This window comes from Vibrio sp. 1CM7H, from assembly GCF_023161645.1.
Classification (GTDB): Bacteria; Pseudomonadota; Gammaproteobacteria; order Enterobacterales; family Vibrionaceae; genus Vibrio; species Vibrio diabolicus.
In genome coordinates this window covers 1-57,671 of sequence record NZ_JALNTV010000001.1, presented here as the reverse complement: position 1 = coordinate 57,671, position 57,671 = coordinate 1, and the positions used below count along the sequence as shown (strand labels likewise).

51 protein-coding genes (1 of these 51 running past the window's edge) are annotated in these 57,671 nt (G+C 45.2%); 21 read left to right on the top strand and 30 right to left on the bottom strand.

Features of this window, described 5'->3' with window-relative positions; all coding sequences use genetic code 11:
* From MSG33_RS00255 to MSG33_RS00245, 3 genes are all read left to right on the top strand, one after another.
* Positions 1 to 970, top strand: partial view of a cytochrome ubiquinol oxidase subunit I gene (locus tag MSG33_RS00255; protein ID WP_115386451.1) — the 3' portion only. 419 nt of this gene lie to the left of the window's left edge; the window shows 970 of its 1,389 coding nt (coding positions 420–1,389); its start codon lies off the left edge, out of view; it ends in the stop codon at positions 968 to 970.
* A 10-nt stretch (positions 971 to 980) separates the two neighbouring features.
* The gene (cydB, locus tag MSG33_RS00250; RefSeq protein ID WP_248379331.1) at positions 981 to 1,979 is read left to right on the top strand and encodes a cytochrome d ubiquinol oxidase subunit II; all 999 of its coding nucleotides are present in this window, start codon (positions 981 to 983) and stop codon (positions 1,977 to 1,979) included.
* A 174-nt stretch (positions 1,980 to 2,153) separates the two neighbouring features.
* Positions 2,154 to 2,558, top strand: coding sequence for a cystatin (locus MSG33_RS00245; protein ID WP_167427207.1), 405 nt, complete (start codon positions 2,154 to 2,156; stop codon positions 2,556 to 2,558).
* Positions 2,559 to 2,605: 47 nt separating this feature from the next.
* Here MSG33_RS00245 and lhgO read toward each other — a convergent pair whose 3' ends face one another.
* The 3 genes from lhgO to MSG33_RS00230 form a co-directional block, all read right to left on the bottom strand.
* Positions 2,606 to 3,832, bottom strand: a complete 1,227-nt coding sequence (lhgO, locus tag MSG33_RS00240) for an L-2-hydroxyglutarate oxidase (protein WP_248379329.1) — start codon at positions 3,830 to 3,832, stop codon at positions 2,606 to 2,608.
* Positions 3,833 to 3,840: 8 nt separating this feature from the next.
* Entirely contained in the window at positions 3,841 to 5,964 is a 2,124-nt protein-coding gene (locus tag MSG33_RS00235; protein ID WP_248379327.1) for a TRAP transporter permease, read from the bottom strand.
* An 88-nt stretch (positions 5,965 to 6,052) separates the two neighbouring features.
* Complete coding sequence (locus MSG33_RS00230) at positions 6,053 to 7,063, bottom strand: TAXI family TRAP transporter solute-binding subunit (RefSeq protein ID WP_005374185.1); 1,011 nt, start codon at positions 7,061 to 7,063, stop codon at positions 6,053 to 6,055.
* 836 nt (positions 7,064 to 7,899) lie between these two features.
* On the opposite strand from MSG33_RS00230, the gene brnQ reads away from it, so the two are divergent.
* Positions 7,900 to 9,210: a branched-chain amino acid transport system II carrier protein gene (gene brnQ / locus MSG33_RS00225; protein WP_248379325.1), complete on the top strand. Its 1,311-nt coding sequence runs from the start codon at positions 7,900 to 7,902 to the stop codon at positions 9,208 to 9,210.
* A gap of 103 nt (positions 9,211 to 9,313) precedes the next feature.
* Positions 9,314 to 10,522 (top strand): diguanylate cyclase, encoded by a 1,209-nt coding sequence (locus MSG33_RS00220; RefSeq protein WP_199804177.1) that lies wholly within the window; start codon positions 9,314 to 9,316, stop codon positions 10,520 to 10,522.
* Between the two features lie 45 nt (positions 10,523 to 10,567).
* Here MSG33_RS00220 and MSG33_RS00215 read toward each other — a convergent pair whose 3' ends face one another.
* Positions 10,568 to 11,917, bottom strand: a complete 1,350-nt coding sequence (locus MSG33_RS00215) for a sigma-54 dependent transcriptional regulator (protein ID WP_248379323.1) — start codon at positions 11,915 to 11,917, stop codon at positions 10,568 to 10,570.
* Between the two features lie 169 nt (positions 11,918 to 12,086).
* Here MSG33_RS00215 and MSG33_RS00210 point away from each other — a divergent pair, with 169 nt between their 5' ends.
* From MSG33_RS00210 to ascB, 3 genes are all read left to right on the top strand, one after another.
* Entirely contained in the window at positions 12,087 to 14,159 is a 2,073-nt protein-coding gene (locus MSG33_RS00210) for an ATP-binding protein (protein ID WP_248379321.1), read from the top strand.
* Between the two features lie 213 nt (positions 14,160 to 14,372).
* Entirely contained in the window at positions 14,373 to 15,500 is a 1,128-nt protein-coding gene (locus tag MSG33_RS00205; protein WP_006741246.1) for a conjugal transfer protein TraF, read from the top strand.
* Positions 15,501 to 15,691: 191 nt separating this feature from the next.
* Positions 15,692 to 17,083, top strand: a complete 1,392-nt coding sequence (gene ascB, locus MSG33_RS00200) for a 6-phospho-beta-glucosidase (RefSeq protein WP_085344219.1) — start codon at positions 15,692 to 15,694, stop codon at positions 17,081 to 17,083.
* Between the two features lie 99 nt (positions 17,084 to 17,182).
* Here ascB and MSG33_RS00195 read toward each other — a convergent pair whose 3' ends face one another.
* Positions 17,183 to 19,219 (bottom strand): PhoX family phosphatase, encoded by a 2,037-nt coding sequence (locus tag MSG33_RS00195; protein ID WP_248379319.1) that lies wholly within the window; start codon positions 19,217 to 19,219, stop codon positions 17,183 to 17,185.
* A gap of 266 nt (positions 19,220 to 19,485) precedes the next feature.
* On the opposite strand from MSG33_RS00195, the gene MSG33_RS00190 reads away from it, so the two are divergent.
* Positions 19,486 to 19,824, top strand: coding sequence for a 50S ribosome-binding protein YggL (locus MSG33_RS00190; protein WP_005393599.1), 339 nt, complete (start codon positions 19,486 to 19,488; stop codon positions 19,822 to 19,824).
* Between the two features lie 631 nt (positions 19,825 to 20,455).
* On the opposite strand, the gene MSG33_RS00185 is transcribed toward MSG33_RS00190, so the two are convergent.
* On the bottom strand, positions 20,456 to 21,322 hold the full coding sequence (locus MSG33_RS00185; protein ID WP_006741243.1) for an AraC family transcriptional regulator: 867 nt from the start codon (positions 21,320 to 21,322) through the stop codon (positions 20,456 to 20,458).
* Positions 21,323 to 21,489: 167 nt separating this feature from the next.
* Between MSG33_RS00185 and MSG33_RS00180 the strand changes: the two genes are divergently transcribed.
* The 4 genes from MSG33_RS00180 to MSG33_RS00165 all read left to right on the top strand — a co-directional run bounded on the left by MSG33_RS00180 (position 21,490) and on the right by MSG33_RS00165 (position 24,871).
* A complete protein-coding gene (locus MSG33_RS00180) occupies positions 21,490 to 21,735 on the top strand; it encodes a hypothetical protein (protein ID WP_248379318.1) in 246 nt (81 codons plus the stop codon).
* A 529-nt stretch (positions 21,736 to 22,264) separates the two neighbouring features.
* A complete protein-coding gene (locus tag MSG33_RS00175) occupies positions 22,265 to 23,173 on the top strand; it encodes a LysR family transcriptional regulator (RefSeq protein WP_248379317.1) in 909 nt (302 codons plus the stop codon).
* A gap of 301 nt (positions 23,174 to 23,474) precedes the next feature.
* Positions 23,475 to 24,380, top strand: a complete 906-nt coding sequence (rimK, locus tag MSG33_RS00170; RefSeq protein WP_005393586.1) for a 30S ribosomal protein S6--L-glutamate ligase — start codon at positions 23,475 to 23,477, stop codon at positions 24,378 to 24,380.
* Positions 24,381 to 24,442: 62 nt separating this feature from the next.
* A complete protein-coding gene (locus MSG33_RS00165) occupies positions 24,443 to 24,871 on the top strand; it encodes a RimK/LysX family protein (RefSeq protein ID WP_005393584.1) in 429 nt (142 codons plus the stop codon).
* A gap of 66 nt (positions 24,872 to 24,937) precedes the next feature.
* Here the strand turns inward: MSG33_RS00165 and MSG33_RS00160 are convergent, their stop codons facing one another.
* Complete coding sequence (locus MSG33_RS00160; protein ID WP_005393582.1) at positions 24,938 to 25,663, bottom strand: MBL fold metallo-hydrolase; 726 nt, start codon at positions 25,661 to 25,663, stop codon at positions 24,938 to 24,940.
* A gap of 323 nt (positions 25,664 to 25,986) precedes the next feature.
* Between MSG33_RS00160 and speA the strand changes: the two genes are divergently transcribed.
* The 4 genes from speA to MSG33_RS00140 all read left to right on the top strand — a co-directional run bounded on the left by speA (position 25,987) and on the right by MSG33_RS00140 (position 32,912).
* Complete coding sequence (gene speA / locus MSG33_RS00155) at positions 25,987 to 27,897, top strand: arginine decarboxylase (RefSeq protein ID WP_248379316.1); 1,911 nt, start codon at positions 25,987 to 25,989, stop codon at positions 27,895 to 27,897.
* A gap of 1 nt (position 27,898) precedes the next feature.
* Positions 27,899 to 28,819: an agmatinase gene (gene speB, locus MSG33_RS00150; RefSeq protein ID WP_005393578.1), complete on the top strand. Its 921-nt coding sequence runs from the start codon at positions 27,899 to 27,901 to the stop codon at positions 28,817 to 28,819.
* A gap of 411 nt (positions 28,820 to 29,230) precedes the next feature.
* Complete coding sequence (gene emrD / locus MSG33_RS00145; RefSeq protein ID WP_005393574.1) at positions 29,231 to 30,436, top strand: multidrug efflux MFS transporter EmrD; 1,206 nt, start codon at positions 29,231 to 29,233, stop codon at positions 30,434 to 30,436.
* Positions 30,437 to 30,746: 310 nt separating this feature from the next.
* A complete protein-coding gene (locus tag MSG33_RS00140) occupies positions 30,747 to 32,912 on the top strand; it encodes a S9 family peptidase (protein WP_248379315.1) in 2,166 nt (721 codons plus the stop codon).
* Between the two features lie 215 nt (positions 32,913 to 33,127).
* Here the strand turns inward: MSG33_RS00140 and MSG33_RS00135 are convergent, their stop codons facing one another.
* From MSG33_RS00135 to MSG33_RS00090, 10 genes are all read right to left on the bottom strand, one after another.
* Positions 33,128 to 34,123 (bottom strand): porin, encoded by a 996-nt coding sequence (locus tag MSG33_RS00135; protein ID WP_225460816.1) that lies wholly within the window; start codon positions 34,121 to 34,123, stop codon positions 33,128 to 33,130.
* A 215-nt stretch (positions 34,124 to 34,338) separates the two neighbouring features.
* The gene (locus MSG33_RS00130; RefSeq protein ID WP_046873900.1) at positions 34,339 to 35,208 is read right to left on the bottom strand and encodes a zinc ABC transporter substrate-binding protein; all 870 of its coding nucleotides are present in this window, start codon (positions 35,206 to 35,208) and stop codon (positions 34,339 to 34,341) included.
* 22 nt (positions 35,209 to 35,230) lie between these two features.
* Positions 35,231 to 36,106: a metal ABC transporter permease gene (locus MSG33_RS00125; RefSeq protein WP_065645584.1), complete on the bottom strand. Its 876-nt coding sequence runs from the start codon at positions 36,104 to 36,106 to the stop codon at positions 35,231 to 35,233.
* On the bottom strand, positions 36,106 to 36,834 hold the full coding sequence (locus MSG33_RS00120; RefSeq protein WP_053807975.1) for a metal ABC transporter ATP-binding protein: 729 nt from the start codon (positions 36,832 to 36,834) through the stop codon (positions 36,106 to 36,108). The genes MSG33_RS00125 and MSG33_RS00120 overlap by 1 nt, the downstream gene beginning before the upstream one ends.
* A complete protein-coding gene (locus MSG33_RS00115; protein ID WP_047007957.1) occupies positions 36,834 to 37,760 on the bottom strand; it encodes a zinc ABC transporter substrate-binding protein in 927 nt (308 codons plus the stop codon). The genes MSG33_RS00120 and MSG33_RS00115 overlap by 1 nt, the downstream gene beginning before the upstream one ends.
* Positions 37,761 to 37,782: 22 nt before the next feature.
* A complete protein-coding gene (locus MSG33_RS00110) occupies positions 37,783 to 38,337 on the bottom strand; it encodes a DUF6162 family protein (protein WP_248379314.1) in 555 nt (184 codons plus the stop codon).
* Entirely contained in the window at positions 38,334 to 38,654 is a 321-nt protein-coding gene (locus MSG33_RS00105) for a hypothetical protein (protein ID WP_046873904.1), read from the bottom strand. The genes MSG33_RS00110 and MSG33_RS00105 overlap by 4 nt, the downstream gene beginning before the upstream one ends.
* A gap of 42 nt (positions 38,655 to 38,696) precedes the next feature.
* Positions 38,697 to 39,527 (bottom strand): DUF4198 domain-containing protein, encoded by an 831-nt coding sequence (locus tag MSG33_RS00100; protein WP_237310663.1) that lies wholly within the window; start codon positions 39,525 to 39,527, stop codon positions 38,697 to 38,699.
* Between the two features lie 14 nt (positions 39,528 to 39,541).
* Complete coding sequence (locus MSG33_RS00095; RefSeq protein WP_006741224.1) at positions 39,542 to 40,081, bottom strand: DUF2271 domain-containing protein; 540 nt, start codon at positions 40,079 to 40,081, stop codon at positions 39,542 to 39,544.
* A 21-nt stretch (positions 40,082 to 40,102) separates the two neighbouring features.
* A complete protein-coding gene (locus MSG33_RS00090; RefSeq protein ID WP_046873933.1) occupies positions 40,103 to 40,732 on the bottom strand; it encodes a PepSY-associated TM helix domain-containing protein in 630 nt (209 codons plus the stop codon).
* A gap of 379 nt (positions 40,733 to 41,111) precedes the next feature.
* On the opposite strand from MSG33_RS00090, the gene MSG33_RS00085 reads away from it, so the two are divergent.
* The gene (locus MSG33_RS00085) at positions 41,112 to 41,600 is read left to right on the top strand and encodes a hypothetical protein (protein ID WP_248379313.1); all 489 of its coding nucleotides are present in this window, start codon (positions 41,112 to 41,114) and stop codon (positions 41,598 to 41,600) included.
* 66 nt (positions 41,601 to 41,666) lie between these two features.
* On the opposite strand, the gene MSG33_RS00080 is transcribed toward MSG33_RS00085, so the two are convergent.
* From MSG33_RS00080 to MSG33_RS00035, 10 genes are all read right to left on the bottom strand, one after another.
* Positions 41,667 to 42,839, bottom strand: a complete 1,173-nt coding sequence (locus MSG33_RS00080) for a hypothetical protein (RefSeq protein ID WP_046873906.1) — start codon at positions 42,837 to 42,839, stop codon at positions 41,667 to 41,669.
* Positions 42,836 to 43,456 (bottom strand): energy transducer TonB, encoded by a 621-nt coding sequence (locus tag MSG33_RS00075; RefSeq protein ID WP_006741220.1) that lies wholly within the window; start codon positions 43,454 to 43,456, stop codon positions 42,836 to 42,838. The genes MSG33_RS00080 and MSG33_RS00075 overlap by 4 nt, the downstream gene beginning before the upstream one ends.
* Positions 43,456 to 43,860: a biopolymer transporter ExbD gene (locus tag MSG33_RS00070; protein WP_005374257.1), complete on the bottom strand. Its 405-nt coding sequence runs from the start codon at positions 43,858 to 43,860 to the stop codon at positions 43,456 to 43,458. Before MSG33_RS00070 ends, MSG33_RS00075 begins: the two co-directional genes overlap by 1 nt.
* Complete coding sequence (locus MSG33_RS00065; protein ID WP_006741219.1) at positions 43,857 to 44,411, bottom strand: MotA/TolQ/ExbB proton channel family protein; 555 nt, start codon at positions 44,409 to 44,411, stop codon at positions 43,857 to 43,859. Before MSG33_RS00065 ends, MSG33_RS00070 begins: the two co-directional genes overlap by 4 nt.
* On the bottom strand, positions 44,411 to 45,778 hold the full coding sequence (locus MSG33_RS00060; protein WP_248379311.1) for a MotA/TolQ/ExbB proton channel family protein: 1,368 nt from the start codon (positions 45,776 to 45,778) through the stop codon (positions 44,411 to 44,413). Before MSG33_RS00060 ends, MSG33_RS00065 begins: the two co-directional genes overlap by 1 nt.
* Positions 45,779 to 46,546 (bottom strand): DUF3450 domain-containing protein, encoded by a 768-nt coding sequence (locus tag MSG33_RS00055; RefSeq protein WP_074189718.1) that lies wholly within the window; start codon positions 46,544 to 46,546, stop codon positions 45,779 to 45,781.
* Positions 46,547 to 46,620: 74 nt separating this feature from the next.
* Entirely contained in the window at positions 46,621 to 48,717 is a 2,097-nt protein-coding gene (locus MSG33_RS00050) for a TonB-dependent siderophore receptor (RefSeq protein ID WP_248379309.1), read from the bottom strand.
* A gap of 207 nt (positions 48,718 to 48,924) precedes the next feature.
* On the bottom strand, positions 48,925 to 50,298 hold the full coding sequence (locus MSG33_RS00045) for a sensor histidine kinase (protein ID WP_005393533.1): 1,374 nt from the start codon (positions 50,296 to 50,298) through the stop codon (positions 48,925 to 48,927).
* Positions 50,298 to 50,963: a response regulator transcription factor gene (locus tag MSG33_RS00040; protein ID WP_237305777.1), complete on the bottom strand. Its 666-nt coding sequence runs from the start codon at positions 50,961 to 50,963 to the stop codon at positions 50,298 to 50,300. Before MSG33_RS00040 ends, MSG33_RS00045 begins: the two co-directional genes overlap by 1 nt.
* 147 nt (positions 50,964 to 51,110) lie before the next feature.
* Complete coding sequence (locus MSG33_RS00035) at positions 51,111 to 52,064, bottom strand: L-lactate dehydrogenase (protein WP_248379307.1); 954 nt, start codon at positions 52,062 to 52,064, stop codon at positions 51,111 to 51,113.
* Between the two features lie 239 nt (positions 52,065 to 52,303).
* Here MSG33_RS00035 and MSG33_RS00030 point away from each other — a divergent pair, with 239 nt between their 5' ends.
* Positions 52,304 to 53,014 carry a glycerophosphodiester phosphodiesterase family protein gene (locus tag MSG33_RS00030; RefSeq protein ID WP_248379305.1) on the top strand — a complete coding sequence of 237 codons (711 nt, stop codon included), beginning with the start codon at positions 52,304 to 52,306 and terminating at the stop codon, positions 53,012 to 53,014.
* A gap of 35 nt (positions 53,015 to 53,049) precedes the next feature.
* Here the strand turns inward: MSG33_RS00030 and MSG33_RS00025 are convergent, their stop codons facing one another.
* Positions 53,050 to 53,532, bottom strand: coding sequence for a L,D-transpeptidase family protein (locus tag MSG33_RS00025; RefSeq protein ID WP_048624649.1), 483 nt, complete (start codon positions 53,530 to 53,532; stop codon positions 53,050 to 53,052).
* Between the two features lie 289 nt (positions 53,533 to 53,821).
* Between MSG33_RS00025 and MSG33_RS00020 the strand changes: the two genes are divergently transcribed.
* Positions 53,822 to 54,817, top strand: a complete 996-nt coding sequence (locus MSG33_RS00020) for a 2-hydroxyacid dehydrogenase (protein WP_161444129.1) — start codon at positions 53,822 to 53,824, stop codon at positions 54,815 to 54,817.
* Between the two features lie 85 nt (positions 54,818 to 54,902).
* Entirely contained in the window at positions 54,903 to 55,259 is a 357-nt protein-coding gene (locus MSG33_RS00015; RefSeq protein ID WP_005374274.1) for a YibL family ribosome-associated protein, read from the top strand.
* Positions 55,260 to 55,422: 163 nt separating this feature from the next.
* Here the strand turns inward: MSG33_RS00015 and MSG33_RS00010 are convergent, their stop codons facing one another.
* Positions 55,423 to 56,454: a cytosolic protein gene (locus MSG33_RS00010; RefSeq protein ID WP_074189713.1), complete on the bottom strand. Its 1,032-nt coding sequence runs from the start codon at positions 56,452 to 56,454 to the stop codon at positions 55,423 to 55,425.
* 103 nt (positions 56,455 to 56,557) lie between these two features.
* The gene (locus MSG33_RS00005; RefSeq protein ID WP_248379303.1) at positions 56,558 to 57,319 is read right to left on the bottom strand and encodes a cytosolic protein; all 762 of its coding nucleotides are present in this window, start codon (positions 57,317 to 57,319) and stop codon (positions 56,558 to 56,560) included.
* Positions 57,320 to 57,671 lie beyond the last annotated feature (352 nt).

Genomic DNA, 57,671 nt, shown 5'->3' with positions numbered 1-57,671 from the left:
GTCTGCGTTTTGGATACTTTCGGTCAATAGCTGGATGCAAACACCAACGGGCTACAGTATCAACGAAGCCGGACAGTTTATCCCAGAAGATTGGTGGGCGATTGTCTTCAACCCTTCCTTCCCTTATCGGCTCGTTCATATGTTGCTCGCCGCTTACCTCACTACCGCCTTTGTTGTAGCGGGCGTTGCCGCTTATCACTTACTAAAAGCAAACCATAATCCACTAGCCAGAATTATGTTCTCGATGGCAATGTGGATGGCAGCCATCGTGACACCAATTCAAATCGTTGCTGGAGACATGCATGGATTGAACACCCTTGAACATCAACCCGCCAAAGTTGCCGCAATGGAAGGGCACTATGAGTCTCACCAAGGCGCGCCATTGATCCTCTTCGGTATCCCTAACGATGAAGAAAAACGTATGGAATACGCACTGGAAATCCCCAAACTCGGTAGTTTGATTTTAACTCATGACCTCAACGGTGAAGTGAAGGGATTAGATGCTTTTCCAGAGGAGGAACACCCTCCTGTCTCTATCGTTTTCTGGTCTTTCCGAGTAATGGTCGCGCTTGGTTTTGGCATGCTTGTTATTGGTTTGTGGAGCCTATGGCTAAGAAAACGTCGCAAACTTTTTGATTCAAGGGCACTTCAACGTATTTGTGTCCTGTTTGCCCCAGCGGGGTTCATTGCAGTTTTAGCAGGCTGGATAACCACCGAAGTCGGTCGCCAGCCTTACACCGTGTACGGTCTTTTAACCACAGCCAATTCGGCATCGCCTATTGATGCCGCCGCGGTGAGCGTCTCCCTGACGGCGTTCATCGTGGTTTACTTTGTGGTTTTTGGAGCAGGCTTCTTCTACCTACTGCGTTTGATGCGCAAATCTCCAACTCGTTATGAAGAAGGCTTAGACAGCCGACTTCCTGATGGCACGAAAACCGATGCCATCACACATTCTAACCATCTAACCTAGGAGCTAACTCATGGATTACGCATTAATTTGGTACGCTTTGATTGGGCTCGCCGTTCTGATTTATGTCGTGTTAGATGGCTTTGATCTCGGTATTGGTATCCTATTCCTCAGCGCTAATGACGATGAAGAGCGCGACATGATGATGAACAGTATCGCTCCTGTTTGGGATGGGAATGAAACTTGGCTAGTTCTTGGCGGTGGTGGGCTTTTTGCCGTGTTCCCCCTCGCCTACGCGGTCATTATGCCAGCACTCTATGCTCCCCTGATTTTAATGCTGCTCGGGCTAATTCTGCGCGGGGTTTCTTTTGAGTATCGCTTCCGAACACAACGCGGAAAGTTTTTATGGGATAGCGCTTTTTTCATTGGTTCACTCACCGCGGCATTGATGCAAGGCATTATGCTTGGAACCCTGCTCCAAGGTATAGAAGTTAGTGAACGAGCATACGCAGGTGGATGGTTTGATTGGCTTTCGCCATTTAGCGTATTTTGTGGCTTGGCGCTTGTTTGTGCTTATATTCTGCTTGGTTCATGCTGGTTATTAATCAAGCTTCCAGAAGAGCTGATGGGGCGTTACTACGTGGTCGCGCGACGATGGGGGCTAGCAATGGTAGCCTGTATATTCATCGCCAGTTTGTGGTTGCCATTGAGCCAACATATCGTCTTTGAACGTTGGTTCTCATTACCAAACTCGCTGCTGTTTTTCATCTTACCAATTATTGCAGTGGCACTCATTTGGCAGCTATTCAAAGCCTTACTCGACCACAAAGCTGTTCGTGCCTATGTACTTGCCATCGGCCTGTTTCTTGTTTCCGCGATGGGTTTCGGTGTCAGTACATTTCCTTACTTGGTCCCATTCGCACTCACTTATCAAGACGTCGCCGCGCCAGATAAAAGTTTGGCATTTTTACTTGCCGGTGCGGTGGTATTACTTCCTCTGATCATAGCCTACACGGCTTATTCGTATTGGGTTTTCCGCGGTAAGATGAAACGTGGAGAGGGATATCACTAATGAAACTAAAACCCATTTTGTGGTTCATTGGCATTTGGCTGGCAAGCGTGGTCGCCTTGTTTATCGTCAGTTCGCTGATACGAGCTGCGATATTGTAGGCCAAGAGTCTACTGCACCACATCTGAAGTCATTGAGGTCTATACTCAAGCAAGAGTAAAACAACGGAGTGTTTTTATGACCTTAAAGCAGATTCTGGCAACTTTGATTCCTTTGACAGGTCTACTGTTTTCACCAAATGCATTGGCCGTAGACAAGCAGATGTCATCCGCCATGAAAAGTAAAATGCGGTCTATTTGCTCCGCAACAAACGAACAGAGCCATTGGCAAGTTGCTCAAGCAACTCCTGACGCCAGACGCTCACTCAACATGGTGCTTTATCAAATGAATGCCGATGATAAATTGAAAGCGATTCATGAGGTGAGAACGAAAATGGTCGGCGGCACCCATTATGCGTTTGAGTTCGAGTTGCAAGATGGCCAAGTCTGGAACGCGATAGTCCTGCACAGTGCCCGAGGCGATTACATGATCGAAAGACACGCCAAGAAAGGTGAACTTTGCCCCAAAGAAGGCGAGTCATAAAACCTCGCTTCAAATATAGCAAAGGCGACAGTTACGTCGCCTTTGTTTTATACCGTTTTCGCCTCCATCTTCTCATTCACCTTATCGCAAATGTACTCTCCAATAGGCATTGCAGATGTCGCTGCAGGAGAGGGGGCGTTGCAAACATGCAAGCTTCTTGCGCTCTCGGCAAACAAAAAGTCATGAACCAAAGTGCCATCGGATAACACTGCTTGCGCACGAATACCCGCAGGATATGGTTTGAGATCTTCGACCTTGATGCTGGGGCAATATTTGTTGACCAACTTGATATAGCCCGGCTTCCACCACGAGTTCTTAAACTCATCCAGTCCGGTTTTTAGATGCTTTTGTGTCACCTTCCAGAAACCGGAGAAACTGAGCATTTGCATGGTATCTTGCAAGCTGAAATTAACCTTGTCGTACCCTTCTCGCTTCCAGCCTTGCACCGCATTTGGACCGACGGTCACACTGCCGTCAATCATGCGAGTGAGGTGGACACCCAAGAAAGGCAAGTCAGGGTCTGGAATTGGATAAATAAGATGATTCACCACTTGGTCGTGTTTGCTATCTAAGCGGTAGTATTCACCACGATAAGGGATGATTTGGAAATCGGTCGGAATACCCATCATCTTAGTCATACGATCCGCCATCAAGCCGCTGCAAGTAACCAAGAACTTAGCATTGAGCTGCATGGTTTGACCGTCTGAAATGCAGGTCAGTTGGACTTCTTCGTCCTTCTCTTCGGCAGCCACCACTTTGGTTCTCAGGCTAATTTGCCCGCCGAGCTTTTGGAACTCTTCCGCCATCTGCTCAGTGACCAAACGATAATCGACAATACTGGTGGTTTTGACATAAATCGCGCCCAAGCCTGTGATGTTTGGTTCAGCCAGTTTGAGTTGAACTTCATCGAGTAGCTTTACGTCGATACCGTTGACATGGCAGCGCTCATAAAGGGCATTCATACGTTCGACTTCTTGCTCATTGGTCGCAACCAACAACTTGCCACAGTTCTCCACCGGAATATCGTGCTCAGCACAGAACGAAATGGTTCGCTCTACCCCACGCTTACAAAAATCGGCTTTTAAGCTGCCCGGCGCGTAGTACACCCCGGCATGAATCACGCCGCTATTGTGTCCAGTTTGATGCTTGGCAAAGCCGGACTCTTTCTCAACCAATAAAATGGATTTGTCAGGGTGACGTTGCTGCAGTTGCCATGCCGTCGACACGCCAACGATACCGCCACCAACAATGATGTAGTCATAGACTGATTTCATACGACCTCTTATAAAACCGATAGTTGAGATTGTTGCAATTTGAGCTTGCGACCACTGTAAATGAACACCGCGACAAATACCGCGCAGCTTGCCACACGAACCAACATTGGGATGTCGTGCCAAACCAGCAATGTACCCACCACTACCAACAAGAGACGCGTCAGAATGTTTAGAGGACCTTCCAAGTAACCTTCAATCGCACCAATCAATGCATAGGTACCGATGATGGCAAAGAAGCCCACGGTAATCACCGACGTCACATCCCAACTGACCAAGCCTGTATAGGCAATAAGTAGCGGTACAAGATACAAACCTTTGGCGATTTTCCACGCCATCAAACCGGTGCGCATTGGCGGTGTTTTCGCGATGGTTGCCGCAGCAAAGGCGGTCAAACACACTGGGGGTGTTACGTTACTGTCTTGCGATAACCAGAAGATGATGAGGTGAGCAGCCAGCAATGCCAAACCTACCGCTTCTATACCCAAACTTTGCTCTAGTAGAGTTTCCATAAAGTCCGCAGGTACTAGCGCCACCATTTCTTTCGCGGTTTCCAACGCCATTGGTGCATTAAGCAGTTCCAGCTTTTCTGGCGCCGCCAACATGAAGATCGCTTTTGCTTGTTCAGGCAATTGACCTGACACCATCAATTCAAGCAGTTGGTTTTCCGCAATCAACTTGTAAAGCGCAGGGGCAGACAGTGTGCCCAATACAATATACGCCGCTGTCACGGGTAAACCCATCCCCAAAACAAGAGAAGCGAGCGCAATCAGAACGATCATGATGAACAAGTCGCCATTCGCCCAACCGTCGATCATCAATGAGAACGTGTTGCCGATTCCCGTTGTACTGATCACGTTGATCACCAAACCAATACCCACCAGCAATACCGCAGTTGTCGCCATGTTTTTCGCACCTTGTGAAAGTGCTTCGATGATCGCTTTTGGTCCCATCTTGTGATCTTTCGAGAACCAAGAAGCCACCACCACAGAAATGATCGACAAGCCCGCAGCGTAAGTCGGTGTAAAACCTTGAACCAAAAGAGTAACCAATACCGCCAGCGGGATAAGGTTGTGCCAACCGCTGATCAACACTTTTAATAGAGATTCATCGCTGGTCGTGATTTTTTGAACCCCGCTGCGTTTGGCTTCGATACGCACAAAGAACGCCACAGACAAGAAATAGATAAGAGCAGGAATGAAAGAAACCGCAATGATATCAACATAAGGAATTTGTGTGTAAGACGCCATGATGAAAGCACCCGCGCCCATCACTGGTGGCATCAACTGACCACCTGTCGACGCCGCAGCTTCAACCCCCGCCGCAAAGCGCGAAGGGAAACCTGCTTTTTGCATTAAAGGAATACTGATAACACCGGTGGAAACCGTATTGGCCACACTAGAGCCCGATACTGAGCCCATCAAACCGGAGCCAATCACCGCAATAAAACCGGGACCACCAATGATTTTGCCAGCCGCAGCACGTGCCACATTGATGATGTAATCACCAACACCAGAGCGCACAAGAAACGCACCAAACAGAATGAACATGAATACGAAAGTCCAACTGATGCGCGAGATAGAGCCAAACATGCCCTCAGAAGAATAGAAGCTGCGGTAGAGCAAGGTTTCCATGCTCAAACCTGGGAAGTGGAAAATACCTGTCGCCCACTTACCCCAAAGCACAACGTAGCTTAAACACACCACAATCAGCACTGGAATAAACCAACCCATGGTGCGTCGGATCAGTTCGATAACAATCAAAATGGCCATGATGGCAAAGACCCAATCGCTGGTCACGAACTTCACGCCACGTTCATACAGCGCGTCTTCGGCATAGGGAATGTAGAGCAAACATGCGACCGCGCCCATGGCAATTAACACATCAATGCCGAGTGCAATCTTACTCTGCTTGAGGGAGATATGAGCCGGATACCAAAGCGCACAAATCACCGCAAAGCCAGCAAAGTGGGTCGCGGAAATCCATAACTCTGGTAACGTCGATAAGGTATTAAACCAAATGTGCAAAGCAGACAACACCACGCCAAACACTGTGATTGTGGTGGTTACCCACGGAAAATCAGTGCGCGTGGGCAGCTCAAACTTCTGCAATTCCTTTTCTATTGAGTCGCTCATCTCATACTCCAAGCTCTGGCGGCTTTTTCCATCTTAGAAATCGGTAGGGATAAAATGCCCCGAGCCGAAGCTCGGGGCCAAGTAGGCGTTATTTCGCCATTAGGTCTGATGGGATTTCGATGCCCATTTCTTTGTAGTAACGCGCCGCGCCTGGGTGAAGAGGCACAGGCAAGCCAGCGATCGCTTTCTCAATCGCCATTGCTTTTGTTGCTTTGTGGATACCTTGTAGGAAAGGCAGGTTCTCGTAGATCGCTTTGGTTAGTTGGTAAACGTCTTCTTCCGAGATATCTTCACGAACAGCCAAGAAGTTTGGCTGTGCAATAGTAGTGATCGGCTTATCTAGGCCTGGGTACGTGTTCGCTGGGATCTCGTACTTCGTCCATAGGTTGTAGTTACCGTTCGCCTCTTTGATTTGTTCGTCAGTAAACGAAAGAATCGAAATGTCTTTACCCAACGCAGCGAAAGCTTGAGTGACCGCACCAACAGGTACACCTGCAGGCGTGTTCATGCCGTCAATGGTGCCGTTTTGAAGTGCGCTCGCGCTGCCGCCGTAGCCCATGTAAGCAAGATTGAATTTATCAGGGTCGACCTTCAGACCTTTCATGATTTGGCGACCCGAGTTCTCAGTACCAGAGTTCTTCTTACCGATAGAGAACTTCTTGCCATCTAGGTTGTTCAGGTCAGTCACTGTGCCCGTTTTTGCTAGGTCAGAGCGAACAATAAAGTGCTCAACGTTTTGCCACAACATAGAGACCGAACGCAGCTGCTCTTGGCGACCGCTCTTCTCATAAGGACCTTCACCAGACCAAGCCCAAGCACCGTAAAGACCTTGTAGGATCGCGAACTGTGCTTCGTTCTCGTTCAGCAGTTTGACGTTTTCACCAGAGCCCGCAGAGCTGATTGCAGAAAGGGAGAAGTGGTGCTTTGGTGCCAATTTCACTTTGCTTAACGTCGCCAACGCTACGCCCACAGGGTAGTAAGTACCACCTGTCGATGCCGTAGCAAGAATGTAGCTACGGTCCTCTGCCGCAGCGTTAGCCGCAATACCAAAAGAAGTCACAGCGACAGCCAAAGCTTTTACCAGCTTATTCATTTTCATTATTACTCTCCGTGTAGTCGTTTCACGATTGGGGATTTACATCATGTTAAATCTTTATTAACAACAAATTCCCTAGAGCAATTGAAATGCCAACTTTTAACCCTTTGTATTTATTGAACTAAGCGCTGAAAGACATCAAAAATGAGCAAAATCATGCTGATTTGATAGCAAAGTAATGAGCAAGATCTTGCTCATTGAAGAGAAGGAGGTTGCACGCCTAGAGCGCAAAAGGTTAATAAAATGTGATCAAGACAAAATAAATGCACGATTGGCTGATAAGCAATATTTTGCCGATGCAATTTTGGATTGAACTGCAACTAATGAGCGTCTTAACAATAAGAAGAAAAAGCGCATCATTCTAAACTGCTCACTTTATCAGCGGAGGTTTATAGCCTAAACGACTACAAATAGCACAAAAATACAGCAAAACAAGCCATGTTACAGAATTGATAAGTCATTTATTCTAATTTTGAATTAAAAAAGCAGTTCGATCCACCAGCTCAGAAACAAACATTGACCGTATCAACTTATTTTCTACTTCGGGGTTGTGCCAATAGCCTCATGTTCGTTAGGGTAACAACACGCCAAGGCAAACCTATTCCTTGGTATTTTTTCGTCATTAAGGATCACCCATGTCAGCAACTGCGCAATTACAATTCGCTTTAAAACGCCCATCTGGCGTTGCTGCTGCGATCCTCCTGCTCTCTCTGAAACTGATTCAGAGCTGACAGGCTATATCTAAACTTTCTGTCAGCTTGAGAAGAAGCTGACGGGAACACCACATACTCCTCCCATTCCTTTCAGTTTCTTCCAAGCGAAACATAAGAGGAATAACAATGTTAAGCGCACGCAATATCGCCGCTTTGGGCTTCATGACTTTCGCCATGTACTTAGGCGCGGGTAACCTGATCTTCCCTCCATTTTTGGGTTACCAAGCAGGTGAAAACTTTCTGAGCGGGATGTCTGGCTTCCTCTTAACGGGCGTAGGTCTGCCTGCAATGGCACTGGTGATGGTCGCTATCGTAAACGGTTCAGATAAATTAACCGCAGCCCTACCTAAACCTTTGGCGACCAGTTTTTGGGTAATGGTATTTATCGTGATTGGTCCTGCATTCGTAATACCACGCGCGATTACCGTGGCTTACCAATTTAGCTTTGCACCAATGTTTGGTGATGCCGCTTTGGTGCCTTTCACAATTGCTTTCTGTGTTATCACCATTTTGTTTGCGCTATACCCGGGCAAATTGGTCGACAACCTAGGCAAGATCTTAACCCCTGCATTGATGGCTATTTTAGTGATCATGTCTGTGACCGCTCTGATTTACCCAACCGGCGAGCTAACTGCCGCAACGGGACCATACGTATCTGGCGCATTTGCTGAAGGCTTGACGCAAGGCTACATGACCATGGATGCGTTAGGTTCTATCGGTTTTGGTTGGATCATCTTCCGAGCGATTCGCAGCATGGGGGTGGATTGTCCGAAAGCCACCGCAAAATACACGCTAATCGCAGCTTTGATGTACGCCGTTGCCATGGCATTTGTTTACATCTCATTGGCTTACATTGGCTCGACGAGCTCATACTTGGGTTCTGAGTTCAGTAATGGTGGCGACATCTTAACGGCGTTCACCTTCAGCCACTTCGGTGCATTTGGCTCACTATTACTAGGTGCCGTGATGGTATTGGCGTGTTTGACTACTGCTATCGGCGTAACCACCGCAGGCAGTGAGTTCTACGACAACACTTTCAGCAAAGTGAACTACAAAGGCTGCGTTATCACGACCATGGTATTGGCTGGTTTGATCGCCAACGTAGGTCTGGAGCAACTATTGGCTATCACATTGCCAGCGGTTGTGGCGCTTCACCCAGTAGCGATTGCATTGATGATCATGGCACCAGTGCGTAACAAGATGTCGCAAATCATGGTGGTCGCGACCGCATTCACTGCTCTAACGTTTGGTTGTGTTGATGCGCTGCACATCCTAGGTTATATGCCAGATTCCACCAATGAGTGGATGGGTAATTACATGCCTCTGTACAATGACTTTGCTAGCTGGATTATGCCTAGCGTATTTATGATGATTGTTGGTCTGCTGTTTACGACGAAAACCAACCAAACCGAACAATTCGAGCTGATAAATGAATAGCCGTTTAACATAAGACATCACTCAATAAGTAAGTTAATATGTAGTTCGCTTATTGATATCAGGCAAAGGAGTTGCCTGAACTATGGATTGATGTGGAGCGCTTATGGACAATCAGTATTTAGACATCAGAACGCTCAACTTTATCGTTATTCTGTTCTCTTGCATTTACTCAATCAGTCTACTTTGTTACCAATACACACAGAAAAAAATCAAAGGCTTAAAGACTTTTTCTCTCTCGCTGTTATTTATTGGCTTTGGGCCTTTTTTACTGGGATTTAGAGGCTCCGCACCAGATTGGCTTACCATCGTCATAGCTAATACGCTCATATTAATCGGCTTCTTGCTTACGCTTTACAGCGTGAGCATTTTTCGTCAATTCCCTCTAAAACTGGCCCACTCACTCGCTTTTTTAACGCCCATTTTCAGCGGTTCGTTCTATTATTTCACCTTCCATGACCATTCAATTAAAAGCCGTATCATTTACTTAAGTGTTTATATCTGCATCGTTACGTTTTTTAGTGGGATCGCCATGCTGAAAGGCACCAAGCAAGACCAAAAACTCCCAACCATAGTGATGGCGTGCTCCTTCTTTTGCTTCAGTATTTTTATGGGCTTCAGAGCACTTTGGAGCGCTTTCGCCAATGAAGTGCCAAATTTTATGACCGCAGGTTTTATCCACCAGATGACGTTTTTACTTAGCATCTGTCTGATTGTCGCTATGAGCTTTAGCATGTTGTGGCTAATTAATGGCCGCTTGATACAGTCAATCAATGATCTCTCACATTTAGACGCCCTCACAGGGCTTCATAATCGTCGCGCGATGGAAGAAATTGTTCCAAACCTTGTTAATCAAGCGCACAAACGGAAGCAATCAATAAGCATCATCATGACCGACATGGACGAGTTCAAAGCGATTAATGATCATTATGGCCATACGGTAGGCGATTCCGTCATGGCTACGATTGCCGCTATCTTTAAGAAACACCTCCCGGAGTCAGCTTGCACAGTACGATTTGGTGGTGATGAGTTCATGATTGTTTTACTTGAAAAAGCACACCGAGCCAAAATTGTTGCCGAGCAAATTCGCCTAGCGGTAGAAACAGAAGCCTCACTGCAGTCATTCGAAAATGAGATCACCATGAGCTTTGGAATCAGTGAGTTATCTGAGGGACAATCGCTTCACGAGGTCGTTGCTGAAGCAGACGAAGCGCTGTATAGCTCTAAACATACGGGCAGAAACCAAGTCACCTTGTTTGGAGAAGGGAAAGGCCTAACTTATAAGTTTGTCCCAACTCCCTCAAAGAGCGCATAATCATATTTGTGACGCCCATAGCGGTAAGTCAGCTTAAAAATTGCGTTAAGTATAATCAGAACGATTTAAACCAAACTTTTGCATCTTTTGATTCAAAGTTCGACGAGGTAAATCCAACTCCTGCATCACCTCATTAATGCGTCCGTGATGCCTGACCAATGAATCATGCAGCACCTTGCGCTCAAAATTATGTAATTGAATAACCAGTGGAACACCCACTTGCGTCTCCTCCGTGGTTGACGAAGGACGGCTAGAGAGAATTTCCATCACGGATACCGTTTCATCCAAAGCAAAACGCATAGCCACGTTTCGCAGCTCTCGAACATTCCCAGGCCAAGCATAGGAAAGCACTGCGTTTCTGTCGGCATCACTCAATGGTCGGGTTTCAGGGTTAGTTTGCAAGGTGAAGTGCTCAAACAAAATCAGTGAATCTTCTTCTCTCTCCCTGAGTGGCGGCAAATAAATCTGCGCGACGTTGAGCCGATAGTATAAATCTTGCCGAAACTCTTCATGATCATTGAGATCTTCTTTCGCCGCCGCGATCACTCGTAAATCAACGCCGATCTGCTGATTCCCCCCCACTCTTTCAACAGTATGCTCTTGAAGCGCTCGCAGCACTTTCACCTGCATCGACAACGGCATGCTTTCTATCTCGTCAAAAAACAACGTGCCTTTATCGGCGTATTCCAACTTGCCGATGCGTCGTTTGTTTGCACCAGTGAACGCCCCAGCTTCGTGACCAAACAACTCACTCTCGAAAAGGTGTTCTGGAATCGCACCACAGTTTATCGGCACAAAGTGATGAGGTTTTCTTTGGCTTTCATTATGTAAACTGGTCGCCACCAGCTCTTTACCACAACCTGTTTCGCCGTAAATGATCACGTTAGTATCGATTTTCGCCAGTTTCGCAACTTGCTCGCGTAATTGCTGCATCACTCGACTTTGACCAATGAGCACCTCTTCTAAACCACTCACGCTAGCTAGATACTCTTGGCGGTGAAGCGTCGATGTTTGCGCGCGATGGCTCTCGACCGCATCTGTCACACGTTGAGACAAACGCTCCGGCTGGAAAGGTTTTTCAATAAAATCAAACGCGCCGTTTTGTAGCGCATTCACCGCCATATCCACATCACCATGACCAGTAATTAGTATCATTGGTGTTGGAATGTGATTCGCAATAAGGCTCTCTAAAATTGAAATTCCATCAACATCTGGCAAACGAACATCACTAACTATCGCATCAAACTCTTGGTTCAGAATGGCGGTTTTGCCTTCCTCCCCCGAGCTAAAAGCTGTGACGTCAAACCCCGCCAATTGCAGCCATTGGCTTGTTGCTTGACGAACGATGTCATCATCTTCAATTAGGGCGATACGCGGAATGTCGTCAAAAGTCATGAGTTACTGCCTGATCGGTGATAGAAGTCTTTGCTAAAGTTAGCAAAAACCATGCTATAGAAAAGGAGCTAGATCCCACTTCTTAATCACAATTCTTTAACATCCAATCAGTTAAGCGCACTCTTTCACTACCAACTACGATAACTATATTCAGCCAAACGGAGTCCGAATGCAGCGCACTAAGAATGGGAAAATGTGGCTAACCGCCGTATTGATCAGTGCGCTGGTGATCTTTTTCTACGGTGCTAGCCGAGAGGTGGCCCATCAATGGCTGAGCGTCCAAACTCAACAAGAAGCACAACAGAAACTCCTCGACTACATTGGTGAAGTCCGCCGAGCATTAAAACGTTTCTATCACCTTCCCTATCTCGTCACGAATAACCCAGAAACAATTGCGTTTGTGAAAGGCAATTTAAACTACTATGAGCCACTTCAAGCACAACTGACACAGCTCGATAAAGCCGCGAATACAGAGGGTTGGTTGATACTTTCAACCTCGGGAGAAGTGTTGGTATCGAGTCTGATCGATGAACGGTTCAGCCGCTCTGACCGCCGTGCAATTGTCGAACAAATACAACGTCAGGGAGAAGGCGTCTCACTGGTGAATAAAACAAAAGGTTCTAGTCCGCTTTACTACCTCTCTGCACCAATTTTTGATGGTTTGGAGATAGCGGGCATCGTTGTTGTTCAAATCAACCTGAGTTTGCTAACGGAGCAGACCATCACCAGCCAAGACATCATCACGCTACAAAATCGCCATCAACGCTTCTTCCTCTCCAGCAGCACAAACTATAACGCCGACTGGTTTAATGAACCGAATAACCAAGTCAAAGTCGAAACTCAAACGCTGTATGACAATACGGTGATTCATTTCTGGACTCTCAATCAGCAGCGCTACTTTGCACACACAGTAAAGCTGGACGACTTAAACTGGTTTGTCAGTTACCTTATTCCGACCAAGCCTGTTCAGCAAACGATTAGTGTCATTGGATGGAGCATCGCAGCGCTCCTCCTGCTCCTTATTCTATTGGTGATCATTGGTTTACAGCGTCGACAAAAACATCTCAATCAGCAGCGTATTCAAGCCTTACTAGAAGAATCGCAACGCCGACTTAAACAGATGATCAATAAAACACATGTTGGTTTGTTGTTGATTGACGAACAAGGTCTATTGTTCGACCTCAACCCAATGGCAAAACGCCTTTTTTGTCTTCCTGAAAGTGTGAATCGTCATACCTTCGCTTGGGAGTTATTTGATGCAGGTAATTCAAATTCAACCACACTCACTTTGCTTAGAGATCTGCCAAAGCATAAGGAACTGGCAGAGATTAGCGCTGTAGAAACCATGGCGCGACGCAGTGATGGCAGCGTATTTCCTGTACTCTTTTCACTCACTAGCTTCCCATGGCACGGTGAGCAGTATTTTCTTGCTACCTTAATCGACATTAGCAAACGTAAAAAAGCGGAACAATCGCTGCAGCTGATTAACCAAGAGCTAGCTCAAAGGGTGGAAGAGCGAACTCAAGCTTTAAAACAAGCCCAAGAGCAATTGATTGAATCAAGCAAAATGGCAGCATTGGGCAGAATGTCGAGCGCGATTACCCACGAGTTAAACCAACCATTGACTGGCCTGCGTACCCTTTTAACCACCAACGAGTTGCTAGCAGAACGTGGACAAACAGACATGATGAAAGCCAATAACAAGTTAATTCAAAAGTTGATTGACCGCATGGCAAGCATGACCAGTCAGCTAAAAACGTTTGCCTACAATAAACCAGAAACACTGCACGAGATATCGCTGACAAACGCTTTAGAAGAGACGCTACGCGTCTATCAATCTCAACTCGCGAAGGTAGATGTTCGGGTACGCATTCCCAACGATTTACCCAATATCATTGGTGAAGAGCAACGCCTACAACAAGTGCTCGGCAACCTAATTTCCAACGCATTAGATGCGATGAAAGAGACCCAAGATCCCCAGTTAATGATTGCCGTTACACCCACTACCGATAATGTTGAGGTCGTGGTAAGTGATAATGGGTGTGGGGTACCTTCAGACCAACTCGATACCATGTTCGAGCCTTTCCAAACCAGTAAAAAAATTGGTGAAGGACTGGGGTTAGGACTTTCCATCACCGCCAACAATATGCGAGATATGCAAGGGAAAATCAGTGCGCAGCTCAACGCTGATAAAGGCATGTCCTTCACCTTAATGTTTGAGCTCGCTCCTCATCGTAGCTAATCCAACGCCATCCACCTCTCCAGCTTTTCTCCACGCAATTAAAGAGCAATAAATCTTAATCAACTTTATAAAGCGAGTTGCCTAACCTACGCTTAACTTGATGAATCGCCACATGCTATTCATCAGCACAATTTTTGGTGGTTGACACCAAGTTTTAGCTCCCACCATCTAATTTATTGATAAGTAATTATTTAAAGTAAGAATGGATGCGTTATGAGAAAACTAACTTTAGCAGCAACAGGGGCGCTTTTTATTTTATCACCTCACGCTTTTGCAGCACCTTACGCAGCAGACGCTCGAAGTCACGGAATGGGAAATACAGGCGTCGTTTCCGCTGACTATTTAACCGCTCCTCTACACAACCCAGCCCTAGGCGCTCTCTATCGAGAAAATGACGATATCGGCCTACTCATTCCTGCTCTCGGCGTCAATATTCACGATGAGGATGAAGCTTTATCAGCCGTTGATGATGTTCAAGACCTTTACGATAGTATTCAGGGCATTCCCACACCTGCGAACGAAGCCGAACTTAATCGACTACTCGATCAATTAGATAAGAGTGCTCCAGTCGTCATTAACGGAGGTCTGAGCCTCGCGATTGCGATTCCGACACGCTACATGTCGGTAAACCTTTTTAGCGCTGGTTATGTGGAGATACTTGCGGCACCCGATATCTCAGATTCAACAAACACCGCAGATCGATACCTCAATTCTGCCGTCGACCTAGCGGCTTTCGGTAGTGCGGAATATGGCGTTGCCTTAGCTCGCGCATACACGATAGGTGGGCAGCAATTCGCATTTGGTATTACGCCCAAATACCAACAACTTAAAACCTATACGCAGCGTACAACACTAGATGACTTTGATATCGAGGATTACGACAAAAGTGAAGTATCAAAGAACACGTTCAATATGGATCTTGGGGTCGCTTGGTATCACAACGCATTTAGAGCTGGTCTCTCGTTAAAAGACGTCTTCGAGCAAGATATAGAAACAAAACTAGGCAACTATACCTACGAACTCACGCCACAAGCGACCCTTGGTATCGGCTATGTCGGGGACTATGTCGCTCTGAGCCTAGACGCCGATCTCACCAAACAAAAGCGCTTTAAAGAGCTCGACGATGACACCCAGTTTATTCGAGTTGGTATCGAGGGGAATGCTTGGGGATGGGCGCAACTCCGCGCTGGTTATGAAGTTGACCTAGAAAATAATCTCGATAACTCGGTGACAGGTGGCATTGGCATCAGTCCTTTTGATGTGATCAGTGTAGACCTCGCTGGGTCTTACGCTGGCGATAACCAGTTTGGCGCGGCGGCGAATTTAGCATTTACGTTTTGAATACGAATGCCAACCTAGATTCACTTAGGTTGGCATTATTAACAACCATCCTATATCTCAATGTTTATCATTACTGACGTTTGGTGATGAACTGATAAAAATACGATCTCGCTACAAGTATCGAGATGTCTCCTACACTATTCTCAAGCAATAAATCCACAAACATTTCCTAGATATAAAGAGTGAGAAACATGATTAAGTTTCCAGATAATTTCCTTTGGGGTGGTGCCATTGCGGCAAACCAGGTAGAGGGGGCATACAACCTTGGGGGGAAAGGTTTATCAACATCAGATATGTTGCCAAACGGCATTCTAAGCCCGCATCAAACGCGTGAAGAACGAACGCCTGGCATCAAAGATCTTGCGATCGATTTCTACAATCGCTATCCAGAAGATATTGCCCTGTTTAAAGAGATGGGATTCACCTGCCTGCGCTTGTCCATCGCTTGGAGTCGTATTTTTCCTAATGGCGATGAGCTTGAGCCAAACGAAGAAGGACTGGCGTTTTACGACAAAATTTTTGATGAGCTAGCCAAACACGATATGCAACCATTTGTGACGCTTTCTCATTACGAGATGCCTTACGCCTTGGTTGAGAATTATGGTGGTTGGGGCGATCGTCGAGTGATCGAGTTTTTCGAGCGTTACGCTAAAACCGTGCTGGAACGCTACAAAGACAAAGTGAAGCTATGGTTAACGTTCAACGAAATCAACATGTCACTGCATGCGCCATTTACGGGAGTGGGCTTGCAAGAAGACGCCAGTGAACAAGACATTTATCAAGCGATTCACCACCAGCTAGTCGCAAACGCGAAAGCGGTAAAACTGTGTCAGCAAATCGTACCAAACGGCAAGATTGGTAACATGCTGCTTGGCGCAATCAACTACCCATACACCTGCAACCCTGATGATGTGTTAGCCGCCATGCATGAAAACAACAAGTGGTTGTTCTTCGGTGATGTACAAACACGTGGTCAGTACCCTGGCTACATGAAGCGTTACTTCCGTGAAAATGGCATTGAAATTCAGATGGAAGAAGGCGACTTAGAAGAGATCGCATCGGCAAGTGTCGATTTCATCTCATTCAGCTACTACGCAAGTGGCTGTGCAAGTGCGGACCCGAAACAGAAGGAAGTGGGTAACATCGTCGATAGCGTACCAAACCCATATCTTGAGAAGAGCCAATGGGGCTGGTTGATCGATCCAAAAGGCCTGCGCGTTTTGCTTAACTTCCTTCACGATCGTTACCAAAAACCGCTATTTATCGTCGAGAATGGCTTAGGCGCTCGTGATGAATTCGATGAAAACGGGGAAATCCAAGACGATTATCGAATCTCATACCTTAATGATCATTTGGTTCAAGCACACGAAGCGATTCTTGATGGCGTTGAGTTGATGGGCTTCACCAGCTGGGGGCCAATCGACTTGGTGGCTAACTCAACAGCCGAAATGAGCAAGCGTTACGGTTATATTTATGTCGATCGTCATGATGATGGGCAAGGAACGCTAGAACGTAAACGCAAGAAGAGCTTCTACTGGTATCAAGACGTGATTCGTACTTCAGGCGGTTCATTGAAAAGCTAAGCCTGTTGTCTGGATATAAAGTGCGACTGGGCATTCGCCTAAACCATCAAGCCCTGCATTTGCAGGGCTTGAATTTTAAGGTGTTAATGCATTTAGAGATTAAACTGCAATCTCTCCACCGTCTTCACGTCGAATGACAACCGTCGCAGCTCGTGGACGCACAGAAACACCAGCAGGCGTTTCTTCGGCGGCATCTTCACTGTATGGCCAGTTGCCTGGGTGCTGAATATTCACAAACAATGATTTGTAATCAGGGCTGATAGTAAAGCCTGTCACTTCACAACCATTTGGTCCAACAAAGAAGCGTTTAAGCTCCGCTTGGTTATCCGCACCAATCACTGCTTGGTCACCATTCTCATCTGTTAGCTTAGATGGCACAACGGCCAACATTTGATCATTAGTGTAAGACGTAACTTCATCTGCGCCGTTATCGGTCTGAATCCACAAAATACCACGGCCATCAAACGCTAATCCGTCAGGGCTAGCAAACTGGTTTAGCTCATTCAGGCCAGAACGGTTGGTATCTGCATCACCATTTGCTGGCGAACCAAAGACAAAGATATCCCAAGTAAAGTCTGTAGCTGAAGCCCCTTCATCCCAACGAATAACGTGACCAAACTTATTGTTCAAACGTGGGTTCGCAGGATTGGTTTCATCAGTACGGCGCGTATTATTCGTCAATGTTAAGTAAACCGAGCCTGTGAATGGATCAACCGTACACCACTCTGGGCGATCCATTGGGGTTGCCCCAACGAGGTCAGCCGCGCCTGCCGTATTAATGATAATTTCAGCCAATGAGTTAAAGTGATCCGCTAACGTACCACCAGATTTTGTTACGCTATCAAGAGTCAACGGCAACCAAGTACCTGTGCTATCTTCATTGAAGCGCGCCACATACAGTGTGCCTTCGTCCATGTACTTATCGCCTGTCGCTAGGCGGTTTTCCGAGTTTGCATCTGCAGGATCCCACGATGCCGCAGATTCAAATTTGTATAGGTACTCAAAGCGAGAGTCGTGACCAGAGTAGAATACCACTGGTTTGCCTTCTTCAAGCTTACCAAACGTACAGCCTTCGTGACGGAAACGACCTAGTGCAGTACGCTTTTTCGCACGCGAGTTTTGCGTGTAAGGGTCAATTTCGACGATGTAACCGTGACCATTGGCTTCATTACGGTAATCATCCATTGCACTTGCTCCTGTTGGAGCCACGTTAAAACGAGAGAACTCATCGAGACGCTCTTCTGCATTTCCTGCAAGTGTTTCCCACAAGTAGCGTGTGCTTTGGTCATCAACACCAATGCGATCTTGTTCTTCTGTACGAGTCCCGGCATTAACAAAGTAACCTGGCCAGTTCTCTTCACACGTTAAGTACGTGCCCCACGGCGTATAGCCGTTGCCACAGTTGTTTAACGTACCACGTGCTTGGCTACCATCTGGCGAGAAACGAGTGACGGTTAGTGACGTGTGCGCCACTGGGCCAGATAAGTCCATTGCTGTCGCACCAGTGTAACGGCGGTTTAGTGGATCAGTATCGACTAGCTTCCACATGTTATTTTCAAGCTGAATACGAACCACTGACACACCGTGCGCGTTAATCTCTTTACGCACTTCATCTACAATGGTACGTACGCCATTTTCAACCGTCGGACCGTTTGGATGCAGTGCTGATGTATCAATATACTCGTGGTTAATACATAGCAAGCCATCTGTGGTGCTATCGTTCAATGGGAAAAAATGCATGCCGTCATGGTGCATGCCTAGCGCATTTAACTGATCGGTACTGGTGTTGGTACCATCATTTTGCCATGCGCTGCCTTGTGCATTAAGTGGTGTTCCCCAAGGTACCAATACTTGTGCGGTGTAGCCTTGTGGAATTGAAACGGCGTCAGTGAGTGAGCCAGGGATAGATTCAAAGTTAAGAACGGCTTTAGATACGCCCGAGCCACTGCTTACTGTACTTCCTGAGTCAGACGAATTACAACCAGCCAATCCGAAAGCACCAAACGCTGTCATCGCACTGATACCTAAACCACCTTTTAGAATGCTGCGTCGAGATAGGCTCGCTTCTAATACTTCTTCAAATGGTTTGTTTTCACTTTGGTTATAACGCGTCGCGTCAAAGGTTTCCTTGCTCATTTTTACTTTCCCGATCTTATAGTTTAATTAATAAATAAGTGATTAGTTGAACGGCAAGAAGTTTGGAGAAGAAAAATGACAAAAGTGCTTAAAACATATGAAACTTGTGTTTCAGCAGTGCAGCAAACTCAGCAGCGTTACCAATTGAGCAATTAAGTTTTGGTCACATAATCACCAACTGTATCGCTTCATTCTGATTTTACTTGGGCTAAAGTGTGATAGAAGGTATAAGGTGTACGAATTCAAATCATCTACGAGAGATAATCATGAAATTAGACAAGATCGATAACAAGAGCCGTCGTATCCGTAAAAAGCTGTTCTTAGGTGAGTTCGCAATCCTAGGTTTCGAGATCAGCTGTGAAACAGACATCAACGACTTCGACCGTTACGATGCATTCGTTGATGACTTTATCGACTACATTGATGGGCTTGGCCTTTGCTTCGGCGGCGGTGGTCTAGAACTGTTTGAAGGCTTCCTATGCTCTACTGACCGTTACGGCAGTGCTACTGAAGAGCAAAAAGCACAAGTTATTGCATGGTTAGAAGCACGTCCAGAAGTGAAAAGCGCAAAAGCTGGCGACTTGGTTGACGCAAACTACCTGTAAGTAACAGAGTCATACTAACAATAATAAAAAGCTGGTCTCCGGACTGGCTTTTTTACTTTTGGAAGTGTGTGATAGTAAAAGTAGAGTGCTGGGAGGTTGTGCGGAGTGAATGTGATTGTGGCGTTTTTGAGCTGGCAATCAGCGGGAAACGGCGTTCCACTGCCAGCTCGTGCCTTTAGGTATCATTAACTATGATTTTTTAGCTGGTGCGTCTTTCGTGTCTTTCCAGTATTGAATACGCACACGATGTAGCTGAGCTCTTCTAGTCTTTTTCATAGTAAAATCCCTCATCTTATATAAGTAACGCTCCTTATGGAGCTTATTGTCTAAGGTCGAATCCCCTTAAATCTATAAGGGAACCAATTATTTAACCGTGACCAATTTCACAACATAATGATAATTACCGATTTCTTGCAGTCATCTTTGGCTAGTAAACGGCGTATTATCTCTCTGACACGGTTAACTTACTCACCAGATATGACAGAAAAATGGCAATCAAGTTCCCTATATTATCTGTCACTGAATCTTAATAATGATTCCTGAAAAATTTTGCAAGTAAGATATCAATTGCCCATCACTTTCAACCGAGCAACTCTTTTCGCGTTCGTGATCGCAGTTGTGTGCAACCCAATTAAGGCTGGATTCGCTGCTGATATTGCTGGCGGTACTCGCGTGGCGTAAGCCCTTTATACGTTTTGAAGTGACGATTAAACAGGGCTTGGTTTCGATACCCTACTCTCTCAAACACAATTCCAATCGGCAAAGGCGTTGATTGCAGCAAATCTGCGGCATGGTTGATCCGCAATTTCATTAGGCGTTGGCTAAACGGCTCTTTAAAGTGCTTTTGAAACAATCTTGTGACCGCACTGTCACTCAGTGATAAATGGTTCGCCAAGTTCGCGAGTGTCACTTTGCTAGCAAAGTGCTGTTCGAGATACGCGTTGACACTTGCCACTCGTTCTCTTTCCTGTAATTCGTGTTCACTCATCGATAAATAAGAGTGAGTCATCAGTGTTTTCGCTCCTTCATCGTGAGCAATCAGAGACAAAACATGGAGAAATCTAGAGAGTTGCTCCATTGCAGGAAACGTCATGAGCTCATGCAGAAGATCCACAACGTGCTGAGCTGTCCGCTCAGAAAACACCACACCTTTGTTGGCCGCTTTTAAAAGCGGATCAAGCTTTCTAAGCTCTGCGCAATAGAACATCAAATTGGCAATCCACTCACGCTTAAACCAGATTACATGAGTCTCGCACTTGCTCTCAACCAATGTGGAATGAATAGAGTGAGGCACACCTGGAGCGATCAATAGCATTTGGTTGTGAGTCACTTCTAATTCGTGATGACCAATATGCAAACTGCCAGTGAAGTGGCGATGGATGACTAATTCAAACACATCATCGTGAAAATGGAGATCGTACTCTTTTTCTGGCTCATCAATGCGACGATAGCGCCAAGAAAAACCTGGTCTTTGTGGTACTTTTTCGATGTGTGCCATTGGCTACTCCACAAAATAGTATTGTTTCACGCTCAAATAATATCAGTATTGCCAGCTTAATCTTCATCACGCCGAAATAGTATTGATATTAAGCGGCATACTATCAACTTTGTGTCGTCACGCTCCTTATTGTTGCCTTGAAAGACAAGATAACTAAGGAGGCTTTCATGAGTCACTTCACTGTCAAGCTACGCCAAGCCCTGCACAAAACACGTGATGAATGGGCAACATTCACCATCAAAGAAATGGAAATTCCACCTAACACTATCGCTAAATTTTACGGCTACAAATCGAGTTGTGATCTTGAGCAAATTCTTAAACAGGATGAAAACGACACCAATTCGGACATTTGCTCGACACCTTGTGCGACATCTCTCACAAGCAATGTAAGCAAAACGACCATCACTGACTAAGATAAAATCGAAAAATTAACATAAACCATTGAAAATTATAACTTATACTATTTCAAACAATATTCACTGCCAAAGTTTTTTTACCTAGCTAATTGAGAGTAATCAGCAAAACATCAATACTGATTGTGTCGACAGGATGTTGGCGGGAACAGGAAAAAAGCCTAATGGACTAGGTATCTTCAGGATGAAGATTTGGTAGCTTAGGATGAGTTATCAGCAAGGACGTAGTTAAGCTCTAGGATAGAGTTCGCCCGTCAGGATGATAGGCAAGAATGGACACCGCTAGGAAGGCGATGAACAAGGAACTCGGTTAAAGGACTTAACCACAATCAAGGATAGATGCAGGGAGCACCTATAGTAGCCGGATTGCTGCGAAAGAGAATAAGCCCCGTCTGGGAAACCAGGCGGGGTTTTATTTTGTCTGCTATTTATTATTCGCTAGGCACCTAATTCTCTTGCGTCGATTTATTTCGTGCCGTGCTATCATTTTCTCTACGTCTTTCAGCAAGCTCACAGCAAATCTCACATTATGCTTAATCCTGTTTGGTTACATACATTTAAGACATTGATTAAAGTCGGTCATTTCACACAAACGGCAGAAAAACTTTTTATGACCCAACCTGGTGTCAGCCAACACATCAAAAAGTTAGAGCAAAGTTGTCAGCATGCGCTGATCAAACGTGAAAACAAAAGCTTCGAATTAACAGAGCAAGGTCGGATTGTTTACGCCTACGCGCTGGAGTTAGAAGAAAGAGAGAAAGCGTTGCTCGAAGAACTCAGTTTTGATGATGCATTTTCAGGTCACTGTAAACTGGCCTGTTCTGGCGCAATGGCATTGATGCTGTATGGCCCTCTTTTAGAAAAGCAAAAACAGCACCCAGGCTTATCGCTGCATTTAGAAGCCGCACCCAATCACTCGATTCTCAATGCAATAACGGAAGGGAGCATTGATATTGGTATCGTAACTGATGTTCCTCACAAAGGTTTATTTCACAGTGAAAGAATTGGTAAGGAGCAGTTGTGCTTAGTCCTACCTAATCAATACCGCGAAAAGCAGATAACACCACAACTCTTGCACGACTGTGGTGTCATTGCCCATCCTGATGCCAAGCACTACATGACGCTGTTTTTTGACCAATGCGCGGAACAAGAGCTCCAAGAAATTAAGATGAGCGATTTACCATTATCCGGCTACGTGAATCAATTAAGCCAAATTTTACTACCTGTGAGTAAAGGACTCGGCTTCACCGTGCTGCCTCAAAGTGCTGTCGACAACTTCCCACAAAAAGATACCTTGCACATCGCACAACTGAAAAACACCGTGTGTGAAGAGTTATTTTTAGTTCGCAAACGCAGTCGTGTTCTGCCACTGCGCTATCAAACAATTAAAGATGTGTTATTGGACGTCATCACAAACTCAAAACAAACTACAGAATAGCCTAACGTTTTAAACTCGTTGTAATCCGTTTGCTTAAAAAAGCCCACAGACAACTTCCAGCTTACAACGCAGGGAATGCCCGATGATTCAACAAATTATTTTTGTCGTAACAACGAGTTTTTTTCGTTTTCTTCTCGCGAGAAAAAAACCTAAGGTGCGCACCTCTAACGAAGTGGTTGTCCAACCACACATCTAAATCGTTGAAGTCAGTAGGTAATATCACCTAAATATCACATACCTGCTGCATTCTATACTCTATACTTATATTTTTAATTTGGTACTGACTTACTAAGGAATTGCCATGCGTATTGCTATTCTCTCTCGTAATGAGAATTTATATTCAACCATGCGCCTAAAACAGGCAGGTGAAGAGCGTGGACATCAAGTAGACGTCATCGATACTCTGCACTGTTATATGGACATTACGAGCAACAACCCTAAGATCCGCTATAAGGGTGAAGAATTGCCACAATACGACGCTGTGATTCCTCGCATCGGTGCATCCATCACATTCTACGGTACCGCGGTTGTACGTCAGTTTGAAATGATGGGCACATTTTGTGTCAACGAATCGGTCGCGATCAGCCGCTCTCGTGACAAATTACGCTCGTTGCAACTGTTATCGCGTAAAGGCATCGGCTTGCCGCGCACTGGCTTTGCTCACCACCCTGATAACATTCAGGACGTGATCAAAAATGTTGGTGGCGCACCTCTAGTGATTAAATTACTAGAAGGAACTCAAGGCATCGGTGTTGTGCTTGCTGAAACCAACAAAGCAGCAGAAAGCGTGATCGAAGCATTCATGGGGTTGAAAGCAAACATCATGGTGCAAGAGTTCATCGAAGAAGCTAAAGGCGCTGACATACGTTGCTTTGTTGTCGGTAATAAAGTGATTGCAGCGATGAAGCGCCAAGCGAAAGAAGGCGAGTTCCGCTCTAACTTACATCGCGGCGGCTCTGCACAGTTAGTGCGACTAAGCAAAGAAGAACGCGCTACTGCGATTAACGCGGCAAAAGTCATGGGGTTAAACCTATGCGGTGTAGATATCCTTCAATCTAAAAACGGCCCCGTGGTAATGGAAGTGAATTCTTCACCAGGTCTTGAAGGTATCGAGCTCGCTACAGAAAAAGACGTTGCTGGTATGATTTTCGACTTTATCGAGAAAAACGCAAAACCACACGCAAACCGTACTCGTGGTAAAGGTTGATAATTGTTTGAGTGAGAGCCTGCTTAGTAGGCTCTCGTATTACTCATCGCTAGGATGACACTATGAATCAGAAAATGATCATTGGGAACGCCGAAGCTATTTGCTTACCTGAGTTAGGGATTACTCACCTTGAAGCGCGCATTGATACGGGCGCACAAACATCTTCATTGCATGTAGATAACATTGATTGCTTTGAAAAAGATGGTCAGTCTTACGTTGCATTCGATCTGCACCCGGATGTTTATCATTTAGAACAAGTGGTTCGCTGCACAGCGAAGCTAAAGGCAAACCGTAAAGTGAAATCTTCAAACGGTACCTTTGAGCATCGCTGCGTTATCACCACCATGCTGCGCATGGGTGACAAACAATGGCCAATCGACATTACGTTGACCAACCGTGAAAAAATGACTTACATGATGCTGTTAGGTCGTCAGGGCATGGCAGACAAAGTGCTGGTCGACCCTAGCCAATCTCATTTATTGGCATCTTAACCCCGTAGCTTCAGATGAGTGATCGAACGTTTTTGTTGAGCATCACTCGTCTAGCTTTATCTTCGTCTACTTCCTACTAAATAGCGCAAACAACAAGCCCTTAGCTTTAACCTTTGTGACGCGCCAATGGGTCATCGGCTTAGTCGGCGCAGTATGCAGAATGTGCTGATACGCTTTCTCATCAAAAGTCACCTCTCCCCCATGCGCCAAAAGCAAACATTGCGGATCCATCTCAAACACACGCTTTAATGATTGGCGATATTGGTTTGGATGAAATATGGGAAACGGCGCAATCAGGTGTTTCTTAACCTGCACCATCAAATCCGCCACATACAATACATCTTGTTCAGAATGATAAACCGACAAATCTCTATCGGTATGTCCCTGCGTTTCTAGTACCTGCCAATCATCAAACCCCGGAATACACTCTCCATCGATGAGTTCGATATCGGGCTTTAACTTGCGCGAATACCACAGGTTTTGCTTTGGTTTACGCATCCGGTTCGCCATCCAGCGCGCTAACATCAAATCGGTCAAATGCATTAGCCAACCATCTACACCGCTATACCATTGGCTCTCTCGCTTTGCGGCCAATAGCTTACATCCAGTTAAATCACGCAGTTTGTGTGCGCCACCAGCGTGGTCTGGATGCATGTGAGTTACAACGACCAACTTTAGGTCAGAAAAAGGACGATGGAGTTGATGTTCAATAAAATCTTTAAGGTGAGGGATATCTGCTCGACTTGCACCATCAAGCAACATTAATTTATCGGGATATTCGGCGAGATACATGGTCTGAATGTATCCCTGAATTCTGTGCAGCTGCAAAATATGTCCTTATTTGAGTGAGATTTTTCATGACCGCTTCCATGCTGGTCAGACCAACTATAACAGCTGAATGGACGCTCTGGTAAACAAATGTTCACATCAGCGCACGACAAGAAATCATAATCGAGATGATAGATTTTAATCATTAGACTCAGCGGCACTTTTATCCGTTAATGCGCGCACACGGAGTTCGTGTCAGGGTATGAGGTTAATGCCTCATGATTTGCTTTTTTGTACTTTTCCTTCTAGTTAATTAAGGACTTAAGTACATTTTTGTGAGAATAGAGTTGGAAAAAGCAACTAAATTAGACCGCATCCGCGCGGACTACAACGTTCACTACTGGAGCCAAGGTTTCTACGGTATTGATGACCAAGGCGAGGTTTACGTATCACCTCGTAGTGATCGTGCACATCAAATCCCTTTCAGTGCCATTGTAAATGAGCTAGAAGCGAAGCAGTTAAATCTGCCTGTATTAGTGCGCTTCCCGCAAATCGTGCACCAACGTGTGCATGGAATTTGCCACGCTTTCAACCAAGCAATTGAAGAATACCAATATCCAAACAAATACCTGTTGGTGTACCCAATTAAAGTAAACCAACAACGTGAAGTGGTGGATGAAATTCTAGCGAGCCAAGCTCAACTAGAAACCAAACAGCTTGGTCTTGAAGCGGGTAGCAAGCCAGAATTGTTGGCAGTACTTGCATTGGCTCAACAAGGCAGCTCCGTGATCGTGTGTAACGGCTATAAAGACCGTGAGTATGTGCGTCTTGCACTGATCGGTGAAAAGCTAGGTCACAAAGTATTCATCGTACTAGAGAAGCTTTCTGAGCTGGATCTGGTGCTAGAAGAAGCGAAAAGCTTGGGCGTAAAACCGCGCCTTGGTTTGCGCATTCGCCTCGCCTCTCAAGGTGCGGGGAAATGGCAAGCAAGTGGCGGTGAAAAATCGAAGTTTGGTTTGTCTGCATCGCAAGTGCTCAGCGTTATTGATCGTCTGAAACGCGAAGGCAACCTAGATGCGATGCAACTGGTTCACTTCCACCTTGGTTCACAGATGGCAAACATCCGTGATGTACGTAATGGTGTGAATGAGTCTGCACGTTTCTACTGCGAACTGCGCGCACTGGGTGCAAACATCGAATACTTCGATGTAGGCGGCGGTTTGGCAGTCGACTACGACGGCACACGCAGCCAATCATCGAACTCGATGAACTACGGCCTTGCAGAGTACGCACGTAATATCGTCAACACAGTGGGCGACGTGTGCCAGCAATACGAACAACCGATGCCAGTGATCATTTCTGAATCCGGTCGTTCACTAACAGCGCACCACGCTGTGTTGATTTCTAACGTAATTGGTACAGAAACATACCAACCGGAAGAAGTGCATGAACTTGGCGCAGATGCTCCACTATTGCTACAAAACATGTGGCGAAACTGGGAAAACTTACAAGATGGTACCGACGCTCGCGCGTTAATTGAGATCTACAACGATACCCAAAGTGATTTGGCAGAGGTACACTCTCAATTCGCAACTGGCGTGCTTAACTTGGAGCAACGTGCGTGGGCAGAACAACTGTCACTGCGCATTTACTTCGAACTAAGCCGCAAGATGAGCACTAAAAATCGCTTCCACCGTCCGATTCTGGACGAGTTGAACGAACGTCTTGCAGATAAGTTCTTCGTGAACTTTTCTCTCTTCCAATCTCTACCAGATGCTTGGGGTATTGATCAGGTGTTCCCTGTTCTGCCACTTTCTGGTCTTGGCGATGCGGAAGAGCGTCGTGCGGTAATGTTGGACATCACCTGTGACTCTGATGGCGCGATCGATCACTACGTTGATGGTCAAGGCATCGAGAGCACGCTACCCGTACCAGCTTGGAGCAAAGACAAACCGTACCTAATGGGCTTTTTCCTAGTAGGCGCATACCAAGAAATCCTTGGTGACATGCACAACCTATTTGGTGACACCCACAGTGCAGTAGTCAATGTTGATGAATACGGTCAATTTGAGATCAGTTACATCAATGAAGGTGATAGTGTAGAAGACATGATGCGCTACGTTCATATCGACGTGGATGCGATTCGTGACAATTACAAACAATTGGTTTCCCAAAGAGTTGAAGCCAATGAACAAGCACAAATCCTAGCAGAACTAGAACAAGGTCTAGCGGGATACACCTATTTAGAGGACTTCTGATATGAATGATTTGTTTACTAAAACCGATTATTCGCTTTACTCCAACTCTATGTCGTTTTTACGTCTACCGTACATTCGTAATCCGGTATCGGCAGACGCAGACGTTGTGGTGCTAGGGGTTCCTCTGGACATGGCTACATCTGGTCGTCCTGGCGCGCGCATGGGGCCAGATGCGATTCGCCGTGCCTCAGTCAACTTGGCATGGGAAGGTAAGAAGTTCCCGTGGGACTTCAACGTATTGGATAAGCTGAAAGTGATCGACGCGGGCGATCTCGTGTTCGATTGCGGTGATGCGGAAGATTTCACTTACCGTCTAGAGGCGGCAACCAGTGAAATTCTAAAAAGCGGTAAAACCATGTTGGGATTGGGCGGTGACCACTTCATCACACTGCCTATCCTGCGTGCCTACGCGAAGCATCATGGTCAAATGGCTCTGATTCACTTTGATGCTCATACGGATACCTACGCAAATGGCAGTTCATACGACCACGGTACAATGTTCTACCATGCGCCGAAAGAAGGCTTGATCTCTGCGAAGAACTCCGTACAAATCGGTATTCGTACTGAATACAAACAGCAGGATCACGGCTTTAATGTGATTAATGCGATGCAGGCGAATGACATGTCGGTGAACGAGATCTTAGAAGAGATTCGTCGTACCGTCGCAGATAAGCCAGTGTATGTTACTTTTGACATCGACTGCTTGGACCCAGCCTTCGCACCAGGAACAGGTACACCCGTTTGTGGTGGCTTGAACTCAGACAAAGCACTGAAGATCATTCGTGGCTTAGCCGGTATGAATATTGTGGGTATGGATGTTGTAGAAGTATCGCCTCCGTACGACCACAGTGATGTTACCGCATTAGCAGGAGCAACCATCGCGCTAGAAATGCTTTACGCATACGCATCTGGCCGCGAATAAACATAATCATTTCTAAGGGAGCTTCGGCTCCCTTTTTGTTCATGGTGCCTTCTCCAGTCTTTTCTTCGTTCGAACCATGTCTTGCTCTGGCTAACCAAAACAATTCTTCTCCCCTCGATTTTAACCATAAAAACCAATGACCTATAAGTGAGTTTACATTCACAACAAATAAGAAATTTAACGTAATTCAACAAAGAAAAGCAGCCTATTTCCGAATGCAAATAAAGATTAGTTTTTCTAATGCATATTATAGATTTTTATCTTGCTCAACTTCACACTTTTCGATTGCTAATTGTACACGCAAAGACTAATATCTCGCGCAAATAGCCCCGTAACACCAAAAGTCTGTTGGCACTCTGCATTAGAGCGCTAAGGGTTTTTACGTCTTAAATTTTTTGGAGAGATACGCAAATGTCTGCTTCGTTTCCATTAGCGAAACTTACCTTTTTAATCGCAATATTGACTGCCGTGGGTCAAATGACCCAAACAATGTACGTGCCTTCAATCGGTCATATGGCGGGTGAGTTTTTGGTGTCTGCGTCATCACTTCAAGCTGTGATGGCTTGTTACCTAATTCCATATGGCTTATCGCAATTCGTGTACGGTACGTTATCGGACCGCTTAGGTCGCAAGCCAATCATCATAGCAGGCCTACTTATCTACATCGTAGGTACATTGGTGGCGCTCTTTGCACACCAATTTGAATGGTTCTTGATTGGTAGTTTCATCCAAGGTTTAGGTATTGGCTGCGGTGGTGCGATGTCACGTACTCTGACTCGCGACTGCTTTGAAGGTTCTGAGCTACACAGAGCAAATAGCTTAATCAGCATGTGTGTGATTTTCTCACCATTGTTGGCTCCCGTGCTTGGCGGCTACTTAACCGAAGCGTTTGGCTGGCGCTCTAGCTACCTATTCTTAGCGCTGTTTGGCATTGCAGTGGTGATTACCATGATGACCAGCATGATGGAGACGCTACCAAAAGAGAAACGCAAGTTCGAACCAGTAGCCAAAAGCTACAAACACGTTTTATCAGATCGCCGCTTCCAAGGCTTTTTGATCTGCCTAGTTGCGACGTTTGCTGGCGTAGGTGTGTTCGAGGCAGCAGCTGGGGTATTGCTAGGTGGTGTATTGGCATTACCAGCGACCACAGTAAGTTTGCTGTTTATCTTGCCAATCCCTGGTTACTTGGTGGGTGCGGGCTTATCTAGCTACATCGCGCAGCGTCGCTCTGAGCGTCGTGCTTTAAATGTTGGCTTGGTATCGATTTTTGTTGGCTCTGCTATTGTGCTCATCCCTGGCTTGTTTGGTTTAACCACGGCGTTAACGCTGGTTGGTGGCGCAACCGTGTACTTTTTGGGTGCGGGTATCCTATTCCCAGCCGCAACAACCGGAGCAATTGCGCCATTCCCATACCATGCAGGAACAGCAGGCGCGACATTGGGTGGCATGCAAAACTTGGGAGCAGGTATTGCGACCTTGCTTGCATCACTATTTCCAGCGCATAACCAGATGCCACTAGGTGTTTTGATGATGGCAATGTCGGTAATTGCAATGCTTGGGCTCATGTGGGTAAATCGAGCGCACAACCACTCAAACGAAGTGCCGCAAGTCATCTGATCATTATCGACTAACGTTCAAAATCCAAAAGGGACACACTAAACTAGTGCGTCCCTTTTTCATATCACACTATATCGATTTACCGATGAGAATGATTTAACTTTCGAATTGATATTTGTTAAAAATAACAGCTGCTTACACAATGTGTTTTCAGCTCCCTTCAAATTGAGTAGCCAACTCGGAAATATTGAGAATTCTCACTTTTTCGGCACACCCCATAATAAAGAATGGACAACTGAAAACCACTAACGAAATGAAAGCCCAGCCCTCAGGATGAGGCCACTTGGGCGTATAATAAGGACAAAAACAGATGCGTTTCACTTTAACTACGTTGGCCGTCTCGGTCGCGCTTGTCGCCGGATGCAGCAATCAAGGAACTCCCAGCATGACTCAATACTCCCAATCACAGATCGTTGCTCAACAAACTCAAGCTCCGGTTGCGAAAAAAGTCCCTCACGCGATGACTATTCATGGTGATACTCGCGTTGATAACTACTACTGGATGCGTGACGACGAACGTAAAGATCCGGAAATTTTGCAGCACCTAGAGCAAGAAAATCAGTATGCGGAAACCGTTCTCAAGCACACTGAAGCTCTTCAAAATGAGCTATTTGAAGAAATTAAAGGTCGCATAGCAAAAGACGACAACTCCGTTCCTGTGCGTAAAGGCAACTACTTCTACTCTAGTGAAGTGACCGGAGATAACGAGTATGAAGTTCATCTTCGAGCGAAAGATTTTGCAGGCAAAGACAAGCAAGTCATTTTAGATGTCAATGAACTTGCAAAAGAACATGAGTTCTTCAGTATTGGCGGCTTGTACGTCAGTCCGAATGAAAACTTACTGGCGTATGGCGAAGATACATTAAGCCGCCGCGTTTACACTCTTAAGATCAAAGACCTGACAACAGGCAATTACCTGCAAGATGAAATCGAAGGCGCCTCAAGCGCGATTGCATGGCAGAACGATAACAACGCATTTTACTACATCAAAAAAGATCCACAGACCTTGCTGGGCTACCAAGTGTATCGCCATGTTATAGGCACGCCACAAAGCAGTGATGAGTTGATTTTTGAAGAAACCGACAGCGCCTATTACACCTCACTAAGCAAAAGCAAAGATGGCGAAGATATTTATATCTGGCATTCCAGTACAGAAACCAGCGGCGTCTCCATCATCGATGCGAACAACCCTAAAGCAAAGGCGAAGCCTTTTTATCCTCGTGAAAATGGCATTGAATACAGCATTTCTAAGCTAGGCGATTGGTATTACATTTATACCAACTATCAAGCCGTGAACTTCCGTTTGATGAAAGTTAAGCAAGAAGAGATGCACGATCGCTCTAAGTGGCAAGACGTGATTGCCGCAGACGACAACACTCAACTTGTCGACTTCGAGCTATTCGATGATCACCTCGTCTATGAGCAGCGCTCTAACGGCCTAGCAAGTGTCACTGTACGTCAGCTCTCAACAGGAAAAGAATTCCCCCTCACATTTAATGACGATGCGTTTGCAGCCTATTTGACAGGTAACCTAGAGCTGGATAACGAGAAAGTTCGTATTTATTACAGCAGTTTAACCACTCCAGGAACCTACTACGATTTCGATCTAAAAACGGGCGAGTCAGAAATCATGAAGCAAACACCTGTACTTGGTGATTTTAATCCTGACAATTACCAATCAGAACGCATTATGATCACAGCCCGTGACGGTAAAGAAGTACCCGTTTCTTTGGTGTATCGTAAAGACTTATTTAAGAAGGATGGTACGAATCCAGTCTACCAATATGGTTATGGCTCTTATGGAGCAACCATTGAGCCAACTTTCCGCTCGGCACGTTTAAGTCTATTGGATCGCGGCTTTGTTTACGCCATCGCTCATATCCGTGGATCTGAAATGCTTGGCCGTCCTTGGTATGAAGATGGTAAAAAACTCACCAAGCAAAACACATTCAACGACTTTATTGATGTGACTAAAGGTTTGGTTGAACAAGGCTATGGCGCGAAAGATAAAGTCTTCGCTGTTGGTGGCTCTGCAGGTGGTCTCTTAATGGGGGCTGTCATCAACCAAGCACCAGAACTGTATCGCGGTATCGGCGCTCATGTTCCGTTTGTGGACGTGGTAACCACCATGCTCGATGAATCAATTCCATTGACCACCAATGAATATGATGAATGGGGTAACCCAAATAACAAAACATACTATGACTATATGTTGAGTTACTCGCCTTACGACAACATCAAGGCGCAAAACTACCCAAACATGTTGGTAACGACTGGCTTGCACGACTCTCAAGTACAGTACTTTGAACCAATGAAGTGGGTCGCCAAACTTCGTGAAATGAAGACAGACGATAACGTCTTGTTGTTCAAAACCGATATGGAAGCCGGACACGGCGGCGCATCTGGTCGATTTAAGCGCTTGAAAGAAGATGCGTTAGAGTACGCCTTCTTCCTCGATTTACTCGATAAAAAATAAGCGTATTAATAGAACTGCATCTCTAACAACAAAAATGCCCGCAAGTTGCGGGCATTTTTTATAGACGCGCTCTCTAAACAGAGAGTTGGGTTACCTAAGCACAGCATTACCAGTGTCTCTTATAGCCAACGGAAAGCAGAAAGAAAAACGCCTACTCACAACGAGTAGGCGTTAACACAATAAATGTGTTTAGGCAGTAGAAACTGGCCTATTTATTAGAAGTAGTAACGAGCACCTAGAGTCCAGTAGTCGTTCTCTTCGCTAGTGTAATCGTTACCTAAGTCAAACTGGTAAGCAGCAAACGTTACGAAAGCAGGAGTTACAGCGTACTCTGCTTGTAGCGCAGTTTCGCTTGAAACTGTCTTGTTGTCTTCTTCGTCTTCTACGCCTTCGTAGTTAACGCTGAATGTCCAATCGTTTACGCCGTATGCCAAAAGAGCTTCAAGTTGAGAAGTATCTTTACGCATTTGGTAGAAGTACTCGTTCATACCGTATACTACCGCTGCGTATAGACCTGAACCATATTGACCGTAGTTTACAGAGAATAGGTGTGATTCAGCTGTTTTAGTTCCTAGGTTCTGCTCCTTAATATCACCACCGCTGTATACGTAACCCAAGCCAAAGCCAGCTACAGAGCCGCTCAATGCAATTTGACCACGTTGCTCGTAAGTTACGGCGTCTGAAGTTTGCTCACCTTGCCAACCTAGACCTAGGTTGAAAGCAAAGCCTTCACCAAATTCAAAACCTTTACGGTAGCTAAGCATTTTATCAGCACGAGCTGAGCCTAGGTTGCCGTGGTTGTCGTACAAAAAGTCGTTCGCAAACGCGATTGGTAGATCCGCAACACCAGCGACATCGTAGTAAGGTGACCATTGAGTACCTGCAACAAGGCGACCGTACTGCTCGTGAGTTGCACCGATGTAACCTAGACGAGTTTTGAATGACTGTTCACCACCATTTAGGTAGTTAAGCGCCCATTCGCCTTTAGCATCGATAGTAATACCGTTGCCAATGTCTTTCTTACCCGCAACGTTAATACGTGGAGAGACTTGGTGAACTTTTACTTCTTCTTCGAAATACTCACCCACGCCAACTGAAACGTGACCGCCGATCGATAAAGATGTACCATCGCTGTTGTAAACTTCTGCTGCGAAGGCCTGTGAACCACATGCTAGTGCCGCCACTGCAACGGCTAGAGTTTTCATTTTCATTGTTAACATCCGTATAGTTGTTTGTACCGGTTCGCTTAGAAACAGATTAAATCCGAATCAATCGCAACGAACACATAACAAAGTAGTAATGAAATAGAAATGAAACAAACACTTTCTTATGCAACCAGTGGTATTAATGCTCACGTTTTGAACTAAGTCACAAAAAAATAGGGAACTTTTCATTCCCCATCATAAAATCTGTGGCTTTTTACGTGTCACATCTCCCAACGTGCGAGTGGCTTCTCAGTTTTGATACCCTTACTGCCCCAGCGGTCAATAACATCAATTTGCAGTATACGACTCGGTTTAATAAGCGATGTCAAGGTTTTCGACGGTCGTTTATCCGTCACTAACCATAGCGTTTTATCTTGTTCAAACTGAGCTTTTAAAGATAATTTGTCTTCTTCTGTCCACTCGAGTTCTGGCTTAAATTCGCGCCCAACCACAAACAATTGGTTGCCAGAGGCAAAGTCCTCTAGTGACTCACTCATCAGTACCACTGAATCGATGCCTTTATCGAAGATCTCTGCCTGTTGTTGGTTGATCAGTTCACGCACATTGAGCATAAAAGCCTGTTGATTCGTTTGAATCGCCTTTTGGTGTTCAGGATATACACGTTGTAGATCCTCTCCAACAATGCCCGCCATTCGGATTAAGTTTGTAGGGTTAAGCCATGCGTACTTCGATGTTGACCCATTTTCCAATGTCAGTACTGCAACTCCTTGAGCTCTAGGAGAAATGGCCTGCGATGCATCGATTTCAATCAAGTGAATGTTGCCCTGTCGAGCGTAAACATAAGTCGGGTCTTGTTTCCAAATCGCACCAAGAGTAATAGCAACCGTCGCGGCTTGACCCGCTTGCTTAACTTGCTCTGTACCTTTATTTGCGAACCAGTTCTCAAGACGCTCAACGCCGTAACGCTTTGGAGGCAGATACTGAGTCTCTATCCCTGTACCTTTCATGAGTTGCTCAGACAACATGTACGTGACGGGAGTGCTGGTTAAAATGTCTTTGGCGCTTGCCAACGATGGAAGTGTTGTCGCTATAACCAAACCAAAAGTTATCGCTAATTTTTTTATCTTCATGTTCATTACTTTATAAAAAGGGTTACGCTTTTTTGATAATTCGGTAAACCGTTGCTGTTAGGAAAAATGCCGCAGAAACAATGATGATGGATGCGCCTGATGGCACTGGTAGCTCAAGCTCCATCGGCAGTATGGTTCCGACTAAACACGCAATGGTTGCCAATAAAGAAGAAAGGAGAACGAAACTGCCCATGCGTTTAGTCAATAACCTAGCCGTTGCACCAGGAATCAGTAGCAATGCACCAACCAATACCGCGCCAATAATCTTTACCGCGGCGATGGTGACCAAGGTGATCATCATGACAAATAAGTAATCATAAAAGCTGGTATTAAAGCCGCGTACACGTGCAATATCCGGGCTAATACAAGTCAGCAAAATGCGGTTAAACGTTGGAATAAGAAGCAGTAATATGATCAAACAACTGATCGCTAAAATAAGGATATCGTTGTCCGTCACAGTCAAGATCGATCCAAACAACACGTTCTCCAACATGTGAATGTTGATCTTACGAGCGACGTACATTAACAGCGCAGCACCAACCGCTAACGCTAGTGCAAGAAAAACCCCAACCAGTGTATCGTAAGGTACATTGGTACGATTACGAACAAAGTGAAGCAACAGCGCAAAAATCATACAAAAGCTAAACAAGCCGATGATCGGATTCTCTGGCGGCTCACCGAGCAACACACCAATCGCGATTCCGGTAAGCGCAGCGTGCCCAACCGCTTCAGAGAAAAAAGCCAGTCGCTTGGCGATGACTAATGTCCCAAGACCACCAAGTAATGGTCCTAATATCAACGCAGCCACAATTGCGTTCACCATGAAGGCATAAGAAAAGCTATCGCTTAACCATCCAGCTTCAACGCCGCTAACCGCTAACTCTCGTAACCAATCCATTATGCAGCCTCCACTTTTGCTGTGTAGTGCTTAAATAATGTTTCTATACGATCAGGGCTTAGCACATCTGAATGGTGACCTGACGCCACAATTTGACGATTTACGACATGGACCTGCGCATCTAAACGGCGCACTGCGGTCACGTCATGGTGTACTGCCAGTACCGTTTTGCCCTCTCCAACGACTTCATGAATCAAACCTTCAAGATACCGAACACCTTGCTCGTCCATACCAGTTGTAGGTTCATCTAAAACCAATAAATTGGGCTCATCCAGTAAAGCTTGCGCAAACAAAACACGCTGTTGCTCACCGCCAGAGAGTTGCCCCATACGACGATCGCAACGCGTTGCCATGCCCACGCGATCCAGCTGGGCCAGGGCATGTTGAGTTTGTTTAGTTTTACGTCGCCAAAATAGAGGGATACGGGTTTGATTAAGCAGCACAAAATCCATCACGGTTAACGGGAGGCTTGCCTCGAACATCGCCTTTTGTGGTACATATCCTATCTTACCCGATGCAGCTGATTGCTCTGGCCAATTGAGTGCAATGTTTCCCGAAAATGGTGTTAGCCCAAGTATCGAACGAAGCAAAGAGGTTTTCCCACCACCATTCGGCCCCATGATAACGTGGCATTTAGCGCTCTCGAATTCAGCGCTGATGTTCTGCAAAATAATATTGTCGGCGTATTTTAGGCCCACGTTACTTAAGGAAACGGAAGGTCCAGTCATTACGCCTTTTCCCCTGCTCGCTTGCTCGCAACAAACTTCATTGCCTCAATGAGCGTTTCCACGTTATCTCGCATCTCAAGTTCGACTTTATCAGCCTCATACTCACCGTGAGTCATGTGAGAAAAGCGATAAAGCTGCACCCCAGTCGCCTCTTCGATGGTATCAACAAAACGGTTCGGCATATTGAGCTCATAAAACAGCACATCAATACCCGATTCACGAATTTTCTCAATCGTTTCCTGCAACTGACTGGCACTTGGTTCAACACCATGAGCAGGCTCAATAACAGCTGCGACGTCAACACCAAATTCCTGAAGGATATAACCGTAAGCATTATGGGTTGTCGCCACCTTCATACCAGCCGTGTCCAACTCACCAAGAGACAACATTGCATCACGCTTCATCAGGCGGAAAGTTTTCGCATATTTACGAGCATTTTGGCGATAAAAAGTAGCGTTGTCTGGGTCCAGTTTACTTAGCTCACTCGCGATGGTGTAAACCTTTTGAATAGTGGTCGATAGACCAACAAAGGTGTGAGGGTTCACTGCACCTTGACCAACTGACTGCCCCATCGCCGGTAACAGAGGCACTTCTTTGTTCGCTTCGATAACCACGAGATCATCACGCTGAGAGGCTTTGATCACTTTCAGTGCAAAATCGTCATGACCAATACCATTGATCACTATCGCATCCATTTCATTCAAACGTTTAAGATCATTGGGTTGCGGTAAATAGTTATGAGGGTTAAAACCAGCATCGACCAGAGGAATGATGTTCGCCTTGTCATCAACAACAGCTTTGACATAGCTGTAATAAGGTTGAAGCGTAATACCAATACTGAGTTTATCGGCAGCAAAGCCTGTAGAAGACACCGTCAATAACACGGTGGCTGTAAGAATACGACGTAAAAGAGAGCGTTTGATCATAGTACTTATCAATTATGTTGTCTTAATGGGCGTGAGAATGGGAAGAAGAGGAATCTGACAGAACGATTTGTTGCCAGCCATGCTGGCGGCGTTTTGCTAGATCGCTTAGTACCTCCGCATTTAACGATCGGCTAGAATCACTAAACCAAATATCAGCTTGAGAGCCACGGCTATCCAGAAGCATAGAGGCAGAACCTTGGGCATTTTTCTTCATGCCAATGTAGACTCCGGCATCGATTCGTTTCCACTGATGAGACCCTTTGCGCTTCCAATTTTGGTCTTTTACGAATGGAGCAATCCAAAGCGCCTCCATGTCAGAGACCTCAGGCCAAGTTCCAGTTTCTAGCTGCAAATCACGAATCTCTTCATGAGCAAGCTTAAGTTCAGCGATCAAGCCCAACTCGTTTTGATGTAAGTCTGTGATTAAAACTTGATGAGCCTGTATGTCTGGCTTTTCAGTCGCAACCTGATGGTAGGGCATAAGTATGGCTGCAGAACCGAGAACCGCTGCGATAGTCAGTGCGACCCACTTTCCTTCTCGGTTACCATCATCGGGGCGAACTTTCTGTACACTCATTTCTCTTTCAGCTCAACGATATCCACTTCCACCGGGCTTTCATGTCCGGCATCAAATACCAAATAGAAATCTGTTTCAGGGTGAGTAAATTCTGCGATGGAACGCTTATCTGTTTTTTCTTTGGCGATCAGATTGTCGTCGTAATCGTACATTTCGACATCGTAGTCGACCGCTGTCGATCCATCCGAGTAGCCCGCTTCACAAATCACTTTATCTTGCGCCAAGTGACAACTCATCAGAGGGAAGTGTGCAGCAGCGTGAAAAGAAGCAAATCCAGAAAAAAGCAAAGCAGCTTTGAGAAGAGAAGTGTTATTCATGATGATTCCAAAATGGCCCAGCGATTGCTGAGCCTAATTCGATTAGTTAAGTTGAGTTTCAAACGTAAGGTGAACATTGGCACTCGCTTTATCCGCCAATGGATTATCTTTTAATTCACCTTTGTAGTTCGCTTTCATTAAGTAGCGCCCTGCGACCTCTGGCGTGAAGATCACTTTGCCATCTTCATCACTCACCACATCGATTTGTTCTTGATGGTTTCGGTACATGGTGCCTTCACGTGTGATCTCCGCTGTGACGCCCTCTTGTGGCTCACCATTGAAGAAAAACTGGAAAGTGACTGGTTCACCTTCAATGATGTCCGATGGATGCGTGACCGGCTTCATCTCCAGCATTTTGCCTTCAATCTCCAACGCTTTGTCCGTTGGCATACCAACCGTAATGTAGCTTTCTGCTCGGGTGTAGCTTAGTTGAGTAACCACATCACGCGCCTGTTCTGGAAGAACATCATGACGCTCAGCTTTGTTTGCTCGCGCCCATTTCACCGTATCACGACGACCCGCTTTGTATTGGGTGTAGTAGCTCGGCTGATTATTGATCGCGACTTTGTGCGTGCCTTCTTCCGTAAAAAAGAAATCAAACATAGAACGACGTTTGCCACGAACAACAAAGTTAGGACGCTCAGAACGGCCATCCGGCATCACCACGAACGCTTGGTCACTACCCGCAGGCTTATCAAAAACAAACGTTCCGTGAGAAGCAGTAACATCAAATGTCAGCCAGTCACCGCCTTCTTTTGAAACCGTAAAGTGAGAAGGCAGAACCCAACGTGGATGCGCTTGTGCGGTGGTTGTTGCAGCCAATCCCATTGCCATTACACTCGCCAATGCCACTGCTTTCATTTTGGTTTTCATTGTTTGTCCTTTAATCACTTAACTTGATAATTGACGGTGATGACACCCGTCTCTTGTGTTGGTTTAAGCTCATAGCGCACTTCACTGTCCGCTAGCGTTATTTTTTGACGTAAGTAGTTTCGCCCACCATGTTCACGAACAACTTCGACGTACAACGTGTAATTTCCTTGCTCCAAACGCTTTCCTGCATCATTGGTTCCGTCCCAGACAAAACGGTACTGTCCAGCAGGGCGCGTTGCAGACGTCACCGCATCAACAAGTTCACGATCATAACGACCCGCTTTTCTCCACCAGCTGCGCAGGTCTTTTAGCCATTCGTCTTTTCCTACCCATAGCTGAATGGTTTTAACCGGTTTACGCTGGTCATTTTCAACCCACACCGCCACATAAGGGCGTGCGTACATTGAAGTGTCTATCTTTGGAAGTTCGAATTCGAAATCGATCTTCGCGTTATCTGGTAGAGGAGCCGCAGAAAGAGAGAAAGGAGCAAAAGCCGCGATCAAAGCGGCTTTACAAAAGTGATTACGGCGGAAAAATCTTCCTGTGTTCAACATAAGTGTTCTCTAAAAAAGCTGTTATGGAACAGCAACAAAATAAATCACGAGCGACAGTAACGTACCAAAGCTCATCCATTGCATTGACGTTCTAAGCGTCTTCTTCTTAGGCAGTAATAAGCACACACCTGTTAGAACAAAAAACACCATCAAAAGCGCAGTGACGTCGATAAACCACTTCCAAATCCCACCACTGTTGCGTCCTTTATGTAGATCGTTCAGCAGCGCAACAATACCGTAGTGCGTCGTTTCAACCTCTGCCGCACCGGTGGTCATATCAATAAAGACCGTAGCGTTATAACCTGGGCCTTTAAAATCCATAGACAGCTCTCCGAGTAACAACTCACCTTGCTCAACTTCGGTATACACATCTAGTGCGGAGGGAGTGCCGCGAAGCTCGGTTTCTTTAGTCAAGAAAGCCACCAGCCCTTCACGATTAGGTTGAAAGGTATCTGAATGTGAGAATAGAACTGAGTGCGGAACCGTCAGAGTATGTTGTTGAATGATAGGTTCACTGCGTTCAAATAATTCGGGGCGATTGAGGGTAATTCCAGTTATTGCAAAAAACAGCGTAACTAAGAGAAGAGCCATCGAAATATAGATATGTAGGCGGCGAGCCCAAGTTTGAACACCTTTGCTTTTAAGCAACATAGAAACAATCATCACCAATAAATGTGGGGCATAATTTAGGTGATAATCATTCGTATTGGCATTTAATTTACATTGTTTACCTTTTCAATTCAGCTTGGCTGGCGCATGTTGTAACTATTTGAGCCAATGTGAGTTACCGATTGCTTACCCTCTAGATAATAACCCTATTGATTTTAATGACTAAAAATTTAATGATATTTCCAATACTAAAAAGTGGGATAGACTCCACCAAAATGCGCCTTTATGTATATTTAATGAAAAGCTTAAAAGCTATCGATAAGCTAGATTAAAAAGGTAAGCTAAGAAGTTAGTGTAGGGTTAGATAGAGAAAATTTTCTGATGCTAGCCAAACGCTATGGTGCAGTTCAGAAGGAAAAATATGAACAAGAATGTTGTAATAATTCTCTTATCACTTTTCTCAAGTGTCACTTTCGCAAGTGAAAAGTTTGAAGCCAGTTTGTTTAACAACGTAAGCCAATCTATCGATAATTATGGTGCGAAAATAAAGCAGTGCGAATCTATGGCAGACCAGAATACACCTGACAAACAAACCCTAGAGTATTCAAAGAAGCATATAGAAGCATTAACTCCTGTTCTGCCGTTTTTAAGCGAGAAAGCTTTTGAGGCTTGTGTATTAAAAGAGAAGCAAGAACTAGCGTATTATCTATTAATAGCAAAAAATAACGCTTCAAGAACTTCAACATTAAAGCTTGTAGAATCGACTGAAAGCCTTACTTTTCATATCGAACCTACATCGAGAGAAAAGTTTGAAACACTGAGCAAGGTACATCAAGAATATATAGAGAAAAGCCCTTTTTTCTCCCGACCATTTGATGCATTAGCTTTTTATGAAAAGCTCATACAGTAAATAGCTTTTATGACTTTAGACAAAAAATACCCGAGACTGAGCTCGGGTATTTAATAAAAATGTTCGCTATGAGTTTTGCGTCGATTCTACTTTGCGTAGCTGAGATAGATACTTAACCCAACTTTTTGCCTGATTCGACGGTTTTATCTCATCCGCTCTTTTGGCATTAGCAAGTGCATCGTCAAACCGCTTAAGCTTGTAGTAAGCGCGAGTTTTGATAAGTGCGACATCCGCTTTACGACCGCTGACCTTATCGAGCGCGGCAAGGGCATCTTTATAGTGGCCTTCTTGCACCAATAATTGAGAGTAGTTCCAGTAATACTGTCGGTCTAACTGAGCAGCAACACGCCAACTATCGATAGACTCTTCCCACTCTTTTGCCATTTGCCAATACGTCGCTTGCTGAGCTTTCAGTTTACTATTCGAGTTTACATCCTCTAGCTCGTTCATCACCAACGCAGCTCTCTCAGGAATACCTCGTTTCGCGTACAATTGTGCCAGCAGCTTTAAGTCATCTTGGCTAAGTTGTAATCCTTTCAGTTTTGCCAACGCCAAAGAGTCCAGAGCACGTTTGTTGTCATCAACACGCAGGTAAAGAGCAACAAGCTGACGCCACCATTCAATTCGCTCAGGTTCAATCGCGATCAAGCGTTTGATGGTCGAGATTGCCGGCTTCCACTTTTTCAGTTCTAGCTCAGCAGAAAGCTTTATCGACAATGCGCCAAGCTTGTCTGGCTGACCAAACTTCTCATAACGAGCCATTGCTGAAAGCACTTTCTGCCACTGACTCAGTTGATAATGAGATTGGGAAATACGCAGCCATAGCTCATGCGCTTTTTGACCTTTAGGAATGTTTTTGCTCAGGGCATAGTAATGAGGTAACGCCTTAGAAAAGCGTTGCTCGTTCAGCAGTATATCTGCCAACATTTTTCGGGTTTGCCATGCTTGCTCATCTTGTAGCAACCCACTATTGACTGCCAACTCAAGTTGCTTAATCGCCGCTTGAGTTTGCTCGTTCTGCCAGTAAAAAATACCCAACATTCGAGCGACATAAGCTTGGTCATATCCACGAGAAAGCTCCATAGCTTCAAGAGATGAAATCGCTTCTTTTAGTTTCTCCTCTTGAGCCAAGTTGTGTGCTCGTTGAACTCTCGCGGCAGTGTATTGGCTTAACTCACTGGCAATGGTTGAAAGTGCACTCAGGCTTAATACCGTACCGATTAAGAATTTTTTCATCATTTGGCTAACTTGAACTCCACTTTAGCGGTTTGTCCATACTGCTCAATTGACACACCATCCTCAACTTTTGGCTGATACTTCCATTTTTTAAGCGCACGGATTGCTTCCCTTTCGAACATACGCTGTGGCTCAGCCTCGATCACTTCAATATCTTTTGGTCGTCCTGTTGCATCGATCGTGAAACGCATAATGACATAGCCTTCAACTCTACGTTTCAGCGCCTTACTTGGATATCGAGGATCAACACGATACAACGGCAGTGCTTGTTGGTTGCCCATTGTTCCCTTCAAGTTTGGTGCACTGATCGCGATACCTTCAAGGGCAGTGTTCAAACCTAAAGCACTGACTGGCGTCATCTGGCTCATTGGCTCCATTTGAGTGTCGGCTTGAGACAGATCCATTGGCTCCGGCGCTTGGGGTGGTTCTGGTTGCTCCGGCACTGAACGCTGACGACGCTGCACGTCTGCTTCATTCTCTACCATCACCATATCAAAACGAACCGCTTCCGAAGCTTCTGGCGCTCGCTGGTTGCCTTTATCAACCATCCACGCCATAAAGCTAAACAGGCTCACAGAAATTAACAATGATGCTGGTAGTGCAAGTAACAGCCTGCCCATTAAGGTTTCTCCGCCGCCAATGCGATGTTTTTCACGCCCGCCGCCTTTGCAGCGTCCATCACTTTCACGACAGTGCCATTGTAAGCATGCTCGTCAGCTTGGATAACTAACGAGGCATCAGGTTGATCAAGTAACAGGTGCTCAATAGAGGCCTCAACACGCTCAATATCAACCACTCGTTTGTCGATGTACACATCATTCGCTGCCGTTACTGCGATAAAAATGCCCGCGTCTTTTTGGCTTACTACATTAGAAGCCTGAGGGCGATTCACTTCTACACCGGACTCACGTACAAACGAACTGGTCACAATGAAGAAGATCAACATGATGAAGACGATATCAAGCATCGACGTTAAATCGACTTGAGCTTCATCTTGTTGGTTAGGTCTGCGTCCGAGTCTCACTTTTGACTCCTTAAAGATTGTTCTAACTGGATAGCTTTTCGTTCACACACTTTGCTAAGGCGAGCATGAATAAACATGCCCGCAAGCGCTGCTACCATACCCGCCATGGTTGGCAGCGTAGCAAGTGAGATACCAGAAGCCATCAATTTCGGATTGCTGCTGCCTTGCGATGCCATTACGTCAAACACCGTAATCATGCCCGTCACCGTCCCTAACAACCCTAGCATTGGGCAAACCGCCACAAGCAGCTTAATAGTCGATAGGTTTTGGCGCAGTTCGATTTGCGCTTTTGCAATCCATCCTTCACGGATTTGATGCGCGTACCAAGAGTGGTGCTCTGATCTTGCTTGCCACTGCTCACAAAGCTGTTTCTTTACCCCAGGGAAAACCGTTGTGAGATAAATAACCCGCTCCATAACCAACAGCCAGCACACCGCCACGACGGCAGCCAGCCACCATAGGATTTGACCACCTTGCTGCATAAAGCTCATCAAAGTTGTGGCCCAATCCTCACTGATCAAACCCAATGTGTTGAGTAGGATCTGCTCCATTACGCTGCGTTCTCCCCTAAGGTGTTAGAGTGACTCTTGTTGCTCGGCATATCACGCTCAGCTTGTTCTGCAACTAAACCGATACCTTGCTTTTCTAAGATACTGCGAATATTTTCTGCTTGAGAGCTCAATACGTTGTGCGCCAATAACAATGGCATGGCTGAAACAAGGCCAAGTACAGTAGTTACAAGCGCCATCGAAATACCACCCGCCATTACTTTCGGATCACCATTACCAAATTGAGTGATGACTTGGAAGGTTTCGATCATACCCGTTACCGTGCCCAGTAGACCAAGCATAGGGGCCAGCGCAGCAAGAAGCTTCAGCATCGACAACCCTTTTTCTAAGTGGGTTTGCTCATCAACAACGGCTTCCAAAAGACGTAGCTCTAACGCTTCTACGCTGCGATGCTTATCTTTCTGATACACCGCAAGCACACGACCTAAAGGGTTGTCTCCTGGCTGTGCTGGAGTTTTCAGTTGCTTCATGATTTTCTGGCGCGAAATCATCAGAGATGCACCACGTACGAGCGCAATCAATAGGCCGATAGCTAATAAACCAAGGATGATTTTACCGACAACGCCGCCTGCATTTAGGCGATCAGCCAAAGTCGGTGAGTTTGCGAGCTGCTCAAGAAGAATGCCGCGTGACGGGTCAATGACAAGCGCATCAATGTCACCAGAGGAAATAGTATTCGCTGTTGGACCGCTTTCAGGCTGACGAAGATAGTTTACCGCATCTCCGCGTTGACCATTCCACTTAACGTAGCCAGTGTCATCCAGCAGCGCCATAGAACCAAGACGAACACCATTAACCGTTTGTTCACGACCTTCGCCATTTAGCAGTGTGAAAGAGACGTTTGCCATCTCACCACTTGCTTTGATTTGTTCTTCCATGCTGCGCCACATCGCCTGAAGTTGGGTCAACGTTGGCAGTGATTTAGCCGCAACAATAGCATCGATATCTTTCTGATATGAGTTTGCATCAACACCCGTTACAGAGCTCTTGAGCTCTGACTCTAGCTCTTTTGCGTTCTGGCGAACGACGCCAAATAGCTCACCTAAGCTCCCGGTTTCTAGACGTAGCTTTTCTTCTAGCTGCGCCAGTTCCGCTTCGTTTTCACCGAAAGTAACACTTAATGAGTCCGCTTCTGCTTGAAGAGCCGCTCGCTCTGCGGCCAATTTATTCTTTATAGCCTGTAGCTCTTGCTCTGTTTTCTTAAAACCTGATTCACGCGTGACATTGTGCGATTGCTGTTGACGATTTTCTTGCTGCGCCTTTTGTAACAACGCATCACTAGCAACAGTTGTATGAGGCATTAATGCGGCTGTCGAGATTAGTGCAACCGATAACCATTTTTTCATCATTTATTTGCCCTCCGCAGCGGTTAACGACACTGGCAGAGTTAACATACTCGGCGCGATCTGTTTATTCGCCATAGCGAACGCTTTATCTAGCTCTGATTTTTGCTCAGAACCCACTTGTTGCCATACTTGTTGTTGCTGTGACCAGCTCCAAAATGTGTCACCAGATAAGCTACGCGCTACCAAAGACAAACGCCCTAAATAGAGAATGTCCGCCTCCACAGCTTCATTGTCACCCAGGTTAATCTTGCCTTGGTAAACGCCAAGCTTGGTGCCGTAATCCATTTCAATTTGGTACGCTTCTAAAATACGACGAAACTTCTCTGCATCCGCAACGTCTGCACGCGTCATCATGGAATCCAGCTTTGCAATTCGCTCCTCACGTTGCGCTTTGCGTATAGGCTTGTCGTTAGCGACGAGCACTTTTAAGCCCTCAAGCATGTGATACATCAAAGGCACGACACCTTGACGAGTTTGAGCAATCTGCTCAATTTGCTCGTTCAAGCTATCAACTTCTTGATTTTGGCTCTCAACAAGGCTTGCAAGATGATCGCGATAAATCTTCAAGTTACCGACTTCCTCTTGCAGCTGCTCAATTTCAGCTTCTAGAGTAAGTGATTTTTCTGCGCTTGCATCAATACGTTTTTGGCTTACCGCCGACGACTGGTTTGTTTTACTCTGCACAGCTTGTGCATCGTTTAAGTTCGCCGCGTGAGCGGGAATCAAAACCGATGATATCAACAGAGCGATACTTGATTTCATTAGATTCATACGAGTTATATTTCTGTGTTCCAAAAACGACCAAAGGGGAAGACTACCCTTCCCCTTTAATAATCAAATTGTTATCAGTACTTGAACTGGATTGTTGCCATGTAGTTGCGGTCTTCTCCAACCACAACCCCACTCGCACCTTTTTGCTCGCTATTCGTGCTACCGCCACCTGCGAAGTAGTCGGTATCGAATAAGTTCTCGACATTGAATCGAGCAATGATATCCAAGTTTTCATCGTACTTATGTTTGTATGACACGCCCATATCAACGCGAGCGTAGCCATCTTTCTTGAAGGTGTTCTTTGCATCACCGTAGCGATCACCTTCATAAATCAAACCGAGGTTTAAGTTAGTGTTGTCTTGAACTTTGTAGCTAGACCATAGACTTGCTGAAAACTCTGGCACATCTACAGGGCGGTTGCCTTCATATCTTTCTGCCTTCTTAAGCTCTGCATCCAAGTACATTGCAGAAGCGGTTAGCGACAACTCAGGGGTCACAAAACCTTGAGCCATTAACTCAGCACCTTTGTGAACTTGCTCACCACCTTGAGTTTTCTTATGTAGAACCTTATTACTAGCATCTTTACCACTTTCAACATCCAGCGACATGTTCTCTAATGTGATATCAAACACAGCACCTGATACAAATAAGCGCTGATCAAACAGTTCCCACTTCGTACCGATTTCATAAGAAATTCCGCGCTCTGCATCTAGCTTCTCGCCATCGTTCACGTAAGTTTTGCCACGACCACTGCTGACTTCACCTTGCGGCATAAAGCTTTCAGAGTACTGAACGTAAACCGAGCCATTCGTCGCTGGGTGGAAAATTACACCAAATTTTGGAGAAACCTGGTTTTCAGTCAGGTCATCATCACGCTTTTCGTCATAACGAACACCTGCAAGTACTTGCCAAGACTCGTTAATAGTCATCATGTTTTGCGCGTAGATACCCCAAGTATCGTACTCAGTTGTTGGTGATTTCTTCGAACTACGATAGCCAGGCTTAGGCACCGTTTCTCCTGGCGCAATACTCGCCTCATTATGAAATGCCATAAAGCGATCATAACTGTAATCTAAGTAGTTAGCGCCCACTAACAACGTGTTTTCCGTACCGAACAAAGTAAAGTCCGTCGTCACATCTATATATGCAGTATCAAATACCCAATTATCGGAGCGATCATTCCCTTTGTGTCGAATCACACCGTCTTTGTCATAATTGTCAAACTTAGGGTAAGACTCTACATCAAAACGCTTAAAGTCTTGACGGTTGTAACCCGCTTTTACGTTTACATTGTCAGTCACTTGAGCATTAATATCGATACCGTAGTTTTCTACTTCGTTGTCAATCTTTGACCACTGGGCATCCCAGATGTGCTTGTCACCGCGAACCGCTTTACCATCCACAATGTAAGCACCAGAATCCACACTACCATCGTCTTTCGTGCGATCGTAATGCGCTGACACCATAAAGTTGTCGGTGATGTCGTACTCAACCACTAGGCCCGCAACCGTACGATCCGTTTCTGGCTCGGTACCATCGCCGTAGCTGCGCCAAGAGCCGTAGCTTTCTTTGGCAAAAATTGCGCGCGCGCGCAGTGTCTCTGCATCATTTAGCGCGCCACTCACATCAAGCACCGTGCGTGAGTGATCATTCGAACCTAGATCTTGACTCAAACTAGCTTGTGTTTGAGTTGTTGGTTTTTTCGAAACCATGTTTACCAAGCCACCCGGCTCAGATTTACCGTATAGCAGACCTGATGGGCCTTTAAGCACTTCAACACGCTCTAAAAGCTCAATTGGCTGGCGGTAGTGTGACCAGTGTTGACGGCCATCACGAAGAAAACCGTCTGAACTGCTAAGTTCAAAACCACGTAGAGAGAAACGTTCGCGGTTACGGCTTGTACCACCCGCGCTAACACTTGCATCGTTACGTAGCACTTCACCAAGTGTACTTGCACGCTGCTCATCAATTACCGTTTCATCGATAACCGCTACTTGTCCTGGCGTTTCCAGTTGCGTCATTTCCATGCGCATTGCTGTACTGTTTGTATCCGCCTTGTAGCCGAACTCTCGACCTTCTACAACTACATGTTCGTCTGTTTGAACGTCCGCCACTGCAGGTGTTGCTAACACCGCACCGATCACTAGCGCCAAATGGCTCTTAGTAAACATATCCTTTCACTCCGATTATTATTTTTCGGGTCACATGCTTGTTGAATGCGATTCCCTCTTAATTATTTCGCGGGTGAATATAAGTGATAAGTATTACCATTTGCATTAAATTTACATTCTTTGCATTTGCAAACTTTTGTAAAGTACTCTCTGATGATGAGCTACAATAACGTGATCAAAATCACGATTAATAAGACTTAACCATACTTACTGCTTGAACACCAAAGTAACACTCAGACCTCCTTGTTCACGATTTTTCGCCGTAACTGATCCACCCATAATGCGCATGGATTCTTTGACAATCGCGAGACCTAAGCCGTAGCCGCCAAGCTTCTTATCTCTTGATGCATCTAAGCGAGTAAACGGGTCAAAAATATCGACCAACTTGTTCTCTGGAATACCAGGCCCATTGTCGGATACAGACATGGAAATCAATTGCTGCCCATCTTTGACATGATTAGCCAGAGAAACTTCTATCTGAGATGCTTGCCCTGAATATTTGATGGCATTTCCAACAAGGTTATTCAAACAACGAATGATGAGCGTTTCTTCGCAAAAAGCTTTGGCGCATGTTGCTTCTGAACGGAATGACAATGTTTGTTCTGGTTTTAAATCGATTTTGCACCGCTCTACTTGCGGTGCGAGCAACACCTCTAAATCACGGCGTTTCGCACCTTTGTCGAAACGCGCATTTTCCAAGCGACTGAACTCCAAGATATCGCTTATCAAATGGTTTAGCTCTTTAGCTTCGTCTTCTAGCCTGGTCACCAAGCTTTGCTCGTTCTCCCCAACTCGCTTCCGTAAAAGGTGTAGAACTAAATTCTGTCTTGCTAACGGCGTTCGGAGCTCGTGGGAGACATCTCTTATAAGCAATCGCTGCTTTTCGGCAAGAGAATGAATTTGCTGTGTCATGTGGTCGAAGTCTTGCGCCAGCTCGTTAAACTCGCGCGTATTCGATTTTAACTCTTTCACCACACTGACATTAAAGTCGCCGTTAGATAGCTTTTTGCTTGCTTCTCTTAAGCGATCAAGCGGCTGTTGTAAGTTACGTGCCATTAGCAATGAGAACAACGCCAAAATAACTACCGCAATCACCACTTTGAGAATAGAGAAATATAAAATGAAGTCATGTGCGGGATGCAGTCGATGTGGCAGTTGAATCACCAAGCTATTATCTTTAACCAAAGGGATATTGATAATCGGGCGATTTACCTTTCCCTCAAGTTGATCATCAATACTTCTTTTAAATTGAAGCTTGAACTCGAAGTGTGGATGCATTAAACGGTGAGTGACGGGTTGCTGGTGCTCATTCAGCACAAACAGATAAAAGTTTTGCGCGTTCGCCCAGTCAGCAAGTTCATCCATGTCTCCGTGCTCAATCAGCACATTGGCTTGATGTGCAAGATCGAGCATTTCTTCTCGCACACTGTCCGGCACTTTTAGCATGGCTTTCACGAGAGCTTGCTCCGCCATTGCTTGTACGACCAAAATACTTATCACAATTGCAGTCATATAACTAAACAACTTAAACGCTAAGCTGTCTTTACGTTTCGCGATAAAAGGTGGGCACGTGAGCTTCATTAATTGTTTACAGCCTCTAGGTAGCTGTAACCTTTGCCACGGAAGGTTTTGATATGTTGCTTAGAGAGCCCTGCTTCTACTAGCTTGCGACGTATATTACTGATGTGCATATCAAGGTTGCGGTCAAAAGGGCTTAGCTCTTTCTTTAATACTTCGGTTTGGAGTTCCGCTTTTGAAATCACCACACCCTGGTTTTTGACTAGATAGCTCAGTAACTCGGCTTCCGTGCTTGTGAGTGGTAAGCTATTGAGCTGCTCACTGATCGTTTGAACGGTACTGCACATCGCCTGACGTTGGCGCTCTAAACCAACACGACGAAGAATCGCTTTGATGCGCATCAGAAGCTCAGCAACATTAAAAGGCTTTCCTATGTACTGATCGGCTCCCGCTTGGTAGCCATCAAGCATCGAGTTTTCATCATTAAGAGCAGTAAGCATTAGAATAGGTGTCGCGAAGCGTTGACAGATTCTACGGGCAACTTGCATGCCGTTAAGGTTTGGTAACATGACATCAAGCAGTACAAGATCTACCGGCGTTTTTTCCATATATTGCAAAGCACTTTCACCGCAATGTACAGAAGAGACAATATAGCCCTCCTCTTGCAAAACTGCTTCTAATAGCTCACACAAAGGAACGTCATCATCCACTATCAAAACTCGAGACATTACCACTCACCATTCAAATAAAAATGGTTCGCATTCTATTACTCATTTACAAATTAAACAACTACACATCCTAGGGCTTTAGTACAAATAGCTCTATAGCAGTAGACCGGAGTGCTAAGCTAACTAGCACCTGATAATGAGGGTAGATCAGGGCGTTAGCTTCGTCTGCTTAGCGACATTTTCCACGATGTGTTTTAAATGGGTGCTGATCGTTTTTAATGTGACAAGCTCCTCTTCAGTGAAGGGATGCATCAGAACTGAATTTGCTCCGTTTTTTCCAATAACCGTAGGTAGGCTGAGAACAACATCATGCAAACCATATTGCCCCGACATCATCGTACCGACGGGCAACACCGATCGTTCGTTAATCGTCACGGCTTGAATGATTCGAAAGACACTGGCGGCAATGCCATGAACGGTGTTCTGCTTACGCCGAAAGATTTCGTATCCCGCCTGTTTCACCGCCTCAAGAAGTGCGTGCGGATCAATTCTCTCAATGTTATGGGTATCGCAGTAATAGTCGGCCGGTTGCCCAGCGATAGAAATTAAGCTCTTAGGAGTAAAGCAATGGCTACCATGCTCTCCTAATACATAACCAAACACGTTCTTCGGGTCTAGGTCTACACGGCAAGCAACAATACTCATTAAACGAGCGGTATCAACTACACAGCCACTGCTAATAACTTTACTCGGCTCAAAACCGGTGTTGGTGACAATAAAGTGCGCCACGATATCGCATGGGTTTGACACAACAATCAACACCGCATTTGGCGCTACGCGTTCTATTTGACGCGCAATATCAACTCCAATTTGAGCATTAACCTCAGCAATATCTAAACGAGTTTGTCCTTGTTTAATCTGCGTACCAGCGGTGATAACAACAAGAGAGGCTTCGAGTAAATCTAAGTAATCATCCGACGGCATAATGCGTGTGTTTTTTGAAAAAGTCAGTGCCATCGTGTGACGAAAATCAAACACTTCACCCTCGGCACGTTCTAAATTTTTATCAAGTAGAACAAGCTCACTAAAACCACCCAGAGTGAGTAAGTAATTACATACTCCTACACCAACAGCTCCTGCACCAATAACACCGATCTTCATATTTCTCTCTCCCGATAACCATGATGCACTCGCAACTACCTTGCTCTTTAAAAATGAGCGGCAGGAGAATAAAAGTCCAACTTTGGTTCATGATTCGACAGGAGTGCTTCCAACGACCTACCTTGACGAATGGGCGATTTGGCTTTTATTAAGACGATCTGACAACATGCACCTTGAGGTATATCTTCAAAGCAAAAAGCGAGTACAATCGGCTCATCACAAAGCAGAAGATGAAGAACATGGAAACATTAGTAATTGGTCATCGTGGTGTTGCTGGCTCATACCCAGAAAATACAAAAGTGGGCGTTCAGGCCGCCATTGACCTCGGATTAAATTGGGTTGAAGTTGATGTACAACCGACCAAAGATAATGTTTTAGTGGTTTGCCATGATCACACCATAAATCGATGCAGTAATGGACAAGGGCGTGTCGATGAACTGACGCTGGAAGAGTTAAAGGCGTTGGATTTTGGTAGCTGGTTCAGCGCAGATTTTTCAGGTGAGAAAATCATGACATTAGATGACCTGCTCACTTTAGCTACTGAGCATAAGCTTAACTTGAATATTGAAGTTAAGGTAGATCGCCACCCAGCAGAAGAAGTGGCACAAGCTCTCGCCAACGTACTAGCAAAAAGTCCCATGCCGCAAGAGAAGGTACTACTCTCCAGTTTTAGTCATGATGTCATTAGAGCGCTGCATAAATACTGCAATGAGTATCGATTAGGTGTATTGAGTGAATTCTTAACGAGAAAAGATAAACGCCTTTTGGAAGAAGTTAACGCCTATAGCTGCAACCTAAACATTAACTGGGTTCGCTCGCGCCAAATAAACAAACTCCAGCAGGCGGGTTACAAAGTGATGTGTTATACAGTGAACAATCCAAACAAACTGAAGTACCTACCTCAGTTAGACGGTATATTCAGTGATCATCCACAACGCTTTATGCCATAGCACATACCACCTTGAGCTTCAGAGGCACCATTTCGTTACCACTCAATCTGAATTGGTGTCCCCATCTCTACAAGCTGGATAAATTCATCCATCTCTTCATTGGTAATCGCAATACACCCATTGGTCCAATCAAAGCTTTGGATATAAATCGGCAACTGACTCTCACCGTTTTTTAAACCATGAATTTTGATGTTCCCTCCTGGGGACACACCTCGGCGCTTCGCTTCCAACGTATCAATCGCATCAGGGTAGCTAATATGCACAGAACGATAAAAAGCCGAGTCTTCTATGACGTAATCTAAGGTGTATTCGCCCTCAGGTGTACGATTGTCTCCCTCTTCTTGTTTATGCCCTTTAGGGTTCGCTCCTAAAGCAATGCGGTATTCTTTTAGTATTGTGCCTTGTTCCATTAAATACATTCGACGCTTTGACTTGTCGACTTTAACAAAATCTACAGCTGCATGGACGCCAGAAGCCAACACACAACACAAGAACATAGAGCACCATTTCACTGACATTGCCGGAACGCCTAACCTAACTAAAGTGAACAAGAAAAGAGCGATTATGCTAGTCAGTTAGCGCCCGTAAAGCAAACAGTATCTAGGGTAGAACCTGTATTACCCCAGGAGCTAAAGGGATGAACGCACAAGTGCAGAATCGTAAGATAATACTCATTGAAAGGCGTGATCGTTATCGTTGTTTGATATGGCAAAAGTTAAAGAGAAGATTTCTCTATTCATTCCGCCTAAGTTGCATTACTTTATAAGTATATTTATTTATAAAGTCCGCACTTTTTGAGAGGGAACCATGATTAATATTGCTTTTTTTAGTGCAAAATCCTACGACGAGGCCTCTTTTAATAAAATTAAAAATAACCGAAATTTTGAATTCCACTATCACGACTTCCGGCTAACCGAAAAAACCGCCAAAATGGCACATGGTTGCGATGTCGTGTGTGCTTTCGTCAATGATGACCTTTCAGCTCCCGTTCTTAAACAGCTTTCTCTAGGCGGAACTAAGCTTATTGCCATGCGCTGCGCGGGTTTTGATAAAGTTGATCAACAAGCTGCTAAAGAACTTGGCTTACAAGTGGTTCGAGTTCCTGCTTACTCACCAGAAGCGGTGGCTGAACACACAGTCGGTTTGATGATGTGCCTAAATCGTCGCCTTCACAAAGCCTACCAACGTACACGTGACGCCAACTTCTCGCTAGAGGGCCTAGTTGGCTTTAACTTTTACGGGAAAACCGTTGGTGTCATTGGTACAGGTAAGATTGGTATCGCGACGATGCGTATCTTCAAAGGGCTTGGCATGGAGCTGCTTTGCTATGACCCTTACGAAAATCCATTAGCACTAGAAATGGGAGCGCGTTACTGTTCGCTTGAAGAAATCTACGCTAATGCGGATATTATCTCTCTCCATTGTCCAATGAGTGAAGAAAACTATCACCTATTGAACGAAAAAGCCTTCGCGCAAATGAAAGATGGTGTGATGATCATTAACACTAGTCGAGGCGAGTTGCTGGATTCACTAGCGGCGATAGAAGCCTTGAAACAAGGTAAGATTGGCGCGCTTGGTCTAGACGTGTATGACAATGAAAAAGACTTGTTCTTCCAAGATAAATCTAACGATGTCATCGTAGACGATGTTTTCCGTCGCTTATCGGCTTGTCATAACGTGCTGTTTACTGGCCACCAAGCATTCTTGACTCACGAAGCACTTAATAATATTGCCTCAGTTACGCTCGATAACGTCGAAGCCTTTTTCTCTGGTAACGTATCGGGCAATGAACTGATTAACTAAAGCCAGACAATCGAGAAGTATAGTAGAGCGTGTGATCTCAGCTATGCTATACTTCTCGACTATTTAAAATTTGAGCCAAATTACCATGAGCATAAAAACTGATATTCAAAAGCTGCACAACCGTTTAGATACATGCCAACGTAAACTTGATGCGGCACGTTCTCGTGGTGATCACGAAATGATTACAAAGTTCACGGATGAAGTAGAACAGCTAACCAAAAAGCTTAACCAGTTAAAGCATAAGCAAAACTATGAGCTGAACAAAGAACGTAAAAGCTTACTTGATATGCCATTCTCTCGTGAAATCACCAAAGCAGAACAAGCGGACATCGGCAAACTGAAAAAACGCGTACGCGGCTTAGTAATCGTTCACCCACTAACAAAAGTTGGTAAAGAGCTTCGCCTCGATGTCATGACAGGCTTTGCGCCAAAAGAGTTTTAAACTCATATTAATACTCGTTGAGCCTAAGCATTTGCTTGGGCTTTTTATTTTGTACTGCTTCATTAAATGTCATCGAAATATCAACCCATAAGCTCCTAAAAAGGCCAGCGACAAAAGCCACGGACCTATTTTCAACCAATACCGTCTGCATTACATCTCAACGCTACGACAGTTGCTGCAACTTGTGCTCCACAACGGGGTCATTCGGAACTAACTGCTGAGCCACTTCCAAAAGTTGTACTGCATCTTGCGGATTGTCATGCTCATGCTTCATCGCAATATCAACAAGTGGCTGAATATCGATTTGCGCTTGATGCTCCTTCACATGTTCTTTCTTTTCTTCAATTAGCACATTATGAGCGGTACTCAGTAGGCTCAAACGATGTTGTGAACTCGCATTCGCCTTGTTAAGACACTGATAGTAATCTTCTTTTAATCGCAGCGTTTTAGTCTGATGACGAAACTGCGCTATATCTATCTTCTGATAACGTATAAAGTCTACAGCCACTTGCTTATAAAAACCGAATTTATTCAAATACGTCGCGTGTGTACCATGTCCCATACCGAAGACTCTCAAGTGAGTGAGCTCTGGGTAGCGTTTGGCGTGAAGACGGTCGATTTCATTGGTTGGATCATAAATGATGTAACCTTTTGCATCTCCAAGGTCGAGGTCGTGGTACTTTCCTTCCCAATCAAATTGTTGGGCAAGTTCAGTACTTGGCCTGTCATCCCATGGCACTAGCACTTTGTTTTTTGTACTGACCGGGTGAAACATCAATACTTGATCCAACTTTAATAGATTGGAAAAAGCGCCAATAGCAAAACCACCGCGGCTAAGGCCATAACCTAAACGGCATTCAAAAGGCTCAAGTAATGTCGATAACTGCTCTAGAAAGAAAATCAAATTACGGCTGCGAAACCAGTTACTTTTCCCAAGGTGCTGAAAAGAAATAATATTTACTTTTTGTTTCTGGGCTAATCGATAGCCCCAAGGCGCAAAGTCTGAGTGTAAGTCCTGTACTTGTAGATTCGTACCAGCAGGGGAAAAGGTGAACAACAGCGGTTTATTTCGGTCGACAAACTCATACTTAACAAACACATCATCAAGTAAGTCCTCCCCGGACATCGGTAGCCTGGTTTGCTGTTCTTCACGAGAAAGAGCCAGCCATTCATCCAACCAGTACAGTAACTTCATTAATCCTCCATCTAAATTGCGCCTAGCAATTGTGTTAAAAATCTAGTTTTTAGTGTGTGATCATCTCCCCCTGGTTACAGGGGACTCTGATATCAGTCCTCTTTTAAAACAAAGCGTGAATTTGCTTATTAAATTGGTCAATATCTATGGTTTGATGACGAACAAACTCCTTCGCCACCAGATTAAAAAATTCTAATTTATCTAATTGTGTGGATTGAGTGCCGTGCCCCATACCGACGACTTTTAAATGAGTTAGCTCTGGGTAACGTTCAGCATGAAGACGATCAATACGATTGGATGGGTCATAAATAATATAACCTTTGGCATTGCCCAAATCTCGATCATGGTAGCCGCTTTCCCAAGCAAACTGCTGAGCAAGCTCAGTGCTGGGCCGATCATCCCAAGGCACTAAAGCTTTATTTTTTGTGCTCACAGGATAAAACAACAAAAGATGATCCAACTTCAGTAAGTCAGCGAATGCGCCAATAGCAAAACCACCTCGGCTCTGCCCATAACCCAAACGACATTTGAAAGGCTTAAGCAACTCAGACAACTGCTCCAGAAAGAAAATCAAATTCCGGCTACGGAACCAATTGCTTTTACCTAAATGTTGAAAGGCAATAATATTTACTTGTTGTTGTATTCCGAGGTCGTAGCCCCAAGGAGAAAAATCCGGAGTTAAGTCTTGTACCTGAGCATCAGTACCGGAAGGAGAAAATGTGAACAACAATGGCTTGTTAAGATCGACGAATTCATACTTCACAAAAACATCATCAAGTAAATCGTAGCCAGAAATTGGTAAAGCAGCATTTTGCTCTTTTTGAGTAAGCGCTTGCCATTCATCTAACCAGTAAAGTAGCTTCATTTTTTCTCCAAGTACATCAGCAGTATTTAGACTGAAACTCTATCAAAATGCTTTTAAGCATCCCACGTTGAGACTTAACAAAGCTCTACTTAAAGCCCAAATGACCTACGAAAATGTCTTCGATTGAAGATATTACTGCGTAAACTAAACCCAAAGTGAGTACGCTAAAGAACTTAGAGAAAGGGCCGGAGAAAAGCCAATTAGAAGTTTTCGATAACAGCTATAAAAAACAGTAGATACAAAAAAACCGCTGTAAGAACAGCGGTTTTTTAAAGGTGGCGGAGAGATAGGGATTTGAACCCTAGATACGCTATTAACGTATGCCGGTTTTCAAGACCGGTGCTTTCAACCA

Coding starts and splice junctions, on each gene's coding strand:
- brnQ (WP_248379325.1), top strand. CDS start 7,900: ATGTTAAGCGCACGCAATATCGCCGCTTTGGGCTTCATGACTTTCGCC.
- MSG33_RS00180 (WP_248379318.1), top strand. CDS start 21,490: ATGAGTCACTTCACTGTCAAGCTACGCCAAGCCCTGCACAAAACACGT.
- MSG33_RS00015 (WP_005374274.1), top strand. CDS start 54,903: ATGAGCATAAAAACTGATATTCAAAAGCTGCACAACCGTTTAGATACA.
- MSG33_RS00095 (WP_006741224.1), bottom strand. CDS start 40,081: ATGTTGAACACAGGAAGATTTTTCCGCCGTAATCACTTTTGTAAAGCC.
- MSG33_RS00040 (WP_237305777.1), bottom strand. CDS start 50,963: ATGTCTCGAGTTTTGATAGTGGATGATGACGTTCCTTTGTGTGAGCTA.
- MSG33_RS00030 (WP_248379305.1), top strand. CDS start 52,304: ATGGAAACATTAGTAATTGGTCATCGTGGTGTTGCTGGCTCATACCCA.
- MSG33_RS00020 (WP_161444129.1), top strand. CDS start 53,822: ATGATTAATATTGCTTTTTTTAGTGCAAAATCCTACGACGAGGCCTCT.
- MSG33_RS00165 (WP_005393584.1), top strand. CDS start 24,443: ATGAATCAGAAAATGATCATTGGGAACGCCGAAGCTATTTGCTTACCT.
- MSG33_RS00105 (WP_046873904.1), bottom strand. CDS start 38,654: ATGAATAACACTTCTCTTCTCAAAGCTGCTTTGCTTTTTTCTGGATTT.
- MSG33_RS00085 (WP_248379313.1), top strand. CDS start 41,112: ATGAACAAGAATGTTGTAATAATTCTCTTATCACTTTTCTCAAGTGTC.
- MSG33_RS00055 (WP_074189718.1), bottom strand. CDS start 46,546: ATGAATCTAATGAAATCAAGTATCGCTCTGTTGATATCATCGGTTTTG.
- MSG33_RS00205 (WP_006741246.1), top strand. CDS start 14,373: ATGAGAAAACTAACTTTAGCAGCAACAGGGGCGCTTTTTATTTTATCA.
- MSG33_RS00160 (WP_005393582.1), bottom strand. CDS start 25,663: ATGTATCTCGCCGAATATCCCGATAAATTAATGTTGCTTGATGGTGCA.
- MSG33_RS00195 (WP_248379319.1), bottom strand. CDS start 19,219: ATGAGCAAGGAAACCTTTGACGCGACGCGTTATAACCAAAGTGAAAAC.
- MSG33_RS00190 (WP_005393599.1), top strand. CDS start 19,486: ATGAAATTAGACAAGATCGATAACAAGAGCCGTCGTATCCGTAAAAAG.
- MSG33_RS00120 (WP_053807975.1), bottom strand. CDS start 36,834: ATGACTGGACCTTCCGTTTCCTTAAGTAACGTGGGCCTAAAATACGCC.
- MSG33_RS00045 (WP_005393533.1), bottom strand. CDS start 50,298: ATGAAGCTCACGTGCCCACCTTTTATCGCGAAACGTAAAGACAGCTTA.
- MSG33_RS00115 (WP_047007957.1), bottom strand. CDS start 37,760: ATGATCAAACGCTCTCTTTTACGTCGTATTCTTACAGCCACCGTGTTA.
- MSG33_RS00100 (WP_237310663.1), bottom strand. CDS start 39,527: ATGAAAACCAAAATGAAAGCAGTGGCATTGGCGAGTGTAATGGCAATG.
- MSG33_RS00065 (WP_006741219.1), bottom strand. CDS start 44,411: ATGGAGCAGATCCTACTCAACACATTGGGTTTGATCAGTGAGGATTGG.
- MSG33_RS00050 (WP_248379309.1), bottom strand. CDS start 48,717: ATGTTTACTAAGAGCCATTTGGCGCTAGTGATCGGTGCGGTGTTAGCA.
- lhgO (WP_248379329.1), bottom strand. CDS start 3,832: ATGAAATCAGTCTATGACTACATCATTGTTGGTGGCGGTATCGTTGGC.
- MSG33_RS00060 (WP_248379311.1), bottom strand. CDS start 45,778: ATGATGAAAAAATGGTTATCGGTTGCACTAATCTCGACAGCCGCATTA.
- MSG33_RS00090 (WP_046873933.1), bottom strand. CDS start 40,732: ATGTTGCTTAAAAGCAAAGGTGTTCAAACTTGGGCTCGCCGCCTACAT.
- MSG33_RS00235 (WP_248379327.1), bottom strand. CDS start 5,964: ATGAGCGACTCAATAGAAAAGGAATTGCAGAAGTTTGAGCTGCCCACG.
- MSG33_RS00175 (WP_248379317.1), top strand. CDS start 22,265: ATGCTTAATCCTGTTTGGTTACATACATTTAAGACATTGATTAAAGTC.
- MSG33_RS00080 (WP_046873906.1), bottom strand. CDS start 42,839: ATGATGAAAAAATTCTTAATCGGTACGGTATTAAGCCTGAGTGCACTT.
- MSG33_RS00230 (WP_005374185.1), bottom strand. CDS start 7,063: ATGAAAATGAATAAGCTGGTAAAAGCTTTGGCTGTCGCTGTGACTTCT.
- MSG33_RS00135 (WP_225460816.1), bottom strand. CDS start 34,123: ATGAAAATGAAAACTCTAGCCGTTGCAGTGGCGGCACTAGCATGTGGT.
- ascB (WP_085344219.1), top strand. CDS start 15,692: ATGATTAAGTTTCCAGATAATTTCCTTTGGGGTGGTGCCATTGCGGCA.
- MSG33_RS00025 (WP_048624649.1), bottom strand. CDS start 53,532: ATGTCAGTGAAATGGTGCTCTATGTTCTTGTGTTGTGTGTTGGCTTCT.
- MSG33_RS00110 (WP_248379314.1), bottom strand. CDS start 38,337: ATGAGTGTACAGAAAGTTCGCCCCGATGATGGTAACCGAGAAGGAAAG.
- MSG33_RS00035 (WP_248379307.1), bottom strand. CDS start 52,064: ATGAAGATCGGTGTTATTGGTGCAGGAGCTGTTGGTGTAGGAGTATGT.
- MSG33_RS00010 (WP_074189713.1), bottom strand. CDS start 56,454: ATGAAGTTACTGTACTGGTTGGATGAATGGCTGGCTCTTTCTCGTGAA.
- speB (WP_005393578.1), top strand. CDS start 27,899: ATGAATGATTTGTTTACTAAAACCGATTATTCGCTTTACTCCAACTCT.
- MSG33_RS00125 (WP_065645584.1), bottom strand. CDS start 36,106: ATGGATTGGTTACGAGAGTTAGCGGTTAGCGGCGTTGAAGCTGGATGG.
- MSG33_RS00185 (WP_006741243.1), bottom strand. CDS start 21,322: ATGGCACACATCGAAAAAGTACCACAAAGACCAGGTTTTTCTTGGCGC.
- MSG33_RS00245 (WP_167427207.1), top strand. CDS start 2,154: ATGACCTTAAAGCAGATTCTGGCAACTTTGATTCCTTTGACAGGTCTA.
- MSG33_RS00075 (WP_006741220.1), bottom strand. CDS start 43,456: ATGGGCAGGCTGTTACTTGCACTACCAGCATCATTGTTAATTTCTGTG.
- MSG33_RS00130 (WP_046873900.1), bottom strand. CDS start 35,208: ATGAAGATAAAAAAATTAGCGATAACTTTTGGTTTGGTTATAGCGACA.
- MSG33_RS00005 (WP_248379303.1), bottom strand. CDS start 57,319: ATGAAGCTACTTTACTGGTTAGATGAATGGCAAGCGCTTACTCAAAAA.
- MSG33_RS00215 (WP_248379323.1), bottom strand. CDS start 11,917: ATGACTTTTGACGACATTCCGCGTATCGCCCTAATTGAAGATGATGAC.
- cydB (WP_248379331.1), top strand. CDS start 981: ATGGATTACGCATTAATTTGGTACGCTTTGATTGGGCTCGCCGTTCTG.
- MSG33_RS00220 (WP_199804177.1), top strand. CDS start 9,314: ATGGACAATCAGTATTTAGACATCAGAACGCTCAACTTTATCGTTATT.
- emrD (WP_005393574.1), top strand. CDS start 29,231: ATGTCTGCTTCGTTTCCATTAGCGAAACTTACCTTTTTAATCGCAATA.
- MSG33_RS00210 (WP_248379321.1), top strand. CDS start 12,087: ATGCAGCGCACTAAGAATGGGAAAATGTGGCTAACCGCCGTATTGATC.
- MSG33_RS00140 (WP_248379315.1), top strand. CDS start 30,747: ATGCGTTTCACTTTAACTACGTTGGCCGTCTCGGTCGCGCTTGTCGCC.
- rimK (WP_005393586.1), top strand. CDS start 23,475: ATGCGTATTGCTATTCTCTCTCGTAATGAGAATTTATATTCAACCATG.